Annotated in this window: 57 protein-coding genes, 1 tRNA gene and 1 pseudogene (2 of these 59 running past the window's edge); 31 read left to right on the top strand and 28 right to left on the bottom strand. The window is 72.3% G+C overall.

Going from position 1 to position 53,580, the window contains the following annotated elements:
- Together ACWEJ6_RS20760 and ACWEJ6_RS20755 are read left to right on the top strand one after the other, a co-directional pair.
- On the top strand, positions 1-925 hold the 3' portion of the coding sequence (locus tag ACWEJ6_RS20760; RefSeq protein ID WP_452425413.1) for a chorismate-binding protein. It extends 89 nt beyond the left edge of the window; 925 of the gene's 1,014 nt are visible here — the last part of the coding sequence; its start codon lies off the left edge, out of view; the stop codon is at positions 923-925.
- Positions 922-1,752 carry an aminotransferase class IV gene (locus tag ACWEJ6_RS20755; RefSeq protein ID WP_452425411.1) on the top strand — a complete coding sequence of 277 codons (831 nt, stop codon included), beginning with the start codon at positions 922-924 and terminating at the stop codon, positions 1,750-1,752. The genes ACWEJ6_RS20760 and ACWEJ6_RS20755 overlap by 4 nt, the downstream gene beginning before the upstream one ends.
- 47 nt (positions 1,753-1,799) lie before the next feature.
- Here the strand turns inward: ACWEJ6_RS20755 and ACWEJ6_RS20750 are convergent, their stop codons facing one another.
- Positions 1,800-3,182, bottom strand: coding sequence for an LVIVD repeat-containing protein (locus ACWEJ6_RS20750; protein WP_452425409.1), 1,383 nt, complete (start codon positions 3,180-3,182; stop codon positions 1,800-1,802).
- Between the two features lie 82 nt (positions 3,183-3,264).
- Between ACWEJ6_RS20750 and ACWEJ6_RS20745 the strand changes: the two genes are divergently transcribed.
- Positions 3,265-3,885 (top strand): DUF305 domain-containing protein, encoded by a 621-nt coding sequence (locus ACWEJ6_RS20745; RefSeq protein ID WP_452425407.1) that lies wholly within the window; start codon positions 3,265-3,267, stop codon positions 3,883-3,885.
- A 59-nt stretch (positions 3,886-3,944) separates the two neighbouring features.
- Here the strand turns inward: ACWEJ6_RS20745 and ACWEJ6_RS20740 are convergent, their stop codons facing one another.
- The gene (locus ACWEJ6_RS20740) at positions 3,945-4,361 is read right to left on the bottom strand and encodes an SsgA family sporulation/cell division regulator (protein ID WP_020547189.1); all 417 of its coding nucleotides are present in this window, start codon (positions 4,359-4,361) and stop codon (positions 3,945-3,947) included.
- Positions 4,362-4,812: 451 nt separating this feature from the next.
- On the opposite strand from ACWEJ6_RS20740, the gene ACWEJ6_RS20735 reads away from it, so the two are divergent.
- Positions 4,813-4,884 (top strand) — tRNA-Val (locus ACWEJ6_RS20735).
- A 32-nt stretch (positions 4,885-4,916) separates the two neighbouring features.
- On the opposite strand, the gene ACWEJ6_RS20730 is transcribed toward ACWEJ6_RS20735, so the two are convergent.
- On the bottom strand, positions 4,917-5,300 hold the full coding sequence (locus tag ACWEJ6_RS20730; protein ID WP_452425405.1) for a tyrosine-type recombinase/integrase: 384 nt from the start codon (positions 5,298-5,300) through the stop codon (positions 4,917-4,919).
- A gap of 417 nt (positions 5,301-5,717) precedes the next feature.
- Between ACWEJ6_RS20730 and ACWEJ6_RS20725 the strand changes: the two genes are divergently transcribed.
- From ACWEJ6_RS20725 to ACWEJ6_RS20705, 5 genes are all read left to right on the top strand, one after another.
- Entirely contained in the window at positions 5,718-6,125 is a 408-nt protein-coding gene (locus ACWEJ6_RS20725; RefSeq protein WP_452425404.1) for a hypothetical protein, read from the top strand.
- Entirely contained in the window at positions 6,122-6,349 is a 228-nt protein-coding gene (locus ACWEJ6_RS20720; protein WP_452425402.1) for a DUF6011 domain-containing protein, read from the top strand. The genes ACWEJ6_RS20725 and ACWEJ6_RS20720 overlap by 4 nt, the downstream gene beginning before the upstream one ends.
- Positions 6,342-6,746 carry a hypothetical protein gene (locus ACWEJ6_RS20715; RefSeq protein WP_452425401.1) on the top strand — a complete coding sequence of 135 codons (405 nt, stop codon included), beginning with the start codon at positions 6,342-6,344 and terminating at the stop codon, positions 6,744-6,746. Before ACWEJ6_RS20720 ends, ACWEJ6_RS20715 begins: the two co-directional genes overlap by 8 nt.
- A gap of 989 nt (positions 6,747-7,735) precedes the next feature.
- On the top strand, positions 7,736-8,479 hold the full coding sequence (locus tag ACWEJ6_RS20710; RefSeq protein WP_452425399.1) for a hypothetical protein: 744 nt from the start codon (positions 7,736-7,738) through the stop codon (positions 8,477-8,479).
- A 598-nt stretch (positions 8,480-9,077) separates the two neighbouring features.
- Complete coding sequence (locus tag ACWEJ6_RS20705; protein ID WP_452425397.1) at positions 9,078-10,202, top strand: alpha/beta hydrolase family protein; 1,125 nt, start codon at positions 9,078-9,080, stop codon at positions 10,200-10,202.
- On the opposite strand, the gene ACWEJ6_RS20700 is transcribed toward ACWEJ6_RS20705, so the two are convergent.
- On the bottom strand, positions 10,167-10,883 hold the full coding sequence (locus ACWEJ6_RS20700) for a response regulator (protein ID WP_452425395.1): 717 nt from the start codon (positions 10,881-10,883) through the stop codon (positions 10,167-10,169). The genes ACWEJ6_RS20705 and ACWEJ6_RS20700 overlap by 36 nt on opposite strands.
- The gene (locus tag ACWEJ6_RS20695; RefSeq protein ID WP_452425393.1) at positions 10,880-12,046 is read right to left on the bottom strand and encodes a sensor histidine kinase; all 1,167 of its coding nucleotides are present in this window, start codon (positions 12,044-12,046) and stop codon (positions 10,880-10,882) included. The genes ACWEJ6_RS20700 and ACWEJ6_RS20695 overlap by 4 nt, the downstream gene beginning before the upstream one ends.
- A gap of 97 nt (positions 12,047-12,143) precedes the next feature.
- Between ACWEJ6_RS20695 and ACWEJ6_RS20690 the strand changes: the two genes are divergently transcribed.
- Together ACWEJ6_RS20690 and ACWEJ6_RS20685 are read left to right on the top strand one after the other, a co-directional pair.
- Complete coding sequence (locus tag ACWEJ6_RS20690; RefSeq protein WP_452425391.1) at positions 12,144-12,908, top strand: hypothetical protein; 765 nt, start codon at positions 12,144-12,146, stop codon at positions 12,906-12,908.
- Positions 12,909-13,105: 197 nt separating this feature from the next.
- The gene (locus ACWEJ6_RS20685) at positions 13,106-14,035 is read left to right on the top strand and encodes a carbohydrate binding domain-containing protein (protein ID WP_452425390.1); all 930 of its coding nucleotides are present in this window, start codon (positions 13,106-13,108) and stop codon (positions 14,033-14,035) included.
- Between the two features lie 70 nt (positions 14,036-14,105).
- On the opposite strand, the gene ACWEJ6_RS20680 is transcribed toward ACWEJ6_RS20685, so the two are convergent.
- Entirely contained in the window at positions 14,106-15,068 is a 963-nt protein-coding gene (locus ACWEJ6_RS20680) for an RNA polymerase sigma-70 factor (RefSeq protein ID WP_452425449.1), read from the bottom strand.
- 124 nt (positions 15,069-15,192) lie between these two features.
- Here ACWEJ6_RS20680 and ACWEJ6_RS20675 point away from each other — a divergent pair, with 124 nt between their 5' ends.
- Both ACWEJ6_RS20675 and ACWEJ6_RS20670 read left to right on the top strand, forming a co-directional pair.
- Positions 15,193-16,038, top strand: coding sequence for an SDR family NAD(P)-dependent oxidoreductase (locus tag ACWEJ6_RS20675; RefSeq protein WP_452425388.1), 846 nt, complete (start codon positions 15,193-15,195; stop codon positions 16,036-16,038).
- A 121-nt stretch (positions 16,039-16,159) separates the two neighbouring features.
- The gene (locus ACWEJ6_RS20670; protein ID WP_452425386.1) at positions 16,160-17,362 is read left to right on the top strand and encodes an alpha/beta hydrolase family protein; all 1,203 of its coding nucleotides are present in this window, start codon (positions 16,160-16,162) and stop codon (positions 17,360-17,362) included.
- 84 nt (positions 17,363-17,446) lie between these two features.
- Here the strand turns inward: ACWEJ6_RS20670 and ACWEJ6_RS20665 are convergent.
- Together ACWEJ6_RS20665 and ACWEJ6_RS20660 are read right to left on the bottom strand one after the other, a co-directional pair.
- Positions 17,447-17,809 (bottom strand): annotated as a pseudogene (locus ACWEJ6_RS20665) (SRPBCC family protein); the annotation flags it as partial.
- A gap of 42 nt (positions 17,810-17,851) precedes the next feature.
- On the bottom strand, positions 17,852-18,679 hold the full coding sequence (locus ACWEJ6_RS20660) for a MarR family winged helix-turn-helix transcriptional regulator (protein WP_452425384.1): 828 nt from the start codon (positions 18,677-18,679) through the stop codon (positions 17,852-17,854).
- 213 nt (positions 18,680-18,892) lie between these two features.
- On the opposite strand from ACWEJ6_RS20660, the gene ACWEJ6_RS20655 reads away from it, so the two are divergent.
- From ACWEJ6_RS20655 to ACWEJ6_RS20640, 4 genes are read left to right on the top strand one after another with little or no spacing between them, the layout of a single operon-like run.
- A complete protein-coding gene (locus ACWEJ6_RS20655) occupies positions 18,893-19,786 on the top strand; it encodes a siderophore-interacting protein (RefSeq protein WP_452425382.1) in 894 nt (297 codons plus the stop codon).
- A 7-nt stretch (positions 19,787-19,793) separates the two neighbouring features.
- The gene (locus tag ACWEJ6_RS20650) at positions 19,794-20,657 is read left to right on the top strand and encodes an ABC transporter ATP-binding protein (protein WP_452425380.1); all 864 of its coding nucleotides are present in this window, start codon (positions 19,794-19,796) and stop codon (positions 20,655-20,657) included.
- Between the two features lie 9 nt (positions 20,658-20,666).
- A complete protein-coding gene (locus tag ACWEJ6_RS20645) occupies positions 20,667-21,638 on the top strand; it encodes an ABC transporter substrate-binding protein (protein ID WP_452425378.1) in 972 nt (323 codons plus the stop codon).
- Complete coding sequence (locus tag ACWEJ6_RS20640; RefSeq protein ID WP_452425376.1) at positions 21,635-23,695, top strand: iron ABC transporter permease; 2,061 nt, start codon at positions 21,635-21,637, stop codon at positions 23,693-23,695. The genes ACWEJ6_RS20645 and ACWEJ6_RS20640 overlap by 4 nt, the downstream gene beginning before the upstream one ends.
- A gap of 19 nt (positions 23,696-23,714) precedes the next feature.
- Here ACWEJ6_RS20640 and ACWEJ6_RS20635 read toward each other — a convergent pair whose 3' ends face one another.
- Entirely contained in the window at positions 23,715-24,095 is a 381-nt protein-coding gene (locus ACWEJ6_RS20635; RefSeq protein ID WP_452425374.1) for a YbaB/EbfC family nucleoid-associated protein, read from the bottom strand.
- A gap of 10 nt (positions 24,096-24,105) precedes the next feature.
- Complete coding sequence (locus ACWEJ6_RS20630) at positions 24,106-24,519, bottom strand: YbaB/EbfC family nucleoid-associated protein (protein WP_452425372.1); 414 nt, start codon at positions 24,517-24,519, stop codon at positions 24,106-24,108.
- 61 nt (positions 24,520-24,580) lie between these two features.
- Between ACWEJ6_RS20630 and ACWEJ6_RS20625 the strand changes: the two genes are divergently transcribed.
- Genes ACWEJ6_RS20625 through ACWEJ6_RS20615 form a run of 3 tightly spaced genes read left to right on the top strand, consistent with a single transcriptional unit; the run spans position 24,581 to position 26,451 of the window.
- Entirely contained in the window at positions 24,581-24,895 is a 315-nt protein-coding gene (locus ACWEJ6_RS20625; protein ID WP_452425370.1) for a hypothetical protein, read from the top strand.
- Positions 24,886-25,773 (top strand): WXG100-like domain-containing protein, encoded by an 888-nt coding sequence (locus tag ACWEJ6_RS20620; protein WP_452425368.1) that lies wholly within the window; start codon positions 24,886-24,888, stop codon positions 25,771-25,773. The genes ACWEJ6_RS20625 and ACWEJ6_RS20620 overlap by 10 nt, the downstream gene beginning before the upstream one ends.
- 6 nt (positions 25,774-25,779) lie before the next feature.
- Entirely contained in the window at positions 25,780-26,451 is a 672-nt protein-coding gene (locus ACWEJ6_RS20615) for a hypothetical protein (protein ID WP_452425366.1), read from the top strand.
- Positions 26,452-26,461: 10 nt separating this feature from the next.
- On the opposite strand, the gene ACWEJ6_RS20610 is transcribed toward ACWEJ6_RS20615, so the two are convergent.
- Together ACWEJ6_RS20610 and ACWEJ6_RS20605 are read right to left on the bottom strand one after the other, a co-directional pair.
- Entirely contained in the window at positions 26,462-26,584 is a 123-nt protein-coding gene (locus tag ACWEJ6_RS20610; protein WP_452425364.1) for a hypothetical protein, read from the bottom strand.
- 8 nt (positions 26,585-26,592) lie between these two features.
- Positions 26,593-27,342: a Clp protease N-terminal domain-containing protein gene (locus tag ACWEJ6_RS20605; RefSeq protein WP_452425362.1), complete on the bottom strand. Its 750-nt coding sequence runs from the start codon at positions 27,340-27,342 to the stop codon at positions 26,593-26,595.
- 157 nt (positions 27,343-27,499) lie between these two features.
- Here ACWEJ6_RS20605 and ACWEJ6_RS20600 point away from each other — a divergent pair, with 157 nt between their 5' ends.
- The 3 genes from ACWEJ6_RS20600 to ACWEJ6_RS20590 are packed head-to-tail and all read left to right on the top strand — an operon-like array spanning position 27,500 to position 29,693.
- Positions 27,500-27,892 (top strand): GntR family transcriptional regulator, encoded by a 393-nt coding sequence (locus tag ACWEJ6_RS20600; protein WP_387650453.1) that lies wholly within the window; start codon positions 27,500-27,502, stop codon positions 27,890-27,892.
- Positions 27,889-28,734 (top strand): ABC transporter ATP-binding protein, encoded by an 846-nt coding sequence (locus ACWEJ6_RS20595; protein WP_452425360.1) that lies wholly within the window; start codon positions 27,889-27,891, stop codon positions 28,732-28,734. The genes ACWEJ6_RS20600 and ACWEJ6_RS20595 overlap by 4 nt, the downstream gene beginning before the upstream one ends.
- Positions 28,731-29,693, top strand: a complete 963-nt coding sequence (locus tag ACWEJ6_RS20590; RefSeq protein WP_452425358.1) for an ABC transporter permease — start codon at positions 28,731-28,733, stop codon at positions 29,691-29,693. The genes ACWEJ6_RS20595 and ACWEJ6_RS20590 overlap by 4 nt, the downstream gene beginning before the upstream one ends.
- A gap of 30 nt (positions 29,694-29,723) precedes the next feature.
- Here the strand turns inward: ACWEJ6_RS20590 and ACWEJ6_RS20585 are convergent, their stop codons facing one another.
- Entirely contained in the window at positions 29,724-30,113 is a 390-nt protein-coding gene (locus tag ACWEJ6_RS20585; protein WP_452425357.1) for a nuclear transport factor 2 family protein, read from the bottom strand.
- Between the two features lie 78 nt (positions 30,114-30,191).
- Here ACWEJ6_RS20585 and ACWEJ6_RS20580 point away from each other — a divergent pair, with 78 nt between their 5' ends.
- The 3 genes from ACWEJ6_RS20580 to ACWEJ6_RS20570 all read left to right on the top strand — a co-directional run bounded on the left by ACWEJ6_RS20580 (position 30,192) and on the right by ACWEJ6_RS20570 (position 32,691).
- Complete coding sequence (locus ACWEJ6_RS20580; RefSeq protein WP_387665034.1) at positions 30,192-30,977, top strand: helix-turn-helix domain-containing protein; 786 nt, start codon at positions 30,192-30,194, stop codon at positions 30,975-30,977.
- Positions 30,978-31,180: 203 nt separating this feature from the next.
- The gene (locus tag ACWEJ6_RS20575; protein ID WP_452425354.1) at positions 31,181-31,774 is read left to right on the top strand and encodes a dihydrofolate reductase family protein; all 594 of its coding nucleotides are present in this window, start codon (positions 31,181-31,183) and stop codon (positions 31,772-31,774) included.
- Positions 31,771-32,691, top strand: a complete 921-nt coding sequence (locus ACWEJ6_RS20570) for an NAD-dependent epimerase/dehydratase family protein (protein ID WP_452425352.1) — start codon at positions 31,771-31,773, stop codon at positions 32,689-32,691. Before ACWEJ6_RS20575 ends, ACWEJ6_RS20570 begins: the two co-directional genes overlap by 4 nt.
- A 24-nt stretch (positions 32,692-32,715) precedes the next feature.
- Here ACWEJ6_RS20570 and ACWEJ6_RS20565 read toward each other — a convergent pair whose 3' ends face one another.
- From ACWEJ6_RS20565 to ACWEJ6_RS20525, 9 genes are all read right to left on the bottom strand, one after another.
- Positions 32,716-34,188 (bottom strand): multicopper oxidase family protein, encoded by a 1,473-nt coding sequence (locus ACWEJ6_RS20565; protein WP_452425350.1) that lies wholly within the window; start codon positions 34,186-34,188, stop codon positions 32,716-32,718.
- On the bottom strand, positions 34,185-34,532 hold the full coding sequence (locus ACWEJ6_RS20560; protein ID WP_387665044.1) for a hypothetical protein: 348 nt from the start codon (positions 34,530-34,532) through the stop codon (positions 34,185-34,187). Before ACWEJ6_RS20560 ends, ACWEJ6_RS20565 begins: the two co-directional genes overlap by 4 nt.
- 10 nt (positions 34,533-34,542) lie before the next feature.
- Positions 34,543-35,022: an anthrone oxygenase family protein gene (locus ACWEJ6_RS20555; protein ID WP_452425348.1), complete on the bottom strand. Its 480-nt coding sequence runs from the start codon at positions 35,020-35,022 to the stop codon at positions 34,543-34,545.
- A gap of 198 nt (positions 35,023-35,220) precedes the next feature.
- A complete protein-coding gene (locus ACWEJ6_RS20550; protein WP_452425346.1) occupies positions 35,221-35,532 on the bottom strand; it encodes a hypothetical protein in 312 nt (103 codons plus the stop codon).
- A gap of 93 nt (positions 35,533-35,625) precedes the next feature.
- Positions 35,626-36,369, bottom strand: a complete 744-nt coding sequence (locus tag ACWEJ6_RS20545) for an SDR family NAD(P)-dependent oxidoreductase (RefSeq protein WP_387665051.1) — start codon at positions 36,367-36,369, stop codon at positions 35,626-35,628.
- Positions 36,370-36,426: 57 nt separating this feature from the next.
- On the bottom strand, positions 36,427-38,259 hold the full coding sequence (locus ACWEJ6_RS20540; protein WP_452425344.1) for a glycoside hydrolase family 15 protein: 1,833 nt from the start codon (positions 38,257-38,259) through the stop codon (positions 36,427-36,429).
- 61 nt (positions 38,260-38,320) lie between these two features.
- Entirely contained in the window at positions 38,321-41,539 is a 3,219-nt protein-coding gene (locus tag ACWEJ6_RS20535; RefSeq protein ID WP_452425342.1) for an ATP-binding protein, read from the bottom strand.
- Entirely contained in the window at positions 41,536-42,855 is a 1,320-nt protein-coding gene (locus ACWEJ6_RS20530) for an oxygenase MpaB family protein (protein WP_452425340.1), read from the bottom strand. The genes ACWEJ6_RS20535 and ACWEJ6_RS20530 overlap by 4 nt, the downstream gene beginning before the upstream one ends.
- A gap of 22 nt (positions 42,856-42,877) precedes the next feature.
- The gene (locus tag ACWEJ6_RS20525) at positions 42,878-43,594 is read right to left on the bottom strand and encodes a Crp/Fnr family transcriptional regulator (protein ID WP_352361358.1); all 717 of its coding nucleotides are present in this window, start codon (positions 43,592-43,594) and stop codon (positions 42,878-42,880) included.
- Positions 43,595-43,782: 188 nt separating this feature from the next.
- Here ACWEJ6_RS20525 and ACWEJ6_RS20520 point away from each other — a divergent pair, with 188 nt between their 5' ends.
- A complete protein-coding gene (locus tag ACWEJ6_RS20520; RefSeq protein WP_352327786.1) occupies positions 43,783-44,349 on the top strand; it encodes an RNA polymerase sigma factor in 567 nt (188 codons plus the stop codon).
- Between the two features lie 3 nt (positions 44,350-44,352).
- Here ACWEJ6_RS20520 and ACWEJ6_RS20515 read toward each other — a convergent pair whose 3' ends face one another.
- On the bottom strand, positions 44,353-45,606 hold the full coding sequence (locus ACWEJ6_RS20515) for a hypothetical protein (RefSeq protein WP_452425338.1): 1,254 nt from the start codon (positions 45,604-45,606) through the stop codon (positions 44,353-44,355).
- A gap of 248 nt (positions 45,607-45,854) precedes the next feature.
- The gene (locus ACWEJ6_RS20510) at positions 45,855-46,274 is read right to left on the bottom strand and encodes a hypothetical protein (protein ID WP_358285694.1); all 420 of its coding nucleotides are present in this window, start codon (positions 46,272-46,274) and stop codon (positions 45,855-45,857) included.
- A gap of 132 nt (positions 46,275-46,406) precedes the next feature.
- On the opposite strand from ACWEJ6_RS20510, the gene ACWEJ6_RS20505 reads away from it, so the two are divergent.
- The gene (locus ACWEJ6_RS20505) at positions 46,407-47,054 is read left to right on the top strand and encodes an HD domain-containing protein (protein ID WP_452425335.1); all 648 of its coding nucleotides are present in this window, start codon (positions 46,407-46,409) and stop codon (positions 47,052-47,054) included.
- On the opposite strand, the gene ACWEJ6_RS20500 is transcribed toward ACWEJ6_RS20505, so the two are convergent.
- The 3 genes from ACWEJ6_RS20500 to ACWEJ6_RS20490 are packed head-to-tail and all read right to left on the bottom strand — an operon-like array spanning position 47,051 to position 49,272.
- Positions 47,051-47,329, bottom strand: a complete 279-nt coding sequence (locus ACWEJ6_RS20500; protein WP_352361368.1) for a DUF4031 domain-containing protein — start codon at positions 47,327-47,329, stop codon at positions 47,051-47,053. The genes ACWEJ6_RS20505 and ACWEJ6_RS20500 overlap by 4 nt on opposite strands.
- Positions 47,326-48,084, bottom strand: a complete 759-nt coding sequence (locus ACWEJ6_RS20495) for an HAD family hydrolase (protein ID WP_387665067.1) — start codon at positions 48,082-48,084, stop codon at positions 47,326-47,328. Before ACWEJ6_RS20495 ends, ACWEJ6_RS20500 begins: the two co-directional genes overlap by 4 nt.
- A gap of 18 nt (positions 48,085-48,102) precedes the next feature.
- Positions 48,103-49,272: a cytochrome P450 gene (locus ACWEJ6_RS20490; protein ID WP_352322574.1), complete on the bottom strand. Its 1,170-nt coding sequence runs from the start codon at positions 49,270-49,272 to the stop codon at positions 48,103-48,105.
- 384 nt (positions 49,273-49,656) lie between these two features.
- On the opposite strand from ACWEJ6_RS20490, the gene ACWEJ6_RS20485 reads away from it, so the two are divergent.
- The gene (locus tag ACWEJ6_RS20485; protein WP_358285701.1) at positions 49,657-50,892 is read left to right on the top strand and encodes a hypothetical protein; all 1,236 of its coding nucleotides are present in this window, start codon (positions 49,657-49,659) and stop codon (positions 50,890-50,892) included.
- Between the two features lie 11 nt (positions 50,893-50,903).
- Positions 50,904-51,602: a DUF2786 domain-containing protein gene (locus ACWEJ6_RS20480; protein WP_452425332.1), complete on the top strand. Its 699-nt coding sequence runs from the start codon at positions 50,904-50,906 to the stop codon at positions 51,600-51,602.
- A 13-nt stretch (positions 51,603-51,615) separates the two neighbouring features.
- On the opposite strand, the gene pgm is transcribed toward ACWEJ6_RS20480, so the two are convergent.
- Entirely contained in the window at positions 51,616-53,244 is a 1,629-nt protein-coding gene (gene pgm, locus ACWEJ6_RS20475; protein WP_387665074.1) for a phosphoglucomutase (alpha-D-glucose-1,6-bisphosphate-dependent), read from the bottom strand.
- A gap of 99 nt (positions 53,245-53,343) precedes the next feature.
- On the opposite strand from pgm, the gene ACWEJ6_RS20470 reads away from it, so the two are divergent.
- A protein-coding gene (locus ACWEJ6_RS20470; protein WP_352361378.1) for an LLM class F420-dependent oxidoreductase crosses the window boundary here: on the top strand, positions 53,344-53,580 show its 5' portion. 666 nt of this gene lie beyond the right edge of the window; the window shows 237 of its 903 coding nt (coding positions 1-237); it begins with the start codon at positions 53,344-53,346; its stop codon lies off the right edge, out of view.

Raw genomic sequence — 53,580 nt, 5'->3', positions numbered from 1 at the left:
CGGCGAGGGCTGGTGGGCCGTCGTCGTCGACTACGAGGGCACGGCGACCTGCGCCCGCTTCGACCGCGTGCGCCCGTCCGCGCTGCCCTCGCCCAGGAGCCCTTGGCACGGTCCACATCCGGGCCAGTGGCATACCTCGCTCGACCGGGCCGCCTACGAACGCGGCGTGCGCGCGATCCGCGACCACATCGAGCGGGGCGAGGTCTACCAGGCCAACCTCTGCCGCGTCCTGTCCGCACCCGTCCCGCCCGGCGCCGACCCGCTGGCGCTGGCCGCGCGGCTGGCCGAGGGCAACCCGGCCCCGTACGCCGCCGTCGTCGACGTGCCCGGGCTGAGCGTGGTGTCGGCCTCGCCGGAGCTCTACCTGTCGCGCGAGGGCGACGTCGTGGAGTCCGGCCCCATCAAGGGCACCGGCGTCACCGCCGCCGACCTGCTGGAGAAGGACTACGCCGAGAACGTCATGATCGTCGACCTGGTCCGCAACGACCTGGGCCGAGTCGCGGCGGTCGGCTCGGTCGAGGTGCCCTCCCTGTGCGCGGTCGAGGAGCATCCGGGTCTCGTCCACCTCGTCTCCACCGTGCGGGCCAGGCTCGCGCCAGGAGCGGGCTGGCCGGAGCTGTTCGCCGCCACTTTCCCGCCCGGGTCTGTCACGGGCGCGCCCAAGTCGTCCGCTCTGCGCATCATCAATGAGCTCGAACCCGTCCCCCGGGGGCCCTACTGTGGTGCCGTGGGCTGGGTCGACGCCGACCGGGGCAGGGCGGCGCTGGCCGTGGGCATCAGAACATTCTGGATCTCAGCAGGCGAGATCCGCTTCGGCACCGGCGCGGGCATCACGTGGGGCAGCGACCCCGCGCGTGAATGGTCCGAGACCGAGCTGAAGGCGTCCAGGCTCATCTCACTGGCATCCTCAGGAGGAAACGCATGAACATCCCTGTCTGGGTCAACGGGGAACTGATCGACCCCGCGCAGGCCACCGTCTCCGTGTTCGACCACGGGCTCATGGTCGGCGACGGCGTCTTCGAGACGATCAAGATCGTCGACGGCGAGTCGTTCGCGCTCACCCGGCACCTCGACCGGCTCACCCTCTCGGCCCAGCGCATGGACCTGCCCGAGCCCGACGTCGAGGCCATCGCCGAAGGCGTCGGCAAGCTGCTGGCGGCCGCCCCCGCCTGGCCGCTCGGCCGCATCCGCATCACCTACACCAGCGGTCCTGGCCCGCTCGGCTCCGACCGGGGCAACCAGGGAACCACCTCGATCGTCATCGTCGACGAGCAGAAGCCGTTCCCCGAGACCGCCAACGTGGCCGTGGTCCCCTGGCCGCGCAACGAGCGCGGCGCGCTGTCCGGCGTCAAGAGCACCTCCTACGGCGACAACGCCAAGGCCCTGCTGCACGCCAAGAACCAGGGCGCCGGGGAGGCGATCTTCAGCAACCTCGCGGGCGACCTGTGCGAGGGCACCGGCTCCAACATCTTCATCGTGCGCGACGGCCGCCTGATCACCCCCACGCTCGCCTCCGGCTGCCTGGCCGGCGTCACCCGCGCGCTGGTGCTCGAATGGTGCGGCGGCGAGGAGACCGACGTCCCGCTGCAGGCCCTGTACGAGGCCGAGGAGGCGTTCCTCACCTCCACCACCCGCGACATCCAGCCGATCAGGCTGGTCGACCGGACCGAGCTGCCCACCGCGCCCGGCCCGATCACCGCCAAGGCCATGCGGATCTTCGCCGAGCGCGCCGCCGCCGACCTCAACCCCTGACCCGCCCTCGACAGGGCCCCGCCTCCGGGGCCCTGTCCCTTCATCCGTCAGTACGACTTCTGCGTCTGGACGTTGAACTCGTCCATCTTCACCTGCTTGGCCGGATCGGTGATCGGGTCGTCGATGCGCAGCACGTCCAGGCCCTCGCGCATGTCGCTGGAGTAGATGTAGCCGTTGTAGTAGTAGGCCGACCACGAGCCGGCGATGCCGCCCTCCGGGTACGGACGCCGCTCGAAGAAGCCGATCTCCTTCGGGTTGGCCGAGTCGGTGAAGTCCCAGATCGACACCCCGCCCTGGTACCAGGACTGCACCATGACGTCCCTGCCCTTCACCGGGATCAGCGAGCCGTTGTGGGCCACGCAGTTCTCGTCCGGCTCCTGGTTCCGCGGGATCTTGAAGTAGCCGCGGCGCTCCAGCTTGCCGTTCACCAGGTCGTACACGGCGTCGGCGCCCTTGGTGCGCGGCGTGCCGGCGTCGCAGGTGGCCTGGCTGCCGCCGCCCAGCTCGTCCCCGAAGACGACCTTCGTCGCGTCGTTGTTGAACGTCGCCGAATGCCAGATCTGGAAGTTCTCGGTGTCGCGGATCTGCTGGATCACCCGTGGGTTGACCGGGTCGGAGATGTCGAGCAGCACGCCGTCGCCGAAGCAGGCCGCCGCGGCGAGCTTCTTCTCCGGGTAGGCGGTGATGTCGTGGCAGCCCGCGAACATCTCGGTGTTCTGCTCCTGGGGGAAGATGTTCGGCTGCGCCACGACCTTGGCGGATTTGGGGTCGTCCAGCGGGATCTCCACGATCTGGATGTTCTGGTGCGGCGGCGAGCAGGTCCGCGAGTCCGGCTCGGGCCCGGGGGAGGAGACGTAGACGTAGAGCTTGTCGTCGGTGGGGACCATGGTGTGGGTGTGGGAGCCGCAGTCCGTCAGCACCGCGCCGACGTAGCGCGGGCGCTTCTTGTCGCTGATGTCGAACAGGCGCAGACCCTCCCAGTCGCGGGTCTCCTCGTTGGAGTCGCAGCCCGCGCTGCCGCGCGGCTCGTCGACCGAGAGGATCAGCAGGTCGCCGTGCACGCTGACGTCGTTCTGCTGCGCCGGGCAGGACACCTGGCTCACCGTCTTCGGCTTGGCCGGGTCGCTGATGTCGTAGATCGTGAAACCGGCGAAGTTCCCGACGAACGCGTAATCGCCCTGGAAGGCCAGGTCGGTGTTGAAGTTGTCGTCCCCGGCGAACGGGCCGGAGCGCGGGACGTTCGCCACGTGCTTGACGTTGGCGCTGGTCAGCACCTCGCCCGTGCCTGAGGCCGTGCCGGACGCCGTGCCGCTCTCCTTCGAGGAGGCGGGCCCCGGGTCGCCGGCCGACGGCGGTTCCGCCGCGCACGCCGAGGCCAGCAACAACGCCGCGCACAACACCGCTCCGCGCAACTTGGCGAAGATCAACACGCGTCCCCTTTATCTCTCGTGGCTCACTATGGAAGGTATGCCAGCACGTTGGTGGCCGCGTACGATCTCCATCACAGTTGTGATGACATTTGCGCTTTCGGCCTGTTCTCAGCCGCCTGCCCCGGACATCCCGGTCGTCGGGACGGACGCCCCCGTCCTGGTGCCCGCCGGCCCCGGTGCCCCGGCCAGGACGGCGACCCCCGGGGAACGCGTCGGCCCGAGCCCGGCCCCCACCCTCGCCGCCGACGTGCGCTTCGCCGAGGCGATGATCCCGCACCACCGGCAGGCGCTGGAGATGACCTCCCTGGTCGAGGCCCGTACGACCACCCCGGTCATCCGCGCGCTCGCCCGCTCGATCACCGCCGCCCAGACCCCCGAGATCAGGTCCATGACCGTCTGGCTAGCCGAACTGGGCCGCCCGGCCCCCGCCGGCCACGACCACGGCGCGGCGGCCGGCTACGGCATGGCCACCGAACAGCAGCTGAACGCCCTGCGAGGGGCCAAGGGGACCGCGTTCGACCAGCTGTTCCTGCGCCTGATGACCCGGCACCACCAGGGGGCGGTGAAGATGGCGGGGGAGGAGCTGGCCGGCGGCCGCGACTACCGCATGCGCCTGCTGGCCAGGGACGTCTACTCCGGCCAGAGCATCGAGATCGAACGCATGCGCCAGGCCGCGACCACGCTCCCGTCCCTCCCGTCCTGACGCCGCACATGCCGAGGCCCCGGCGTCGGGGTGGACGCCGGGGCCTCAGGTGCGACGGTTCAGGACGGCCAGAGCATGTTGGTGAGCTCGGCGTCCAGGTCCATGAAATCGGTCTCGCGCCCCGCGGGCACCTTCTCGTACGTCCGGTGGAGGAACTCCGTGAGGGGGGCCAGCGGCACTTCGAAGAGCGCCTGCCCGAACGGCGAGGTGAGGCTGATGTGCAGGGTGCGCTCGCCATCGGCGCGTGCGGGCCATACCTGCACGTCGCCGTCGCCGACCCGCCGCACGATGCCTACGGTCAGCAGTTCACGAGCAAAGATCCACTCGACCGGCTCGTCGTTCCCTACGTGGAAGGCCATGCGGATGGCATACGGATCGTCGGCTGTGTAGCTCAGTCCGGCGAGCAGGGGGACGGTAGTACGGTCGGGGACCACTAGCCGAAGGCCAAGCTCGGCGGAGACGGTGGTGCTGTTCATCGTCAGCCAAACCTTTTCGTCGTAGGTCCCCTCTTCGGGGCTTTCACTGCTCTGACGGACTTCGTCCTGAGCTATGACGCGGAACGAAGAAACCTGTAGGAAAGATTCCGCCTCAAGGGCCTTCTGTAACGCACATCACAGCTGGACATTTAGGCATCTACCTGGCTAAACGGCATCAATCGGGTCGTATTTGCGAGGGTTTTGCTGTTGTAGAGCCTGCCCCGACGGGCTCGACCAAGAACGTTTCTACCGAAAAGATCGCGATCGGTGTCTTCCGGGACACGTCGATGGTATGACACCGACCCACCACGCCGATGGGCAACCGCCGCCTTTCGCTCGAATCCCTCGCGCCAGGAGCTCCCGAAGATCGCCCCGCGACCGCTCCGTTTCGCCACCACCCCGAGAGTGCGGTATGGTTTTCCCCGTCAGCACCGCAAGGCGCCGACAGGGCGGGCGATTAGCTCAGCGGGAGAGCGCTTCGTTCACACCGAAGAGGTCACTGGTTCGATCCCAGTATCGCCCACTCGTAAGGTGCAGGTGGAGGGGTTTCGGAGATCATCCGAAGCCCCTTCTCTCATGTCTGGGGGTCGACGGGAGCCATCCCGTCGGCTTCTCACCGAAGATGATGTTCATCGTCCGGGCACCCTTGGTGATCATTGGCCGGAGCTGGTGGCGGTAGACCGCCTCGGTGACGCTGGTGCCCGCGTGTCCGACGAGATCCGCGATCGTCTCGATCGGTACGCCCTGATCGCTCATGATCGAGACGAACGAGTGACGTGGCGGGTGTGGTGCTGTCTGAGGGCTTGGGCCGCCGGCTTCGGCAGCTCCAGCGTGCGGCGTGACTTGCGGGTCTTGGTGTCTCCTCCTTCCCGGACGGTCCGCCAGACGTAGATGGCGAACTTCTTGTGCTTGAACCCTGCCTCGGTGACCGGTTGCCATGCTTGAGGCTCGGCATTCAGGTGACGACGTGATCCCACTGGAGTGCTCGGGCCTCTTCGGTGCGGATGCCCGTGGCAGTACGGCGTAGATCTCCGCAAGGTGGTGGTGGCCGGCTTGTCGGCGAGTTGGTCGAGCCACGCGTCCACGTGATCGGCACGTAGTTGCTTGAGGCTGGTCTTCCCTAGGTTCGGGATGACATGCGTCTCGGCGAGGATGCGGAGCTTGGTGCTCGTGCCCTCGCACGTAGACGCCGTCCTGCCGGCGGGGACGGTCGTCGTATCCGCCGAAGACCTTCGCCTCGCTGTCCGCCACTCCTCCCTGCCGTACGGCGACTCGACGCGGGCGCAGAAGGTGTTGGCCGCGAGGGACCGCTCCGTGCCGCGCTCGACGCTAGCCTGCCCCCAGAGGAGGAGACCGATGACGGACACTGGCGGTGTGCTGAGCGCCATCGACGCGTGCCTTGAGGGCATGCTCTACGACGACGCGATGAGACGGGCTCCAGACGAGCCAGACCCGACGCCGAAGCTGGACGGCGCAACGGTGTCTCTCACGTTCGTGGACGAGGTCACGAACTGGCCGAACCCGGAACCCGCACTTGCGGCGTTCTCCCAGTTCGCCGCCGAGCTGCAGCGCGCGGCCCGCTCGATCAGCGAAGGCGTCAGCCAGGTGCTGGCGCCCTCCTTCGACGCGTTGCAGGTCGCCTTCCACAAGCGCGCCCATGGCGAAGACGGCAAGCACCGTCGCCGCTTCTCGACCTGCAATCCGGCAGGCTTCCCAAAGAGCATGTCGATCAACCGCAACGAGTACCACCGGGGGCGTCGGTGACGTTCCTCCTCGACCTCGACGAGCCCTCCACCCGAGAGCACGTCACCCGGTGCGCGGCCTGCAAGCACACCCTCAAGACCCCTGAGTCCCGCGCTCTCGGCATCGGCCCTGACTGCGCTTCCAAGCTCGGGATCACACCTCGCAAGCCTCTACGCATCACTGGTGTCCCTACCGGGTGGGACGTGGAGGGACAGATCGATCTGCTGGAGGAACCCCATGAATGAGAAGCCCCTGCCGTTACCCACCTCTCTGCGGGTGGCCCGAACCCTCCTGTGTATCCAGCTGGTGTTGATGGCCCTGCCTCTCGTCATCATGCTCGTGGACTTCAAACAGCAGGCCATAGCCGGGGCACTGCTGATCCCCGTCCTGTTCGAGTTCATAGTCGGCGCGGCCATCGGCCTGGTCGTGGCCAAGATGAGGTCACGCCGGCCGTGGGTCCGGTGGACAGCGCTGGCAGTCGAGGCGCTGCTCACGGTCGGCCAGGCTTGGGGAGTGATCGCCGACCCGAGCGTGGCTGGCTTGGCCGGCCTCGCCCTCGCCTTGGGAGTGATCTCCTGTCTCCTGTCGCCGACTTCGACCGCCTGGTACAAGCAGATGGCTCCGGAAGGAACGACACCATGAGTGAACTCGGGAGCACTTCTGCAGTGGTCGGGTGAAGGCTGGTTGCTCTGCATCTCGGAGAGCCGTACGAGACCCCGGACGCTCGATGGCCGATCACGCGTCGCGCGGATGTGCTCCCGTGATCGCCCGCGCTTTGACATCGCTGATTCGCCTGATCAAGCCCGCCCTGCTGCCCATGTGAATCTCGCGCGGGCTGGGAATTTGAATCGACCGGAACCTTTGACTGCTCTGGCCCTCACTTCTTCGACACGTATGGTCTCTTCGCCGTCGAATGCGACGCCACCCTCTGGTCATGAGAGAAAGCTCATCATCATCTGAATGTCCAGATATGGCGTATGAGTCAGGTGTAGTCGGTCATAAGACGTTACTGCCACAAGACGCTTCTCCTGCGGACTCAAACGCCAGACCACCCAAAACGAGGTATATCGGTAAAAGCTAGGCGTTGATATGGTCTATCTCATCACGTGAGGCCGTGATTGGCTGTTGCATCCAAGGGGGCCAACCGGAGACCGTGCGGGACGAACTGCTGAGACCTGCGCTGACCTTCCAGAACTGAACTTGCCTTGGGGCCTGAATCAAGCAGGATGGATCGACGCGATGAGATCCTGGTTCGAGTCCTGTCGCGGGAGCTTGGATGAGCTCAGACCGGGACCCGGATTTCGGCTGGTACGCGCCATCGCGTCCGCTCTCATGCTGGCTGCTCCCACTGAGCGCCAGGCCTGCCCTTGACCTCCCAGCGGAAGGACTCCACCGGCCTCCCGGCCCGATACCACCGGAATCATGCATCAGTCACGCTGAGCGAAACCAACCCCAGACTTGTGAATCATCGAGATCAGTCGCTGTGATCACGGTGAGACCTTCCTCTGCGAAGATCACCGCCTCGGCCCGTGTCGGCGGAAGTACCGGGCCCATTGTGAGGAGAACATCACCTTATGGGGCGATGGACGACGGTTGCGGTCCTCACCTTCACTGGATCGACCCTCTGTGGCGTGCCTGCCTATGGCGCCGCCACGGCTGACGATCCGGTCGCGGCGATCCAGCGCCAGTTGGTCGATGGGCACGGCGTGCGGATCACCGAATACAGCACGTTCAACTCGGGCCCAGTCTTCGGGTGGGAGCGTTTCAAGCCCACTCAGGGTGTCGTCGGATTCGGTGCCGGCAAAGTGGTGGCGACGGATCTGTGGGATCACCAGTTGGGGGAGGCGGGCGTTCGCGATATCTGCATCGGCGATCGTGAATGGGAATACGACCCAAAAGAGAAGAGGCTGCCGGCCGGCAAGAAATGGGTCACTTTCAAGTGGCCATGCCGACTACGCCTGGAGACGGGATATCTACGTTTGGACAGGCCGGCTGTGCTCGCAGCCGTACTGGCGACCACGACGTCTACGAAGGCTTCGGGGATCTACGACGGCTCGCCCACGACCCTCCACGAGGGCTCGATCACGTTCCGGCAATTGTGGAAGGTCAGGCCGGATCTGCGCGGGGACACGCTGAAGGATGAGCACGGCGAGTGGGGAATCGACTGGCGGCTGTGGATTGGCGAAGACGGCCTCGTGCGGCGCGCATGGTCCAAGTGGCGGGAACCCGAAGGAGACAAATGGAAGGGCGCAACCAACGGGCAGGGGTGGTTCGGCTACATCCATGACGTCCGCTACTCGGACTGGGGGATGAAACTCACCATCAAGCCCCCACCCACCGCTCAGGTCATCGACAGCGACAAGGTGAAACGTTGAGTGTCCAGTAGTGCTTTGTTGGGTTCGTCGGTGGTCGTTCTTCGCGGCTTCCAGTGGGTGACGAACCGAGTGACACCCGAGTGCTATCGCCTGCTCACTAGCGCCTTGTCGAGCCAGGCATCCATGTGATCGGCGCGTAGCTGCTTGAGCTTCTCTGGGGTCGGGATGACGTGCGTCTCCGGAAGGATCGGTTCCGAGGAGCCCGTCCGCCGCCGCCCGCAGCTTCGTGTCCAGCCTGACGTCCTTCGCGGCGTTCTGCGTGACTGTTCGGGACGAGTGGCGCCAGTGATCATGGAGGAGGCGTCCGTCTGGTGGGGCGTCCAGGCGGACGAACCGGGCCCACGCGCTCGCGCCGGCGCAGAGGTGGAGCCCAGCCTCGGTGATCCGCCGTGGCATGGGGTGCTGCGGCTGGTCAGGATGGGGTGGTGGGCCGCGCCGGCACGCCATGCCCGCAGCACACCTTCGAGGATCGGGCGCGGTTCGTTCGTGGGTGTCATTCCTGAGGACGATCTCCAGCGAGCTCTACCCTCCTGGGTTGAGTCGGAGGTCCTCCGCACGTCAGAGGCGGCGGGCGTGCGCGGTTGGCAGCGTGAAGGGGGTGAAACGTGCATTCATCATCACCGCCCTGGTTGTCGCGCTGGCCGGCTGCGGATCGACCCCGCCGCAGCGTCTGACGGTCCCGAAGCCGGCGGGGCCGCATCCCGTCGGGACCGTCTCGGTCCACCTGGTGGATCAGTCCCGTCCGGATCCCTGGAACGGCTCCGGCAGGAGGCGGGAGCTGATGGTCAGCCTGTGGTACCCGGCCCGGGACGTGCAGGCCCACCCGGTCGCCCCCTGGATGCCGAGGGCGGCGGCGGACCGGTACCTGAAGATGAACGACCTGGAGCCGGGCTCGGTGCTGCTGGACAGGACCGACGGCCACGAGGGCGCGCCCGCCGACACGAGCCTGGGGGAGCTGCCGGTCGTCCTGTACTCGCCGGGCGCCAACGCCTCGCGCGCGTACGGGACCGGCGTCGTCGAGGAGCTGGCCAGCCGGGGATACGCGGTGGTCACCGTCGATCACCCCTATGACGCGGCGGTGGTGGAGTTCCCCGGCGGCCGGGTGGAGACGGGGGTCGAGGTGACCGATTTCGCCAAGGCGGTCGATGTCCGGGTGGCCGACGTGCGTTTCGTCCTGGACAGCCTGCCTGCCCTGGAGGAGAAGGTGCCCGGCCGTGCCGGGAAGCCGATCTTCGACCTCGCGCGGATCGGGATGTTCGGGCATTCGCTCGGCGGCGCGGCCACCTCCTCCGCCATGTACGCCGACCCGCGGATCAAGTCCGGGCTCGGCCTGGACGGCGCCGTCTTCGGCAAGGTGGCGAAGTCCGGCCTCGACCGGCCGTACATGGTCGTCGACACCGACGGGAAGGGCGGCATGGCCACCAATCCGACACTGCGTGCCTTCTGGGACGGGTTGCGGGGATGGCGGCTCAACGTGACGCTCAAGGGGGCGGCGCACAACTCCTTCGGCGACGACGTCCTGCTCATCCCCATGTCGGCCGGGCCGCTGGGGCTGGGGAAGGAGCAGCTGGAGGAGGTCGTCGGGACGATCCCGGCCGAGCGGGCGCTGGCCTTCCAGCGCGCCTACCCGCTGGCCTTCTTCGAGCAGACGCTGCGCGGCCGTCCGCAGGCGTTGCTGCGAGGCCCGTCAGCCGCCTTCCCCGAGGTCTCCTACCGCCGCTGACGGCGCCCGCCCGCCGGCCGTGACCACGCCGCCCTCGTAGGCGGCGATGACGAGCTGCGCCCGGTCGTGCGCGGCGAGCTTGGCCAGCAGGCTGCGGACATGGGTCTTGACCGTCGCCTCCCCGATGCCGAGCCGCTCGGCGATCCGCGGGTTGGTCAGCCCCCTGGCCACCAGCACCAGCACCTCGCGCTCCCGTCCGGAGACCTGGGCCAGCCCCGCCGCCAGCCCGGCCGGGATCGCGGCGGGCTCGCGCCGGGCGAACTCCGCGATCAGCCGCGTGGTGACCGACGGGGCCAGCAGCGCCTGCCCCTCCCCGACGATGCGCAGCGCCTCCAGCAGGTCGCCGGGGCCGGTGTCCTTGAGCAGGAATCCGCTGGCTCCGGCGCGCAACGCCCCGTAGACGTACTCGTCGAGATCGAACGTGGTCAGCATCAGCACCCGTGTCCCGGCGGTCGCCGGGTCGGCCCGGATCAGCTCGGTGGCCCTGATCCCGTCGAGGCCGGGCATGCGGACGTCCATGAGCACCAGGTCGGGCCGCAGGTCGCGGGCCAGTTCCACGGCCTGCTGCCCGGTGCCGGCCTCGCCGGCGGTGGTCAGGCCGGGGGCGGTGTCGATCAGCCTGCGCAGGCCCGCGCGCAGCAACGCCTGGTCGTCGGCGATCAGTACCGTGAACGTGCTCACCTGTCGTCCTCCCCGGACCCGGACCCGCTCGGCAAGGGCAGTCGCGCGCGGACGGCGAAGCCGCCGCCGGGCTCCGGCCCGGCCGAGAACGTCCCGCCGTGCAGGATCACCCGCTCTTCCAGCCCGGCCAGCCCGTGTCCTCCCGTACGCGGCGCACCCCCGCGACCGTCGTCGACGATCTCGACCACCACTTCCACCACTTCGCGCCGCGCCCGGGTGACGACGGTCACCCGGCACCGGGCCGGGCCGGCGTGTCTGAGCACGTTGGTCAGCGACTCCTGCACGAGGCGATGGACGACCAGGGCCGCCTCGCCGCCGAGCGCGAGGCCGGGCTGGACGTCGAGCTCCACCCGCACGTGACCGTCCGGGATCGCCGCGACCAGCTCGCGCAGCGTCTCCACCATGCGCGGCGCGCCGTCGTCCCGATCGTCCGGGATGTCGCGGAGCAGGCCCAGAAGGCCGCGCAAGTCCGTGAGCGCCTTCCGGCTGGTCTCCTCGATGATCGACAACGCCTCCCCGGCCTCCTCGGGGTGCGTGGCGGCAACGTGGTTGGCGATGCCGGCCCGCATGGAGATCAGGCCCATGCTGTGGGCGACGACGTCGTGCACCTCACGAGCCACCCGCAGCCGTTCCGCCGTCGCCGCGGCCTGCGCCGACCGTGCGACGGCCTGCGCGGCGTACGCGCGCTGCTCCCGTACGGCGAGCCCGATGGTCCAGGCCAGGCCGAGCAGCAGCCAGGCGAAACCGCACGCCGAGGCCGCCTCCGTCCAGGAGGGGGTGCCGATCGCGGCGCCGGCGGCGGTCACCGCCAGCGCGGACACCAGCGCCGTCACCGCCGTCCGGCGCGCCTGCAGCAGCGCCACCGCGTGCAGGGCCACGGCCAAGGGCACGAACGCCTCCTGCCACCCGGCGAACGGCGCCATCACCGCCGACACCAGGACCGCCGCGCACACCGGCACGGGCCACCGGCGCCGCACCGCCGTCGGCAGGCAGGCCAGCGCGATCACCGGCACGGCCACGAAGGGCGGCACCCCGGCGGACTCGGGCACCAGCACCGCCGGCACCGAGAACCCGGCGGCCAGGGCGACGGCCGCGAACACGTCGACGGCGACCCAATGTCCCGGCCGCAGCCTGCGCGCGATCAAGGGACGCCGTTCCGCCATGCGCCCACCCTAGACGGGCCGGCCACGGCGGCGTGCGCGATGTGGATCATGAAGCAGGCGCGGGCCCTTGTGCCGCTGCGCGATCTAAAGTGCGGGCATGTCGTACGTGCTCCACGGTGTCGTCGGTGAGTTCGACCGTCTCCGCTCCCTTTCGGGCGAAGTGCCGCAGGCTGTGGTGGCGCCTCTCGGGCAACGCCTGGGGCTGCTGCCGGTGACCGACGAGATCTTCGGCGAGCCGACCGGCGCGCGGCAGGAGAGCGGGCCGTTCACGCTCATGTCCCCGGGGCTCGCCGGAAGGCTGAAGGACTGGTCCCGCGGCGGCCAGGTCGCCTACGTGGAAGCGGACTTCTGGGGTGGCCGCGGCAGCCAGGCCGCCGTCCTGTGGGAGAACGGCTGTCGCAGCTGGGGGCCCGAGCACGCCTCGATCCAGGCCGGCCCGCCGCGCGACGACTGGCCGATCAACGCCGTGCTCGCGCGCCTCGGAGCGGTCAGAGCAGGTGCGGCGGACCTGTTCGACGCGGTCGGCCTCGGGCGGGAACGCGACCTGGAAGGGTGGCGCCGGGCGGCCCTGGATGCCCTGGACGCCCCCGGTTTCGACGCGTGGGAGGCCGCATGCCGCGCCAGGGAGGAGGCCGACGCCCGCGCCGCCGCCGAACGTGACAGGTACGCCAGGCGTGACGACGTCCCCGTCGTGCTCGACGGCAGGACGGTGATGCGAATGCTCGGCCTCCCGCCCTCCCCGATGGTGGGGGCCGCGATCCGGCATCTGCAGGAGGTTCACCTGGAACGCGGTCCCCTCACCCGCGACGAGGCCGCCACCGAGCTTCGCCGCTGGGCCCGGAGCTTCCGGAGCACCCGATGATGAACGCTGCGCCCGGCGGCACTGACGTGCCGGTGGCTTCCGCCCGAGCGCCAGGCCGAGACGGCCGCCGAGCGCCAGGCCGAGACGGCCGCCTGAGCGCCAGGTCGAAACGGCCGCCCGCGGCGATTTGGCCCATCCAAAAGACCGGGAATTGGCTCTAGGTTGACGCTGATGTCGCCCGCCTAAGATCCACGATCATGAATTCTCTTCCGATGCGTCTCATCGCCGCGGGCGCCTTCGTGGCGATGGCCGCGGCGGCCACACCCGCGTACGCCGCCGCGCCCGCCGGCGACGCCGTGGTGAACGGCTCGCTGGACAACGGGGTCAAGGGCTGGTGGGCGTCCAAGAACACGCCGATCAAGGTGACGGGCGGGCGCCTGTGCGCCGAGGTGCCCGCGGGGGGTGACAACGTGTGGGCCGCGATGGTGGGGCAGAGCGGCATCGAGGTCCGGGGCGGCCAGACCTACCAGTTGAGCTTCGAGGCGACCGCCACGAAGACGACGAGGATCAGGTCGCTGGTCCAGGGCGGCGGCACGAAGCCCGCCGCGATCGTGGACGGCTACCCCGAGGTCGGCACCAGCTCCAGGAAGTTCACCTACGCGGCCACGGCCAAGGTGTCGGACTCGGAGGCTCAGGTGTTGTTCCAGGTGGGCGGCGCGGACGCGCCGTACACGTTGTGCCTGGACAATGTCTCTCTCGTGCCCGTGCACCAGAGCGTCGTCAACGGCTCGCTGGACAACGGGGTCAAGGGCTGGTGGGCGTCCAAGAACACGCCGATCGAGGTGACGGGCGGACGGCTGTGCGCCGAGGTGCCCGCGGGCGGTGACAACGTGTGGGCCTCGATGATCGGGCAGAGCGGCATCGCCGTGGAGGCCGGGAAGGCGTACCGGCTGAGCTTCAAGGCGTCGGCGACGCGGCCGGTGAAGATCAGGTCGGTGGTCCAGGACAGCGGCTCGAAGCCCGCCGCGATCGTGGACGGCTACCCCGAGGTGGGCACCGGGTCCAGGACCTACTCCTACCAGAACACCGCCAAGACCTCGGACCAGGAGGCCCAGGTGTTGTTCCAGGTGGGCGGTGCGGACGCGCCGTACACGCTGTGCCTGGACGACATCCTGCTCACCGACTAGAACGCCGGGCGCAGCGGTCCGGCCGTCCTGGCGCGAGCCCGGCGGACCGCTGCGCCGGTGGGGCCGCCGGTCACCGAGGTTCGTCCGGCGCGCCGGTGACCGGCACGCCGCCCTGCGCCGCCGCGCGTGCCCGCTGCTTCTTCTCGCGGATGACCGCGTGGGCGTCGGCGACGGGGCCGAGGTGCCGGAGCTTGTCGGGGTTGACGATCGAGCGGATGCTCTGGATGCGTCCGTCCAGGATGTCGAGCGTCCAGATGCTGACGATCCGGCCGTCGCGGTCGCGGATGATCGCGCCCGGCTGGCCGTTCACCTCGTGCGCCTCCAGCGCCGCGCCGATCCGGGCGAACGGCGCGACGGCGGCGGACAGCACCCGCGCCACCTTCGCGAGGCCGAGGACGGGCAGCGTGCTGCCGATCTTGCCGCCGCCGTCGTTGACCAGCCGGACGTCGGCGGCCAGCAGTTCCCGCAGCCCTTCGACGTCCCCCTCCCTGAGCGCGCCGAAGAACCGCCCGGCAAGCCGGTCCTGGGACCGGCGATCGGCCTGGAAGCGGGGGCGGCCCGCGTCCATGTGGCGGCGCGCCTGCACCGCGAGCTGGCGGCAGGCCGCCTCCGACCGCTCCACGGCGGAGGCGATCTCCCGGTGGCTGAAGGCGAACACCTCGCGCAGCACGAAGACCGCGCGCTCCAGCGGGCTCAGCCGCTCCAGCAGGATCAGCGCCGCCATCGACACCGAGTCGGCCAGCTCCGCCGACCGCTCCGGGTCCTGGTAGGGGTCGGTCAGCAGCGGTTCGGGGAACCACGGCCCGACGTAGGCCTCGCGCCGGACGCGGGCCGAGCGCAGCACGTCGATCGAGATCCGGGTCACCGTCGCCGACAGGAAGGCCTTGGGGGAGTCGGGCTGGGATGCGGAGCCCTCGTAACGCAGCCAGGTCTCCTGGACGGCGTCCTCGGCTTCGCTCACGCTGCCCAGGATCCGGTAGGCGATCGCGAACAGCAACGGCCGTAGCTCCTGGAACTCCTCGGTGCGGGTCACGCCGACCATTGGTACCACCATGGCTGGACAAAGGCGACAAAGTGTCGCAGGTCACACTCGCCCGAGCTCACATCCGTGCGGGGCTGTCTCGTCCAGGGGGTGTAACAGCTGAAAGGAGCACAGCATGCAGAAGGTCTGGTTCGTCACCGGCTCGTCCCGCGGCCTGGGCCGCAACTTCGTGGCGGCCGCCCTGTCCCGCGGTGACCGGGTCGCCGCCACCGCCCGGAGCACCGCGAGCCTGAAGGAGCTGGTCGACGTCCACGGCGACGCGGTGCTCCCGCTGGAGATGGACGTGACCGACAGGGCCGCGGTCTTCGAGAGCGTGCGGCGGGCGAAGGAGCACTTCGGCCGGCTCGACGTCATCGTGAACAACGCCGGTTACGCCCAGGTCGGCGCGGTCGAGGAGCTGACCGAGCAGGAACTGCGCGACCAGCTGGAGACCAACCTGTTCGGCGCGGTGTGGGTGGTCCAGGCCGCGCTGCCGTACCTGCGCGAGCAGCGCTCGGGGCACATCATCCAGCTGTCCTCGGCCGCCGGGGTCATCGCCATGCCGCTCGGCGGCGCCTACCACGCCTCCAAGTGGGCCCTGGAGGGCCTGAACGAGGCGCTCGCCGGCGAGGTCGCCGAGTTCGGCGTCAAGGTGACCATCGTCGAGCCCGGCGGCTTCGCCACCCGGAACGGCAACAACCCCGACCCGCTCGCCAACGGCCACATGGCCACGACCGACCCGGCCTACGACGGTCTCCGCGAGCGCCTCGGTGCGATGGCGGGGAAGATGCCCGCGGGAGACCCGGCCGCCGCGGCGCAGGCGCTCCTGAAGCTCGTCGACTCCGCCAACCCGCCAATGCGGGTGCTGTTCGGCAAGGGCTTCCACCCGCTGATCCAGCAGGCCTACGCCGACCGGCTCCAGACCTGGGCCGACTGGCAGGACCTGTCGATCGAGGCGCACGGCCCGCTCCGAGCCGGCTGACCGGCCTGCTCGGCCCTGGCCCCTGACACAAGCATCGGTCCTGGCCCCTGACAAAAGTAAGGGTCCGAGCCTGTCTTTCGGGCATGTGGGGGGTGGTGGCGTCATTTCTACAGTTCTGGGCATGATCAGAACTCGCCGTAACCCCGCCCCCCTCCTCCTCGCCCTGACCCTGGCCCTCCCGGCGGCGGCCGCGGCGGCGGCGCCCGCCGCTGCCGCCACCGCCGCCTCCACCGGGGGCACCTCCGACGTGCGCGTCGCGATCCCGCACCCCACCGGCCAGTACGAAGTCGGCCGCGACACCCTGCATCTCGTCGACGCCGGCCGCCGCGACCCGTGGATGCCGGAAGCCGCACGCGAGCTGATGGTCTCGGTGTACTTCCCGGCGCGCACCGGCGGGAGCGCCGCGCCGTACATGACCGTCGACGAGGCCCGGCTGCTCCTCAAGGGGCAGCGGCTCGACGCCGTCTTCAAGCCCGGGCAACTCGCCGGCGTCAGCACCAACGCGCACCTGAACGCCCGCCCCGTCGGCGGCCGGCACCCCTTGGTGGTGCTCTCCCCGGGGTTCACCCTCAACCGGGCCACCCTGACCACGCTCGCCGAGGACCTCGCCTCCAAGGGGTACGTCGTCGCCCTCGTCGATCACGCCTACGAGTCGTTCGGCACCACCTTCCCCGGCGGCCGTACCCTGACCTGTGTCGCGTGCGAGACGGTGGAGAGCGCCCCCTCCGACGAGGCGGAGAAGGAGCTGATGGCCAAGGCCGCGGTCAACCGCGCGGCCGACCTGTCCTTCGTGATCGACCGGCTGACCCGTCCCGCACGGTCCGCGCCCGCCTGGCGGCACTGGCAGATGATCGACCCGCGCCGGATCGGCGCCGCGGGCCACTCGCTCGGCGGCAACGCCGCGGCCAGTGTCATGGCCGCCGACCGGCGGGTCCGCGCCGGGGTGAACCTGGACGGCTCGTTCTTCGCCCCGGTCGCGGTCTCCGGCCTCGGCGGGCGGCCGTTCCTCATGCTCGGCACCAAGGTCCAGCACTCACCCGGCGCCGCCGACACCACCTGGACCCGGGACTGGCCCCGCCTGGACGGCTGGAAGCGCTGGCTCACCGTGGCCGACTCCGGCCACTTCACCTTCATCGACCTGCCCATCCTGGGCGCCCAGGTGGGGATCGTCGACCCGGCCGCGCCCCTGTCGGGCAAGCGGTCAGGCGAGATCACCACGTCGTACGTCGGCGCCTTCTTCGGCCGGCACCTCCGCGGCGAGCAGCAGCCCCTGCTGGACGGCCCGTCCGCCGCCAACCCGGAAGTGGCCTTCCAGAACCCCTGAGGCCGGGCCGGCCGCCTGTGCTCGCCGGCGCGCCCTGTCCGCGGGGCTGCCGAACGGGCTTCCGCCCCCGGCCTCCAGGTGGTCGCGCAGACTCGTCATGTAGTGCCGCCAGCTGCGGCTGCACATGCCGAAGCACTCCAGGTCCCGGCTCAGGCCCCGGTGGTGGAAGACGAGCTCGGACGTGTCGCCGTCGACCGGGGTGACGGTGAAGGTGGGCCTCGTGCCGATCCAGTCGGGCAGGAAGGGGCAGTCGACGACGGTCCAGCGCACCGACGTCGGCCGGGTCGCCTCCTCGACGTGGATCACGAGGGGCTCGGGGGCGTTCATGAGGAACCGGAGCTCGCCGCCGGTCGTGCCGGACCCGGTCGCCGGGTTCCACCATGCCGCGAGCCCCGTGACGGTGGTGAGCGCGTCGAAGAGGGCGTCGGGAGAGGCTTTCACCCGCATGGTCGTCCGGTAGTCCGCAGTGCTGGTCATGGCCGGGTCCTTTCAGTGGTCGGAGGCCGATGCCGCGGCGGCGATCGGTTCGAGCTCCGCGGCCAGCTCGTCGAGCTCGTCCGGGCTGAGCACGTCGTACGCCGGCGCGGCCAGTTCGTCGGTGAGCGCCTCGATCCGCTGCTTGGTCTCGCGGCCGGCGTCGGTGAACCCGCCGGCGGCGTCCACGAGGCCGCGGTCGCGCAGCCCGTCGACCACGGCGGTCAGCCGGGCCTTGGGCAGGTGGTGGATCCGGCCGAACTCCTCCGCCCGCATCCCGAGGGAGACGGCCATGAGGACGTGGGCCTCGGTGCCGCCGATGCCGTGGGCGACAAGGGCGGCGTTGTGGCCGTCCCCGCGGTGCTCCCGCAGCAGCGTCGCCGCGTGCCAGAGCCTGGCGACCGGCTCCTCGGGCACGTCGAGCGCCCGCAGCCCGGCGTACAGGGGCCGGCCCTCGGCCGGCGCGCTGAGCCCGGCCCGGGTGGCGAGGTCGGCGGCCCGCGCCAGACCGGGCGAGCCGGCGAGCTCCCCGATCAGCTGCCGCAGGGCGGCGGTGCTGCCCTGTTCGCGCACGGCGATCGCCTCCTGCGGGGTGATCTTCCCCCACACCCAGGGGATGTGGCGGGCCACCTCGCCGTCGGCGAAGTTGTAGAAGACCGCGTGGACCACCTCGGCCGGTGCCAGGCCCAGCGGGGCGGCGCGGCCGGCGAAGTAGCCGTCCCAGTAGTTGCGCATGCCGACGGCCAGGAACGCCTCGTTGGCCACCTCGGAGAAGGTGGCGGTGGCGATCGGCTCGATGAGCTCGAACATGCGGTGGATCCTGGCCTGCGAGTGGTGCTGCATCGGTCGGCGTCTCCCTCGGTCGTGCTGGTCGTGACAGCCCCTCGTGGCGACTGTTCACCCTGGCTACGAACGACGCGGCCCGGATCCGACAACTCCGGCCGATAATTTTCCGCCATGATTGTGATCTACGTTGTAAAGGCGACGGCTCTGGGGCGGGTTTCCTGATGGGAGGATTCAATGTAGGTTAGCCTAACCTAACTAAGGAGCTCTGTGGTGGTTGATCCTTTTCGTGCCTTCGACGTCCGGGTTCGGGGCCTGCGGCGGCTGAGCCCGTCGTTCCTCCGCGTCACCTTCACCGGGGATGACCTGCACGAGTTCGCGGACAACGGGTACGACCAGCGCGTCAAGCTGGTCCTGCCGACCCCCGGCGCGGGCGTCACGCGCTTCCCGCGCGGAGCCGACTGGTTCAAGCAGTGGTACGCCCAGGGCGACGAGCGCAACCCGCTGCGCACCTACACCGTCCGCGCGGTCCGCCCCGAGGCGGCCGAGGTCGACATCGACGTCGTCCTGCACGACGACTGCGCCGGGCCCGCCGGGCCGGCCGCCCGCTGGATCGCCGCCTGCGAGCCTGGCTCGACGGCGGCGATCTTCGGCCCGAACGGCCTCTACGACGGCTTCCACGGCGGCCTGGAGTTCCGGCCGCCCGCCGGCTTCGGCACCGTGCTGCTCGCCGGTGACGAGACCGCCGTCCCGGCGATCGTCGGCATCCTGGAGCGGCTGCCCGCCCATGTCACCGGCGAGGCCCTGCTGGAGGTGCCGCACGAGGAGGACTTCCTCCCGGTCGTCGGCGCGCCGGGCGTGCGGGTCACCTGGCTCGCCCGCGGCGACGCTCCCTGGGGCGCCCGCCTGGAGCCCGCCGTCGCGGAGGCCGCCGCCAGGCTCCTTCCGGCGGGCGCGGCAGGCGCCGAGCCGGAGGAGATCGACGTCGACGCCGAGATCCTCTGGGAGATCCCCGAGACCGGCGACGGCCCCTGCTACGCGTGGCTGGCCGGCGAGGCGGCCGTGATCAAGCGGCTGCGCCGGCACCTGGTCTCCGAGCGCGGCATGGACCGCAGGACCGTGGCCTTCATGGGCTACTGGCGTCAGGGCCGCTCCGAGGACGCGTGAGCCCGCCATGACGACCGCCCCCCTGCCCCCGGACCGCTCCGGCCCGGACCGCTCCGGCCCCGCGCTCACCGGCCCCGCGCTCACCGGCACTGACCTGTGTCTCGGCTACGCGGGTCGTCCCGTCGTGGACGGCGCCTGCATCAGCCTGGTCACCGGCGCCGTCACCGCCCTGGTCGGCCCGAACGGCAGCGGCAAGTCCACCCTGCTGCGCGCCCTGGCCCGGCTGCACCGCCCCGACTCCGGCGAGGTCCGGCTGGCCGGCGGCGCCGACGCCCTGGCCCTGTCCGCCCGCGACTTCGCCCGCCGGGTGACGCTGCTGGCGCAGAGCCGTCCCACCCCGACCGGCGTGCGCGTCAAGGACGTGGTCGGCTACGGCCGTCATCCCCACCGCGGCCGCTGGCGCGCGGGCGACCCCGGCGGCGAGGCGGCGATCGAGCACGCCATGGAGCTGACCGGCGTGCGCGCCATGGCCGGACGCGCCGTCGACGAGCTGTCCGGCGGCGAGATGCAGCGCGTGTGGCTGGCCACCTGCCTGGCCCAGGACGCCGGCGTTCTCCTGCTCGACGAGCCCACCACCTTCCTCGACCTGCGCTACCAGGTCGAGCTGCTCGAACTCGTGCGCGACCTGGCCGACCGGCACGGTGTGGCCGTCGGCGTCGTCCTGCACGACCTCAACCAGGCCGCCGAGATCGCCGACCGGGTCGTGCTGCTCCAGGGCGGCCGGGTCCGCGCGGACGGCGCGCCGCCTGAGGTGCTCACCGAGGACCTGCTCACCGAGGCCTACGGCATCCGCGTCGAGGCCACGATCGACCCGCTCACCGGACTGGTCCGCACCAGGCCGCTGGGCCGCCACCTGGCGATGAAAGGCTGAAAGATCCCCATGCGTTCCCTCCCGGCGGTCATGGCCGCCATGTTGCTGCTGACCGCCTGCGGCACGACGGAGCCCCCCGCCGCCCCCGCGGCCCGGGAGCCGTCGGCGGGCGCCGCGGCCCCGATCAGCGTGACCGACGCCCGCGGCAAGCGAGTCACCCTCGACAGGCCCGCGACCCGCGTCGTCGGCCTGGAATGGGGGGAGGTCGAGATGCTGGTCGCACTCGGGGTCCAGCCGGTCGGCGCGGCCGACGTCAAGGGCTACGGCACCTGGGTCACCGCGGCCCCGCTCGACGACTCCGTCAAGGACGTCGGCACCCGCCAGGAGCCCAGCGTCGACTCCATCGCCGCCCTCCAGCCCGACCTCGTCGTCATGGAGTCCGACGACGCCGGCCTCGTCGGCCAGCTGGAGAAGATCGCCCCGGTCATCGTCGCCAAGGGCAGCGACGCCGCCGCGAACCTCACCCGCATGCGCGACGACCTCACCCTGCTCGCCACCGCCGTCGGCAGGACGGAGCAGGCGACCAAGGTGATGGCCGACTTCGACGCCGCCATGGCCGACGGCAGGGCCAGGATCGCCGCCTCCGGCTCGGCCGGGCAGAAGTTCATGATGGCCGACGGCTGGAAGGACGGCAGCAAGATCTCCATCCGCCCGTTCGGCAAGGGCGCCCTGGTCTCCGACGTCGCCGAGCGGCTCGGCCTCACCAACGCCTGGACCGGCCAGGTCGACGCGCAGTGGGGCCTCGGCAGCACCGACGTCGAGGGCATGACCGCGGTCAAGGACGAGAACCTGCGCTTCTTCTACAACGCCTCCGACGGCGTGGACGTCTTCGCCGGCCTGGCGGGCAACTCCCTGTGGAGGTCGCTGAGCTTCGTCAAGCGGAACCAGATCACCAAACTGCCCGACGGCATCTGGACCTTCGGCGGCCCCCTGTCGTGCCGGCAGTACGCCGACGCCCTGGTGAAGGCCTACGCCGGGTGATCACCGCAGTCGAGGCCCCCGCGACGCCGCTGCGCAGGCTCGGCGTCGCGGGGGCCTTCCTCGTGACCCTGGCCGTCATCGCGGCCCTCGCCGCGCTGCACCTGACGCAGGGCACCTCCGACACCGACCTGTTCGCCCTCGACGAGCAGGCGATGAACGTGCTGGTCGCCTCCCGGCTGCCGCGGCTGCTGGCGGCGGTCAGCGTCGGCGTCGCGCTCGGCGCGGCGGGCGCGCTGCTGCAGTCGGTCGCGCGCAACCCGCTGGCCTCGCCCGACACCCTCGCCGTCAGCAACGGCGCGTACCTGGCGGTCGTGCTGGCCGCCACCTTCGGGCTGAGCCTGCCGGCCTTCCTGTCCGGCGGCCTGTCCTTCCTCGGCGGCCTGGCCGCGGCCGCTCTGGTGCTCGCCCTGTCGGCGGGCGGCAGGACCGGCACCACCCGGCTGATCCTGGCCGGCTCCGCGACCGCGCTGGCCCTGCAGTCGGCGACCACCCTGCTCATGATCCTCTTCCAGGAGGAGAACACCGGCCTGTTCGCCTGGGGCAGCGGCTCGCTCGTGCAGAGCGACCTCGGTGGCGTCACCCAGATGGCCCCGGTGATCGTGGTGGCGGTCGGGGCGGCCGTCGCCCTCGGCTCCCGCCTCGACATCCTCGGCCTGGGCGACGACACCGCCTCGGTGCTGGGCGTGGACGTCCGGCGGTTGCGGCTGACCGTCGTCGTGCTGGCCGTCCTGCTCTCGGCCGCCGCGGTCACCGTGGCCGGGCCCGTCGGCTTCGTGGGGCTGTGCGCGCCGGTCGCCGTCCGCCTGCTGGCCCGGCGGCTGCCCGAGCTGGGCCGGCATCGTGTCCTGGTGCCGCTCTCGGCGCTGGCCGGCGTGGTCGTCCTGCTCGCCGCCGACGTCGCGCTGCGGTTCGTGCTCGGCGCGCGGGCCGGGGTGGACGTGCCGCCTGGCGTGGTGACCGCGATGCTGGGCGCGGGCGTGCTCATGTGGCTGGCCCGCCGGCACCGCGACGCCGGTCCGGCCCGGCGGCCGCCGACCGTCCGCGCCGCCGACCCCGGCCGCGCCGCCTTCGCGGTGATCCTGCTGTCCGGTACGGCGCTGCTGGTCCTCGCCGTCGTGCTGGGCCTGCTCGGCGGCGACACCTGGTTGCTGCTCGGCGACGTCGCCAACTGGCTGCGGGGCAGGACCGGCAGGGCGCTGACGTACGTGCTCGACCAGCGCTGGCCGCGCGTCGCGGCGGCGGTCCTGGCCGGTGCGGCGCTCGCCGTCTCCGGCGCGGCCTTCCAGGCCGTCTCCCGCAACCCGCTGGCCGAGCCGGGCGTGCTCGGCGTCACCGCGGGCGCCGGCGCGGCGGCCGTCGCGACGCTCACGCTCGTGCCCATGGCCGGGATCGCCGTGGTGTCCGGCGCGGCCGGGGCCGGCGCGCTCGCCGCCTTCGCCCTGGTCCATCTGCTGGCCTGGCGCGGCGGGCTCAGCTCCGACCGGCTCGTGCTCATGGGCGTCGGCGCGCACGCGCTGTTCAACGCGGTCACCGTGCTGATCATCGTCAAGTCCGACCCGTGGAACACCGCCAAGGCGCTCACCTGGCTCTCCGGCTCCACCTACGGGCGGGTTCCGGCCCAGCTCCTGCCGGTCGCCGTGGCGCTCGCGCTCTTCCTCCCGCTCGCTCTGTGGCTGCGGCGCGACCTCGACCTGCTCGCGCTCGACGAGGACACGCCCCGGGTGCTCGGGGTGCCGCTGGAACCCGTGCGGCTGCTCGCGCTGGGCGGCGCCGTGCTCGTCACCTCCACCGCGGTCTCGGCCGTCGGCGTGGTGGGGTTCGTCGGGCTCGTCGCCCCGCACGCCGCCCGCGCGCTGGTCGGTGGCAGGCATGTGCGGCTCCTGCCCGCGGCGGCGGTGCTGGGGGCGGTGCTGGTCTGCCTGGCCGACACGCTGGGCCGTACCGTGATCGCGCCCGCCCAGGTGCCGGCCGGGCTGGTCACCTCGCTGCTCGGCACGCCGTACTTCGTGTGGCTGCTCTGGCGCTCGCGCGCCGGGGGCCGGGCCGCCGCACAGTGAGGTTCCCGGGCGTGCGGGTTCACGCCCACTCGGCGCCGAGCAGCCGTTCCAGCTCGGCCTGCGTCCGGTCGGGGTCGTAGCCGGGGACGGCCTCGCGCATGAGGTCGTGGGTGCGCCGCCGGACGTCGGCGGCGGCCGCCCGTACCGCCGCCAGCGTCTCCTCGGCCAGGTCCTGGCCGCCCAGCCGCAGGGCGCGCTGGTCGTAGCGGACGTCGAGGACGCGTCCGTCGGCGTCGACGGTCACCCGCACGTGGCCCGACGGCCCCTCGCCGGTGCCGATGACGGCCCGCAAGTCCTCCTGCGCCGACTCCAGCCAGGCCAGCATGCGCTCGCCCCGGCGGGCGGCCTCGTCCAGCTCGCGTTCGCTGATGTTGGCGGGGTCGATCTCCGGCCCGAACACGCTTCGCCTCCTAGTAAAGGTCGTTGATCGCCTGTTCGACCCGCGCGCGCACGAAGGTCTCGTCCAAAGGCGCGGGCACGGCGGCGGTGGCGTCCCGCACCCCGTCGGCGATCTCCCGCGCCTGCCGCGCGGCGTCGTCCTGCGCGGCCCGCAGCACCTCGGCGGTCTTCCTGCCGAGCGCGGCCTCGTCCAGGCGCAGTGCCCGCGGGTCGATGCGCAGGCGGGTGGGGACGCCGTTGCCGTCGGCGGACGCCTCGACCAGCCCGTCGTCGCTCTCCGCGCGGCCCTCCACCCGGCCGATGGACGCCCGCGCGTCGTGCAGCGCCCGGATGGCGCGGCGGCTCTGGGCGACGTACTCGTGCAGGTACTCGGCGTCGTCCTCAGGAGCTGGTGAACGCATGTCGAACCCCCGACAGTCAGTCACGTGAACGTTCAGTGTAGAGGTAAACCTCTGTGCCGGAATTGACTGGATATGCTTTCTGGGCATGACGGGAATTGAGATCGCCGCGGGGGCGGTGGGTCGTGACGGCGCGTACGTCACCGGCCATGGGGCGAACTACGACGCCGCGGTCACGCGGCTGCGGCAGCGGGGGAGCGGCGCCCGGACGTTCGGCGGCGAGGGGTTGTTCGCCACCATCATCGCCACCTACAACGAGTGCCTGCAGACCTCGCTCGACGCGCTGACGGGGATCGGCGGGCAGATCGCCGAGACCGGCGAGGGGCTGCGCATGGTGGCGAGGAACACCCGCGCGGCGGAGAGCGCCACCGTCGAGAGCTTCGAGAGCCCCGCATGGCGGTGACACTCGACCCGCACGTGGCGGGCTTCCTCAACCTCATCGGTTTCCCCTGGCCGAACGACAACGAGGACGAGTGGCGTCTTGAGGCCGACGACTGGCGGGTCGTCCTGGCCGCGTCGTCGGCCCAGGGCGCCGCGGCCGACGAGTCGGTCCGCAACGCGGCGCAGTCCTACCAGGGCGACTCGGCCACGCACCTGGCGAGCCACTGGAACCAGGTCGGCGACGGCGGCGGCCACATCTCCCAGGCCGCCTCGGCGGCGAAGGTCGCCCCGGCCGTCCTCGACGGCACCGCGAACGTGGTCAGCGCGGTCAAGCTGGCCGTGGGCACGCAGGCCGCGTACGGACTGACCGCCGCCACCCAGGCGCTGCTGTTCGGCGGCGCCGCGGGCGGCATGATCGCCCTCGCCCGCATGCAGATGACCCGCCACGCCGTGGGCAAGGTGGCGCTCGAAGGCGCCGAGGGCACCGCCAGGGGCCTGGCCCCGGTGCTGAGCGGCCGGGTGACCGAGACCATGCGCCGCATCATGAAGGAGATGGAGAAGCGGCCGCACGCCCGCGACGGCATGCTCCAGATGGGGCGCAGGCGCGGCGGGGGCGGCGGCGGCAAGGGCGGGAAGGGCGGCGGCGGCTACGACCCGAACGCCTCGGCGAGCTTCGACAACGCCGCGCAGCGGATGCACGGCAGGTTGCCCAACAGCAACGACGTCAGCAAGATGACACCGGAGCAGGCGAAGCAGATGGCGGCCAAGGTCGAGGACAGCATCCTCACGCGGAGGATGAACGAGGCCCGGCTCGGCACGGACCCCGGGCACGCCGCCCGGCTGAGGCAGGAGCAGCAGCTCCTGAATGACCTTCGCCGCAAGGCCAACGAGGGGAAATAGCACCACATGCAGACACAGACGGGCGACGACCTGATGGCGCGCATCCTCGCCCGCCCCGCCGACGACGAGGCCCGCGGCCAGGCCGCCAACGACCTGCTCAACGAGCTGTTCGACGGCTATCCCGTCGAGAACCTGCGCGTCCTGCTGCGCAGCGGCGACGACGACGCCGTGCAGACCGGCGCCTGGCTGCTGTCGGAGCTGGGCGAGCCGGCCGAGCCGCTGCTGGACGAGGTCCCCGCCCTGCTGGCCCACCCGCGGATCCAGGTGCGGTTCTTCGCCGTCGAGTTCGTGCTGCTCGCCGCGGACGAGAGGCACGCCGGCGTCATCGCCCAGACCCTCGCCCTGAGCCGGACCTCCGACACCGCCATCCGGTGGAAGGTCCTGCACTTCCTGGCGATGGCCTCGACCGAACAGCTCATGGCGGGGCTGTCCAGGCTGGCCGACCCCGAGGTCGGACGGCTCGCGGCCGGGCTGGTCGCCGCCGACACCGAGGACCCCGACCCGGGCGAGGTCGTCGCCGCGCTGGAGGGCGACGACCCGGTGGCCCGCCTGTTCGCCGCGGCGATCGCGACGCGCATGGCCGAGGACGACGCGGCGTTGCTGCGTCTCGCCGCCAGGGTGAAGGACGAGGAGGTCAGTTCGTTCGCCCAGTGGCAGCTCATGCGGCTCCAGGGCTAGCACGCACGCCTCACCGGCCGTCGAGGAGGAGCGGCGGCAGGATCAGCAGCCAGAAGACGGCGACGGCGACGCAGCTGATCAGGGTGCGGGCGAGGTGTGACGGGGCTCGCCGCCGGCGGATCGGCGTGTCCACGGCCCTGGTCACCGCGGCTCGGACGCGGAGCCCAGGTGCTGCTCCAGCCGTTCGATGCGCTCGATGAGCGGCTGCAACTGCTGCCGCACCGCCACGGCCAGCGCCTGCGCCGGATCGCCGGCGGCCGACGTCTGGGCGCGCAGGTGCACGTAGCCGGCCAGGGCCGCCGTGACGGCCCGGCGGACCAGGCGGGACTCGGCGCCCAGCGCCCGCAGGACCTGGCCGGCGGTGCCGTCGGGCTCGGTGATCAGCCCCAGCAGCAGGTGTTCGCAGCCGACGTAGTTGTGGCCCATCGCGGTCGCCTCGGTGACCGTCAGTTCGAGGGCGCCGGCGGCGGCGTCGCTGAAGTGCACCACCGGGTTCCCGCCGGCCCCGCCTTCCTCGCCGGCCGGCTGTCGGTCCAGGTCGCGCTGGACCTGGGCGGGGTCGATGTCGACAGCTCTGAGCACGTGCAACGCCAGGTTCTGCCCCTCGGCCAGCATCCCGGCCAGCAGGTGCCCGGTGCCGACGGCCGGCGCCGCGTCGGCGCGGGCCCGGTCGATGGCCAGCTTGACGACCGTGCGGGCGCGGTCGGTGAAGCGCGGCAGCCGTTCGGCCAGGTCGCCGGCGTCCAGTTCGCCGAGGGCGGTCTGGCGGATGGCGGTGATCCTGCGCACCGCCTGCTCCAGCGCGCGCTGGCAGATCGCCGACACCGGGACGCCGGCGGCCTTGACCGCCTCGGCCAGCTCGTCGGGGAGGTACACGTTGATCTTCGGCATGGCGACGCCTTTCCAGCCTTGGGGGTATCGGCGGGTTACCTCCTACCTATACACCCATAGGGGTTAGCTGTTCCAGACTTTATGCCCCCACGGAAATTGACAACAGGCGGCTTCAGCCACCACCCTTTCACTATTCAATTAGTGAAAGGGTGATCCGTTGATCGAGTTCAGCCTGGACCGCGGCTCGGGGGTCTCGCGCTACCTTCAGCTCGTCCACCAGGTCAAACAGGCGCTCCGGCTAGGCACGCTGCGGCCCGGCGACCAGTTGCCGACCGCCCGCGAGGTGGTCGAGAGCCTGGCCATCAACCCCAACACCGTGCTCAAGGCGTACCGGGAGCTGGAACGCGAAGGGCTGGTCGAGGGGCGGCCGGGGATGGGCACGTTCGTCCGGGAGGGCGTCGCGGGGGCGACGCTCGCCGAGCACACGCGGTTGCGACGCGGTCTGGAGGCGTGGGTGCGGCAGGCCCGGTCGGCGGGGCTCGATCAGGAGGACCTGCGGGCGTTGTTCGCCGTGGTCCTGGCCGACGCCGCGAAGGAGGAAGTGGCATGAGCCCCGCGCTGGAGGCGACCGGGCTGGGGGTGCGTCATCGCCGTACCTGGGTGTTACGCGACCTTTCGCTGGCCGTGCCCGCGGGGCGCGTGGCGGCGCTCGTCGGGCCCAACGGCGCGGGCAAGACCACGCTCATGCACGCGGCCGTCGGCCTGCTGCGGCCCGCGGCGGGGAGCGTCCGCGTGACCGGCGAGGCGGCGTTCGTGGCGCAGGACAAGCCGCTGTACGAGAGCTTCACCGTCGCCGAGATGCTCGCCTTCGGCCGCCGCATGAACACCCGCTGGGACGACGCGGCCGCCGCCGACCGGCTCACCCGGCTGGGCGTCCCGCTGGGGCGCAAGGTGAGCGCGCTGTCGGGCGGGCAGCAGGCGCAGGTGGCGGTCACCCTGGCGCTGGCGAGCCGGCCCGACCTGCTCGTGCTGGACGAGCCACTGGCCAACCTCGACCCCCTGGCCCGCCACGACGTGATGCGCTCGATCATGGCCGAGGCCGCCGACCGGGCGCTGACCGTGCTGCTGTCCTCGCACGTCGTCTCCGACCTGGAGGACACCTGCGACTGGCTGATCCTGCTGAACGGGGGCCGGGTGCAGGTCAGCGGTGACATCGAGGAACTGCTGGAGGGGCATCTCGTGCTCACCGGACCGCAGGAGGCGTCGACGGCGGGGGCGCGGGTGGTGGCCGAGAGCCGTACCGGCAGACAGGCCGCGCTGCTGGTGAGAGGCGGGCCGCCGCTCGATCCGCGCTGGCAGGCGCGCCGCCCCGGCCTGGACGAGCTCGTCATGGGCTACCTGCGCAGCCCCGGGTCGGCGGCGCTGCCGCACCTGACGGAGGTGGACGCGTGATCTGGGTGACGTGGCGCCAGCACCGGGCGCAGATCGTCGTGACGGCGGGGTTCCTGGCGTTGCTGGGGCTGCTGCTGCTGGGCTCGGCGGCGGAGGCCGGCTGGTACGTGGCCGAGCACGCCCCGCCCGGCTGCCCGGGGCCCGCCGTGGCCTGCGGAGAGCTGGCGGTGGCGCTCGGCGAGCGCTACGACGCGGTGTACTCGGTGTTCGGCTGGATGCCGCTGGTGGCGCCGGCGCTGATCGGGGCGTTCTGGGGCGCGCCGCTGCTCGGCCGGGAGTACGAGCGCGGCACCCACCGCCTGGCCTGGACCCAGGCCGTGCCCGTGTGGCGGTGGCTGGCGGTCAAACTGTCGATCCTGGGCGGCGCGGTCGTGGCGGGCGGCCTGCTGCTGTCGATCATGGTGAGCCTGTGGCGGCCGGTGTTCAGGGAGGGGGTCGACTCCACGTTCGGCAACATCGGGACGTTCAACATGGTCGGGGTGGAGCCGGCGGCGTGGTGGTTGTACGCGTTCGCGCTCGGCACCGCCGCCGGCACCCTGTTCCGCCGTACGCTGCCCGCGATGGCGCTGGTCGTGGCGGGGGTGACGGTGACGATGTTCACGCTGTTCCAGCTGAGCGACCACTACGCCGAGCCGGCGCGCGCCGTGCTGTCCGGCACCGTGGTGCTGGACGACCCCGACGCCCGGCTGGTGAGCGACGCCTGGGTGGAGCCGTCCGGGAGGGAGGTCGCCGAGCCGGCCGGCACCGGCTGCCCGCGCCGGGTCGACGTCGGCCAGAGCGGCAAGAACGCCGAAGCCTGGCAGGCATGCCTGTTCGGCAAGGGGTACCGGTACGCGGTGTACCACCATCCGCCGTCCAGGTTCTGGCGCTTCCAGTGGACCGAGGCGGGGATCCTGGTCCTCCTGCCGGCTGCCCGCGCCGGCCTGGCCGTGCGCCGCGCCCTCCGCCGTACCGGCTGACCGGCTGACCGGCCGGTACGGCGGCGCACGTCAGCGGACGGGCGGATCCCACCAGGTCAGGTTGGCGGCGGCCTGGGACACCGGTTCGATGATCTCCCACGCCTCGGCGATGCGGCCGCCGTCCAGGCGCCAGATGTCCACGACCACGATCTCCGGGCCGCCGTCCGGCGCCTGGCGGCGCGAGTGCATCACGACGTGGTCGCCGTCGGCCAGCACGTGGTCGAGCTCCACGCGCATGCCGGCCAACGGGACGAGCGCGGCACGCACGGCGCCGAGCCATTCCGTCTTGGTCGAGGCCGCAGAACCGGGCCGGTGGTGGCGGAAGTCGTCGCTCAGCAGGGGCGCGAGCGCGTCGACGTCGCCCGTCCCGATCAGTTCCGTCAGCGCGCGCTGCACGACGGCCTTGTTGTCGTTCGTCATGGGGACACTCTGGCCAGCCGTGCCGGGGATGTCGATGAAAAGGGATTTCATGGCGGACGTCCAGTAGTCTCGGCGGCCATGCGGACTGTCGGGGACATGTTGCGGCAATGGCGGCACCGAAGGCGGCTCAGCCAGCTCGATCTCGCGCTCGCCGCCGGCGTCTCGGCCCGGCACGTGAGCCTGGTCGAGACCGGTAAGTCCAACCCGAGCGCCGAGATGATCCTGCGGCTGGCCGGCCGGCTGGACGTACCGCTGCGGGAGCGCAACCGGCTGCTGCTCGCCGCCGGCTTCGCCCCCCGGTACGCCGAGCGGCCGCTCACCGGGGACGCGCTGTCGACGGCCGGGGAGGCGATCGCGCGGGTGCTGCGCGCCCACGAGCCGTACCCGGCGGTCGTCCTCGACCGCCGGTGGAACATCGTGATGAGCAACCGGGCCATCGACCCGTTCCTCGTGGACGTCGCGCCCGACCTGCGGCGCGCGCCGGTCAACATCGTCCGGCTGGGGCTGGAGCGCGGCGGGCTCGCACCCCGGATCGTCAACCTGCCCGAGGTGCGCGCGGTGCTCCGGGCCCGGATCTCACGCCAGCTCGCCGTCGCCCCCGACGCCGAGCTGCAGGCGATCTACGAGGAGCTGCTCGCGCCGGGCTTGGAGGAGGCGGGCCGGTCGGCCGAGTCGGAGGTCACCGTCCCGATGATCTTCCGGTTCGGCGACGCCGAACTGCGGCTGTTCTCGACCACCACCACGTTCGGCACCCCGATGGACATCACGCTGGACGAGATCTCGATCGAGTCGTACTACCCGGCCGACGCCGAGACCGCCGCCTATTTCGTGAAGTTCGGCGCGGAGGTGCTGGCGGGGGAGTGACCGCGTGGGCGGGTTCTCCCGGTACGGACCGGGTGCCCCCGATCGGCGATGACGTTCGTCATCGCCGATCGTCCACTTCCGCATCTGCCGGTCGGACGGCGGCGCGGCGGAGACTTTCCGGCGACGGCGACTTCGTGCCCCCTTCGGACCCTCCCGGAGAGAAGGGGCCTCGAAGCCTGAGCACTCCGGAAGGGAACACTCCGATGAGCAAGGTCATCTGCGCCCACGCGGTGTCGGTCGACGGCTTCATCACCGGCCGCGACCCCGGCGCCGGGCGCGGCCTCGGCGACGCGTCCATGCTGTTCGACTGGTACTTCGACGGCGACACCCCCAGCCAGGTCTTCGACGGGTTCAAGCTGAGCGCGCCCAGCGCCCGGCTCTTCGACGCCCTGGCCGCCCGCGTCGGCGCGATCGTCGCCGGACGCCGCACCTACGACGACTCCGACCACTTCGGCGGCGGCAGCCCCCACCCGGGCGCCCGCCTGGTCGTCCTCAGCCACCGCCCGGCGCCGGAGATCACCGGCCGCCAGACGCTGGTCACCACCGGCGTCCACGACGCGATCGCCGCCGCCCGCCAGGCCGCCGGCGGCAAGGACGTCGGCCTCATGGGCGGCGGCGTGGTCACCGAGGCGCTGCGGGCGGGCCTGGTCGACGAGGTGGTCCTGCACCAGGTGCCCGTCCTGCTCGGCGGCGGCCGCCCGTTCTTCGGTGAGCTGCCGGAGCACGTACGCCTGCGCCTGGTCGAGGCCGTGCCCGCGCCGGGCGTGACCCACCTGCGCTACGAGGTGGCCCGATGATCCTCGTCACCGGAGGGCTCGGCATGATCGGCGTGCACACCGCCCGCGCGCTCGCCGACCTCGGACGCCGGGTCGTCGTCACCGCGCACCGCCGGGCCGAGGTCCCCTCGTTCCTGGCCGGCCGGGTCGCCGTGGAGCCGCTGGACGTCACCGACCGGGACGCCTTCCTGGCCCTGGCCGCCCGCCACGACGTCGGCGACATCGTCCACCTGGCCGGCGGCATCCCGGGCGCGGACCCGGTGGACTTCTTCCGCGCCGACACCACCGGCCTGCTCAACGCGCTGGAGGTGGCGCGGGCCAGGGGCGTGCGCAGGTTCGCCGTCGCGAGCAGCCTGGGCGTCTACGCCGGGCGGCCGGAGACCCGGTGGCACGAGGAGCTGCCGCTGCCCGCCGCGGACCTGCCGCACCCGATCGTCGCCCTCAAGAAGGCCGCCGAGCCCCTGACCACGCACGGCCTCCAGGGCAGCGGGGTCCAGCCGGTCGTGCTCAGGATCGGCAGCGTGTGGGGGCCGCTGATGGACCCGGAGTCGCCGTTCAACCACATCCCGCCGTACGTCGGCGCCGCCCTGCGGGGCGAGCGGCCGCCGCCGCTGCACGCCGGCGACGGCGGCGACACCTGCTACGCGCCCGACGCCGGGCGCGCGATCGCCCTGCTGATGACCGCGCGAGCCCTGCCGCACACCGTCTACAACGTCTCCAGCGGCCGGCCGTTCACCAACCGCGACCTGGCCGACGCCGTACGGGCGGCCGTCCCCGGCTCCCGGCCCGGCCTCCTGCCCGGACGGTCCGGCCCTGACGGGGACGACCCCTGCCTCGACATCGCCCGGCTCACCCGCGACACCGGCTTCGAGCCGGCCTTCGACCTGGCCGCGGCGGTCGCCGACTACGTCGCCTGGCGCGCCCGCAACCCCCGCTAGCACGACCGGGCGAGCGGCCCGGGGTCAGACCACCTCGAAGGTGCTCATCATGGCCATGTCCTCGTGTTCGAGGTTGTGGCAGTGCAGGACGTACCGGCCTCGGTAGCCGGTGAAGCGGGTGATGATCTCCACGGTCTGCGCCTCCCGCAGCTCGACGGTGTCCTTCCACTCCGGCGGGCCGTCCGGCCGTTCGCCGCCGACCGAGAGCACCTGGAAGGGCGCCAGGTGCAGGTGCACGGGGTGGGCGACGTCGCTGGTCACCCGCCAGATCTCGACCTGGCCGAGCTTGGGCCGGGCATCGACGCGGCGCACGTCGAAGGGCTTGCCGTTGATCAGCCAGCCGGTGTGGCCGCGCAGGTCGCCGCTGCTGAACTCGAAGTCGCGGGTCACCGCGGCCGAGGCCGGGTCGAGGCGTTCGACGGTGGACAGGACCTTGGGGATCGCCGAGTCGTCGCGGGCGTCGCGCTCGACGGTGAACCGCATCACCCGGGCCTGCGGCCCTTCCCCGAGCAGGTTGCGCAGCTCGACGTGGTCGCCGACCCGGTAGGCGGCGAAGTCCACGATCACGTCCGCGCGTTCCCCGGGCGCCAGCCGGATCCGCTGGAGCGGACGCGGCGCCGCCAGCAGGCCGCCGTCGCTGCCGATCTGGGTCAGGGTGCCGCCGGGCGACAGGGCCAGCTCGTACGTGCGGGCGTTGGAGGCGTTGAGCAGCCGCAGCCGGTGACGGGCGCGGTCCACGCCCAGCTGCGGCCAGGGCGCGCCGTTGACCAGGATGACGTCCCCCAGCACGCCGCCCATGAACGCCTCGCGGGCGCCGGGGCCGTCCTGCCTGCCGGGGTAGGGCATCGTCCCGTCGGCCTGGAAGGCGCGGTCGCAGATCAGCAGCGGCACGTCCCGATCGCCCGACGGGAGCGGCAGCCGGTCCTGCTCGTCGTCGTCCACGATGAAGAAGCCGGCCAGGCCGCGCCAGACCTGCGGCCCGGTGTAGTCCATGCGGTGGTCGTGGTACCACAGCGTGGCCGCGCGCTGCTCCAGCGGGAAGACGTGGTCGCGGTGCGCGCCCGGCTGCACCAGGTCGGTGGGGAAGCCGTCGGACTCGGGCGGGGTGTGCCCGCCGTGCAGGTGGGTGACCGTCGGGGCGGGCAGCCGGTTGCCGACGCGCACGACGGTCCGGCGGCCGGAACGCGCCCGGATGGTGGGGCCGGGGAACTGCCCGTCGTACCCCCAGACCGGGGTGCGCAGGCCCGGCAGGATCTCCACCTCGGCCGGGCGCTGGAGGAGTTCGTAGTAGTCGGCGCCCGCGTCCGTCCTGGCCGGTCTGGCCACCGCGGGCCGCGGGAGCGGCACGGCGTACGGCGCGGGCAGCGGCGCCTGGCTGGTCATCAGCTGGGGCAGCGGGGTGCGGGTCAGCAGCGAGCAGCCCGAGACGCCCAGCGCCGCGCCCACGCCGAGCAGCCGCAGCGCCTGCCGCCTGGTCATGCCGGTCATGCCGGTCATGCCGACGTCGTCCGGAGGCGGCCGGCGGACCAGACCCGCGCGGTCTGCACCATGCTGCCACCGAACATCAGCACGCCGAGCGGCACGTGCACGCCCTTCACGTGCGCCATGCCCAGCGCCATCTGGACCAGCGTCGCCACCAGCATGCCGACGGCGGCCAGGATGGCCGCCCGCTGCTTGGTCATCACCGCGGCGACCAGGTACAGCAGCACGGTGGCCGCGACGGCCATCGCCGTGGCGCTGTGGGCGGCCCGGCCGCCCGGCGAGCTGAGCAGCAGCCCGGCGGTGACGGCCTGCAGCAGCAGGGCGACGGTCTGCGCGGCGAGCGCGATACGCAGGAACATGACGGTTCTCCTAACGGGACGAGGTCGAGGGACGGGCGGTGACCGCGGCGACGACGACCAGCACGAAGGCGGCCAGCGCGGTCAGGGTGCGCAGGGTGTGGAACAGCTCCCACCGCTGGAAGACCTCCGCGTGGCCGGCCGGCACGGAGCCGGCGGCCCACTCGCGGAACCGCGCGTGCAGCGGGACGTTGCCGAACACGGTGATCAGCAGCGAGGCCACCGCCAGCGCGGCGGCGCCGGAAGCCAGCCGGCGCGGCAAGTCGCGAGCGGCGAGCGCCAGCCCGAGGGTGGTCAGGATGGCCAGGGCCATCGCGCTCTGCATGACCGGCTCGTTGACCTTCATCATCGTGGTGTGGAAGGTCAGGCGCACGTCCAGCGGCACGGCGCCGAACGTGGGCACCACGTTGGCGGCGCCGTATCCGAACGCGCCCGCGAGCAGCCCGGTCGCCAGCAGCGCGGCGCCCTGGAGGTACCTGACTCGGGTTCTCATGTCTGGTAATCGTCGTCCGGCCGGGGCTCCGTGGCGTCCCACCGGCGGACTCATCTGCCGCTACCCCAGCGGGATCAAATGCCGGCCGCGTCTACGACGACGGATGTAGTGCCGCGCTACCGCGCCGTACCACCGGCGCCGTAAAAAGGCCCGTGACCAGGGCGTTCCTGGTCACGGGCCGAGGTGTACGCGGGGCCGTCAGGCGTCGCAGAACCAGCCGTTCTCGACCCAGCCGTTGGCGTTGACGTTGCCGTAGGCGAAGCCGTACACCCATTCCTTGTAGGCGCCGTCGAAGCCCTTGACGGTGAAGCTCTGGCCCCGGTGGAGGGTGCCGACGAAGTCGCGGACCATCAGGTCGTCCGCGCACACCGTCAGCCGGCGGCCGACGTCGTCCGCCCCCGCGTACGGGTACGGTCCGGCGGCCTGGGCCACCCCGCTGCTCACGGCGAGCACCGCCGCCAGCGTGCCCGCGCCGACGATGAGCCGTGCGATGTGCTTGCGCGTTTTCATCGAAACCGGTCGTCCTCTCGGTCTTCGGGAATCTCCGTGCGGCAAGCTACCCGGCCAGGCCGAAAAATGGGGGGTTTCCGATATTTCCGGGCGTTAACGAAGGTAGGAGGCGCCGTTGAGGTCGAGGACGGTGCCGCTGGCCCATTCGGCCGCCGGCGAGGCCAGGTAGAGCACGGCGGCGGCGATCTCGTCCGCCTCCCCGACCCGGCCGAACGGGCTCTGCGCGCGGATCGCGTCCCCCGCGGGCGGTTTGAGGTGCTCGGTGGTCATGTCCGTCGCCACGAAGCCGGGGGCCACGGCGGCGACCGCGATGCCGTGCGGGGCGAGGGCCACGGCCAGCGACTGGCTCATCGCGTTCAGGCCCGCCTTGCTGGCCCCGTAGCCGGGGGCGTCGGGCTCGCCGCGGAAGGCGCCGCGGGAGCTGACGTTCACGATGCGGCCGCCGGCGCGCATGTGGCGCAGGGCGCACCAGGCCAGGTTGGCCGGGCCCATCAGGTTCACCTCGAACGCCTGGCGCCAGGCGGCCTGCCACTCCTCGTACGACGTCGTGGCGATGGGGTGGAGATGGTAGACGCCCGCGTTGTTGACCAGGACGTCGAGCCCGCCCAGCGCCCCCGCCGCCTCGTCGGCCATGCGCCGCACGCCCTCGGGGTCGGCCAGATCGGCCTGGACGACGACGTGCCCGGAACCGGCCAGCTCGCCGAGCACGCCCTCGGCCGCCCGCGCCGAGTCGCGATGGTGGACCGCGACCCGGTCACCCTGGGCGGCGAACGCGATCGCCACCGCCCTGCCGATGCCCCTGGACGCTCCCGTGACGAGTACCGCGCGACCGCTCACCCGCCGCACCCTAGCAGCCGCCCGCCGAAGGGTTCCGCGGGCCCCGGAGGCGCCGGGTCAGCCGCCGTGTTCGGCCCAGTCGTGCAGGGCGTCGACGGTGCCGGAGGCGTCGAGGTTGAGCGCCGCCTCGATCAGCGCCAGATGCGTGAACGCCTGCGGGTAGTTCCCCGCCATGTGCCCGTCGCCGGTCATCTCCTCGGCGAACAGCCCGAGCGGCTCGGCCCGCGCGCACAGCGTCTCGAACCGGTCGCGGGCCTCGGCCGTCCGACCGGCCAGCACCAGCGCCGAGACCATCTCGAACGAGCACATCAGGAACGCCCCCTCCGGCCCGTCCACGCCGTCGCGGGTGGTCTCGGGGTCGTAGCGGTGCACGAGCGCGCCGCCCTCGCCCAGGCGGGCCTGGATGTGGTCGAGGGTGCCGAGCACGCGGGGGTCGTCGCCGTCCAGGAAGCCGAGCAGCGGCAGCCGCAGCAGCGAGCCGTCGGCCTGGTCGGACCCGTAGGACTGGGTGAAGGCGCCGACGTCGGCGTTGTAACCGCGCTCCAGCAGCTCGGCGCGGACGGCCGCGCGCTCGGCCCGCCACTGCGCCACGGGCAGGCCGGGCTCGCCGGTCGCCTCCGCCAGCCGGACCGCGCGGTCGAAGCAGACCCAGGCGTACAGCTTGGAGTAGGTCCAGTGACGTTCGCCGCCGCGCACCTCCCAGATGCCGGCGTCCGGCTCCCGCCACCGCTCGCGGGCCCGCTCCACCAGCCGCCACAACACCGGGCCGCCGTTCAGCTCGCCGGTCACGCCGTGGTAGGCCATGGCCGCGTCCAGGACGTGGCCGTAGCCGTCGAGCTGGTGCTGACCCGCGGCGCCGTTGCCGATCCGCACCGGACGCGAGCCCGCGTACCCCTCCAGATGGCCGAGGACGGTCTCGTCGGCGACCGGCCCGCCGCCGACGCCGAACACCGGCGGCAGGTCGCCCTCGTGGATCGCGCACTGGCCGAGCAGGAACGTCAGGTAGCGGCCCGCCTCCTCGCGATGGCCGAGCCGCAGCAGCGCCAGCACCATGAGCGCGGCGTCGCGGTGCCACACGTAGCGGTAGTCCCAGTTGCGCTGGCCGCCGAGCCACTCCGGCAGCGACGTCGTGGGCGCCGCGAGCAGCCCGCCGCTCTCGTCGAACAGCAGCCCGCGCAGCACGACCGCGCTGTGCCGCACCTGCCGCGCCCCCACCCCGTCGTAGGCCGACCGCGACGACCACGACCGCCACGACCGCACGGTGTCGGCCAGCAGCCGCTCGGGGTCGCCGACGGGCGCGTGCCCCTGACCCGCGTAGTCGAGCGCGACCGCCCACGACTCGCCCGCGCCGAGGGTGGTCTCGGCCATGGGCCGCGCCGTCGGCCCGTCGGCCACCCCTTCCGTCACCCCTGCCATGCCGGTCAGCAGCAGGCCGGACTCCTCGGCCAGCACGCCGTCGCGCGGCGTCCAGCGGGCCTCGCGGGTGGCGTAGTCGGGCCTGGCCAGCACCCGCGAGCGCACGACCGCCCGCCCCCGCTCGCACCTGGCCCACCGCACCAGCAGCCGGACGGGCACCACGCCGCTGCCGCCCGTCCCCGGCGGCGACGTGGCGAAGAAGTCGTGCACCACGACCTCGCAGTCGCGGCCGACCCAGCGGGTGCGCAGCACCAGCGTCTCCTCGACGTAGCCACGCCCCTCGACCCGCGCGCCGGCCACGTCGAACTCCCACGCCCCGCCGAGCCGCCGGTCGAGGATGCGCGCGAACACGCTCGGGCCGTCGAAGCGCGGCGCGCACATCCACTCCACCGCCCCGCCGGGCGCGACCAGTGCCGCCGTGTGACAGTCCGACAGGAACGCGTACGCCCCGATCGGTGGAAATCCCCCGGCCATCCGTGCACCCCGTACCTCTTCATCGCGCCCCCCGTGCCGGGTTGCCCGATGTCGCCGCAGGTTAAACGGGGTGCGCGGGCAGCCGGCGGTCGAGCAGGAGCGCGCCGCGGCCCGGCAGCAGGGAGGCGCACCACTCGCGCAGCGCGGCCGGCCGGGGGCCGCCGACGTCGGCGGTGTCGAGCAGGTCGGCCCAGTCGAGCAGCGACTCGGCCAGCATGAGCGGCACCCCGCTGCGTTCGTGCACCTCGGCGGCGGCCTCGAAGTGCTCGCTCGCCCGCGCCGGGTCGCCCATCGTCACGCACAGGTGGGCCAGGTAGTGGTGGCCGCAGTGGTGGGCGACCGTGCCGTGGCCGAACGTCTCGCCGTCGGCGGCCAGCGACGCGTACAGCCGTTCGGCGAGCTCGGGACGGCGCAGGTGCGCCGCGGCCACGGCCAGGTTGTCCAGGGCGGGCCGGTGGGCCATGTTGCGCGGCGGCACGCCGCCGCGGTCGGCCAGGATGCGGTCGAGCAGCGGCCCGGCCTCCTCGTCGCCCATCTCGCACAGGTAGCGCAGCACGGCGTGCACCGGGTCGACGCGCGGCGCCTGGGCGGCGCGGCGCAGCCGGTCGCGCAGCTCCCACAACCGGCCCTGGAGCCGGCGGATCTCGGAGATCTGCTCGGAATAGATGGCCACGGCCTCCAGGCGGCGGCCGATCTCACTGCCGAGCCGCATGGCCGACAGCGCCTCGGTCTCGGCCTGGGCCAGGTCGCCCTGCATGAGCGTCAGGCCCGCCCTGGAGTAGCCGATCAGCCAGTTGAGCTGCGGCTGGGCCAGCCGGCGGGCCAGCTCGTCGGCCTGGTCGAGCAGCGTCGCGGCGCGCGCGGTGTCGCCGCTGTCCAGCACCGGCGGGGTGCGCTGGACGTAGGCGTGGAACAGCGCCAGGTCGTCGCCCGTGCGGCGGGCCGCCTCCAGCATCTCGTCGCCGTCGCGGTGGCGCTGGTGCAGCGGGTCGGCTGGGATGATCGTCAGGCTGCGCATGCCGAGCACGCTGGCCAGCGTGCGCGGGTCGCCCGACTTGCGGGCCAGCGCCACCGCCTCGTCGCTCAGCGCGAAGCGCCGCTCGCCGTCGGGCGCCCAGATCAGCTCGGAGGCGAGCAGGGCGGCCAGCAGCGCCCGGGTGCTGAGGTCGGTCGAGTCGACCAGCTTGCGCGCCTCGGTCAGCAGCGCGATGCGGCGCTGGTCGGGGGCGGCGGAGATGCTGGAGAAGCCGCGGTCGCCGCCGAGCGCGGCCACCACGATCAGGTCGTCGCGCCCGCACTCCCTGGCCAGCTCCGCGGCCTGGTGCAGGGTCTCGCGCGCCTCCGGGTGCCCGGCCAGCCACATCGCCCGGCCGCAGTCCATCAGCAGCTCGGCACGCCGTTCCGGGGAGGCGCCGGGGAAGTCCGCCAGCAGGCCGAGCACCCGCTGGTACCAGGTGACCGCCTCACGGTGGGCCAGCCCGGCCAGCGCGTGGCGGGCCGCCTGCACGCCCGCCTCGGCGGCCTCGGCCGTCCGGCGCGGGTCGCGGCCGTGCTCGGCGGCGGCCAGCAGATGGGTGGCCACGACGTACGGGCGCGACTCCATGGCCTGCGGGTCGGCCTGGCACAGGGCGTCGGCGACCCGGCCGTGCAGCAGCCCGGCGCGGGGGGCCGACAGCGTGGCGTACAGGGCGGTACGGGTCAGCTCGTGGGAGAACTGGCACTGGCCGCCGTCGGCCATGGTCACCAGGCCCGCGCCCATGGCCTCCTCGACGGCGGCCACGAAGCGCGCCTCGTCCAGGCCGAGGCCCAGGCGCAGCGCGGCCGACTCCATGCGCTCGCCCACGGCCAGCAGGCTGACCAGGTCGCGGGCGTCGGGGTGGAGCTGCGCCAGACGCGCCCGGACCATGCGGGTGACCGAGTCGGGGACGGTCAGCGCGTCGAGATCGGCGCCCGCCGCCAGCTCCCTGGCCACCTCGGTGACCAGGAACGCGTTCCCGCCGGTGATCCGGTACAGCAGCTCGGGGTCGCCGTCGCTGCGCACCTCCGACAGGGCCCGGCTGACCTCGTCCATGCCGAAGGAGGAGACCTGCACCAGGCGGCCGCCGGCGGTCAGCTTGTGCAGCTCGGGCATCGCGGACTCGACGGGCACCGGGCGCGAGGTGGCCAGGATCAGCAGCGGCAGCGAGTCGGCGTCCCACATCAGGGAGTGCAGCATCTGCAGCGACTCCAGCGTCGCCCACTGCAGGTCGTCGATCACCAGCAGCACCGGCCGCACGGTGGCCAGGCGCTCGATGAGCGTGCGGGCCGCGGCCATCAGGTGGTAACGCTCGGAGACCGGCTCGGTGGCGGGCGGCACGGCCAGCGACAGCGGGGGAGCGGCCAGCGAGGGCGCCAGCCGGACGAGCTGCCCGCACTGCTGGTCGACCCCGGCCCGCAACAACAGCGCCGGCGAGGTGCGGGCCAGCCGCTCGACCGCCCCGGCGATCGGCTCGTACGCCTGCCGCGCCGGATCGGTGCACCGCCCCGCCAGCACGGTGAACTGCCGCTTGAGCGCCCGCCGCGCCACGACCGAGGCCAGCCGGGTCTTGCCGACGCCAGGATCGCCCTGCAGGATCACCAGCCCGCTGCCGAACTCGGCCGCCCCCAGCTCCTCCTCCAGCGCCCGCAGCTCCTCGTCCCGGCCGACGAACGGCAGCACGTGCCCGCTGTCCAGCCAGGGCGCCAGCCCGCCGGCGTGCTGGTTGTCGGCGCTCTGCCAGTGGAGCTCGTAGGTGTGCATCGGCTCCCGCAGGCCCTTGCCCGGCAGCCGGCCCAGGTCCTTGAACTCGTGCCGGCTGCGGCCCTGGGCCAGCCGGCGCACCAGGTCGGTGCAGAGCACCTGGCCGCCCTCGGCCACCGCGACCAGCCGGGCCGCCTCGACCGTGGGCAGCCCGCTGACGTCGTCGTCGCCCCAGCACACGTCGCCCGCCGCCAGCGCGGCCCTGATCGAGATCTTCTCCAGCGCCCGCTCGTTCTCGGCCGCGACGGCCTGCTCGACGGCGATGACCGCGTCGAGCCCCGCCGTGGCCGAGCCGAACACCGCCATCAGCCCGTCGCCCAGGCTCTTGGTGAACGTCGAGCCGCTGGCCGTCACCACCGAGTGCAGGAGCTGGTAGAGCCGGCGGAAGACGACGTTCGCGCGTTCCTCGCCCAGCCTGATCCGCAGGGCTGTGGAGCTGACCACGTCGGTGAACAGGATGGTGGCCGTGGTCAGCGTGCCCGGCTCGTGCGGGGTGCTCACGCGGGTGGTCCCTCCTTCCGCACGGGGGCCCTGGCCGCCTTGCCCACGCCCTTCCGCACGCCCTTGCGGACGCTGTGGCGGAGCCTGCGCGTGCGGCGCGCCGTCTTCGACTGCCGGACGCGCCACTGGGCGGCCAGCTCCTCGGGGATCTGGAAGGCGGCGTGGCCGCCCGAGTAGCGGTCGATCATGGCGATGACGATGTGCTTGCCCGCCCGGCGCACCAGCCAGCGCACCACCGCGTCGACCGGGCCCATCAGGCGGCCGTACCGGTTGCCGGCCCTGGCCGCGGCGAACAGCGCGTTGAACCACCACGCCGGCGGCGGCACGTCGAGCAGCGCCGGGACCTGGGCGGCGTTGTAGCGGGCGTCGCGGAAGACCCAGTGCACCAGGCTGCGCGGCAGCTTGCGCCAGCCCAGGTGCATGAACTCCTCCATCTCCGCCAGCAGCACGGCCATCAGCCTGCGGCCCTCGTCGCTCGACTCGTACAGGCGGCCGAGCCGTTCGCTGACCGGCGGCACGTCGTCGAGGGTGAGCGGCCGGTCGCGGCACGCCTCGACGCCCATGAGGTGGCCGAAGACGCTCCACGTGTACAGGTGGGCGGCCTTGTCGTCGTCGCTGAGGCGCACCCCCATGCTCTCCAGAGCCTCCCACGTGACGACCGAGAAGTCGAAGATGGTGGCCAGCAGCAGTTCCTGGTTGACCGGCGGGCCGAACCTGGCGGTGTCCCAGTCGTCGCCGAAGTGCTCGGTGGCCAGCGCGCGCACGAACGAGTGCAGGATGCGCAGCCCGATCGCCGTCGTGTGCCCCGGACGGCCCGGCGTCAGGCTGTCGGTGGCCTTCAGGCCCATGACGTCCACCAGCATCTGGCCGGTCTCGGCGACCCGGCGGGTGAGGCTGTGCGTCGCCAGGTCGGACACGCCGGCCAGCACCTTGGCGCTGGAGATCTCGACGTAGGCCATGGGCAGGCACTTGCAGAACAGCGCGACCGACTGGTACAGCCCGTAGTCGGAGAAGACGGCCTGGCCGCGGGCCAGCAGCTCGGCGTCCTCACCCCACTCGGGCAGGTCCTTGCCGAAGTCGATGGCGTCGAAGATGGCCGAGGGGCCGGTCTCGCCCGAGGGGGCCCGCGCCTCCCGCTTGGCCCGGCCGAGCTCCACCACGACCGCGCGCAGCAGGGACAGCGCGTTCTCCCCTGCGGGCCTGGTCTCCAGGTAGCCGGCCACGATCTTGTCGATGTCCGGGTCGGCCTGCTGCCGTAACTGCCGGAACCGTTCCGCCGGCCAGCGCTCGGCGGGGCCGTTGTCGTGCTCGTTCATGTTCCCCGTACTCCAGATCCGGTCAGAGACCTCCGCGTTTGCGCAGCGCCTCGACGTCCAGCAACGTGATGGTCCGCCCCTTCATGGCGATGAGGCCGCGGGCGGCGAGCGACTGCAGGGCCCGGTTGACCGCCGGGCGGGACGCGCCGATCAGCGCGGCGAGGTCCGACTGGGTCAGCCCCGGCATGTCCACGACCGGGCCCTGGGTCTGGCCGCGCTTGACCGACAGTTGCAGCAGCAGCTTGGCCAGGCGCCCGCCCAGGTCGAGGAAGGCCAGGTCGGCGGCCTGCCCGGTGAGCCTGCGCACCATCTGCCCGAGCATGCGCAGGAACTCGTCGGCCAGCCCGGGATGCTCCCGCATCAGCTCCAGCAGCCGCGCCCTGGGCAGCGCGAAGATCCAGCAGGGGCGCACGGCGATGATCGACGCCGACCGCGGCGAGTCGTCCAGCAGCGCCATCTCGCCGAAGGTCTCCGCCCGGCCCAGCATGTTGAGCACGATCTCGTCGCCGTGCTCGGTGGTGAAGACGACCTTCACCAAGCCGTCGAGCAGCACGTACAGGGATTCGCCCGGATCGCCCTGGTGCAGGATGATCTGCCCGTTGCGGTATCTGCGCGCCACCCCGGCGCGCACGGTGCTGGTGATCCCGGCCGGTCCGAGCACACGGAACAGCGGGACCTCCGCCAGCACGGCGGCGACCGCCTGGACGTCGTGTGGAACCGCCCCGCTGCTGGCGCTCATGGAAGAACTTTAGGACGCGAACGCCGATCGGGCAGTAAGTGGTAAGCGATCTCCCGAATGTGACGAGCGCCACACCCGCACTGTGTCGTCCGCGACAGTGCGCGAAGGCCGCCCGGAGCACCGTTGGGGGGCCGGTCGAACGAGGTTGACCCCCGAGGACCCCGGCCGGCGGGGAGACGATGATGCAGTTGGATACGTTGGAGCGCCGCGACACCGCCACCCTCGTGTCGGACGCCCAGGAGGGCGACGCCCAGGCGTGGGAGCGGCTGGTCGAGGAGTTCACGCCGATGCTGCGGTCGAGGATCCGGCGCTTCCGGCTCGGCCACGAGGACGCCCAGGACGTGCTCCAGACCACCTGGTTGCTGGCCTGGCAGAACCTCAAGAGCGTCGAGGACCCCCAGCGCATGCCCGGCTGGCTGGCCACGATCGCCTTCCGCGAGTGCCTGAAGCTGACCAGGCGCACCCGGGAGATCTGCACGCCCGACCTCGACACGCTCGGCAGCACGGACGACGTGGACAGGGAACTGGCCAGGATCTGGCTGGCCGGCACGCTGGAGGAGCTGGTCGAGGAGCTGCCCGCGGCCCAGCGCGTGCTGTTTCGAGCACTCACGGAAACCTCCGAGCCGCACTACGTGGACGTCGCCCGCCGGCTGGGCCGGCCGGTCGGCAGCATCGGCCCCACCCGCGCCCGCTGCTTCGCCAGGCTGCGCGGGCTCCTGCAGGACCGCGAGATCACCAGGGACTTCCTGGACTGAGTCCTAGTTTCCTGACCGGTCAAGAGGGATCGCCTCCAGGAAGGGCTCGAAGTCGAAGCGCGCCATCTCGTAGGCGTCGGGATCGGTCACCTCGGGGAAGGCGTACATCTTGCGCCGCGTCCCGGGGAGCAGCCGGTCGGCCCGCGGAGCCTCGGGGACCGGCTCCGGCAGCGTGCCGCGGGCCGTCTCCGCCTCCAGGGCCGCGGTGAGCTCCGGCCCGAACGGCGGGTCGTAGAGCGCGCCCACCCGCTGGTAGGTGCGGAAGTAGCCGACGATGAAGCGCATGCGGTCGGGGTAGGACACCCAGTCGGTCACCCCGGCGGTGGCCTGCTCGACGTCGTCCGGGATGAACTCCTCGGCGAGCTTGCGCACCTTGTCGTTCCTGATCGGCCGCCAGGCGAGCGCCATGTCCACGCCCGGCGGCGGGGCCAGCGGCCGGCCGACCCTGACGTCGCTGAGCGGCGTGCGCACGGCGAACAGGTGACGGGTGTACAGCGAGGACCACTTGGCCTCCAGCACGCGCGTCAGCCACGGCTGGTCCTCGTGCCGGGCGCTGAACAGCGGGAAGCGCGGGTAGGGGCGCCGGGTCACCAGCGAGCGCAGCGACCGCCACGACATCCGGGTCAGCCACCGCACCGGCCGGTACAGCACCAGCTCCAGAGCCTTCTGCGCGCGCTTCTGCTCGTAGGCCGACAGCGCCACGCCGGCCCCGAACATCAGCTCGGCCCGCTCGTCGGGGTCGGTGGCCGCGCGCGCCTGCCGCAGCAGCAGGGCGGCGTCCCGCAGGTAGCGCTCGTCGGCCTCCTCCAGCAGCCCGGACAGGAACTCCGGCGGCATCGGCGTGTTCTCCGACTCCGGGCTCACCTTGACGTAGCAGTCGGGCGTGCCGTTCCACAGGTTGGCCGCCAGGCTCGCGGTCTCCAGGAAGATCGCCCGGTTGGCCAGCGCCAGCCCGAGCTGGTAGCTGGGGCCGAGCAGGGTCAGCAACATGGCGCGGAACAGGCGGCGCAGGCGGGCGGGCACGTGCAGCCGGTCGCCGAAACCGGTCAGGAAGGGCGAGCCCGGAGTCAGGTCGAGGCTCTCGGCGACCGCCTTGGAGGTCCATTTGGCGTAGCAGTACCAGTTGGTCGCGTCCTGGCCCAGGTGCTGGGCGAGGTCCCCGGCGACACGGTGGTAGCCATGGGCGATGACCATGGCCTCAAGCGCAGGGTTCCTGTCCTTGCAGGCGGCGATGCGCAGCACGTCGTCCGCCGTCATCGGAGCGCCTGGCGCAAGCGCTTGTTCCACTTCGGACATGAGGTCTCCCGTCAGTGGTCCCCCCTGGGACCGTCGATCCTCACCGGGTCAGAGCGCGTCCGGTGACGTGAGATACAGGGCGGCGGTCCCGCTTTCCCCGTGACCGCCGCCCGGAGCGTAGGGCGGGTGACTTGCGGTGCGGTTGCAGGGCGATCCGAGCCCCCGCCGGAGCGCCCGCCGCCCCGGGAGGGGCCCGGGGCGGCGGCCGGCTACTCCTGCACCGATATCTTGCTGATCACGACGAAGCCGCCGAGCGCCCCCGCGGAGCCGGCGGCCGTCGTCGTGGTGAGGTTGACCACCAGGTCATAGGTGCCCGGGCCGAGCTGGCCGCGCATCGGGACCGACGCGGTGTACCGTCCCGAGCCAGGGGTGAACGTCATCTCCACGGGAGGCGAGGGATGACGGGTCTCACCACCTCCCAGCAGGTCGGCGATGATCTCCACATGCCACCGTCCGGCCAGCCAGTCGACCAGCTCGCCGGCGACCTCCCAGCTCACGTCAACGGTCCAGCCCTCGCCGCATCTCACGACGTTCGTGGGCTGGGCGCCCGGGTCCACAACCTGACCGTGCAGCACGCCGCTCAACTGCTCGGCCGGAACCTTCATCACCTGGAACTCACCGGTCGCCATGTCGCTGTCTCCTTTCCGGGGGGAACCAGGTCCCCGTACGGAGAGGCAGAGCGGTGGGACAGCCGGGTAAATACCGGGTGTATTCAAGGACACAATGCCGGGACGCACCGCCCCGGCCACTACGGTGGAGGCGTGATCCACGACCGCCCGGACCCCGCGTCGAAGGCCCGGCTCGCCGCCGGGTGGCTCGCGCTCGCGGGCGGCTCCCCGGCCGCGCGGGCCGCCGGCGCCGAGCTGATCGCCCGCTGGGCCGAACCCCACCGCCGCTACCACACCCTCGCCCATCTCGCCGCCGTGCTGGCCGCCGTCGACGACCTGGCGGGGGAGGCCGCCGACCCCGCCGCCGTGCGCCTGGCCGCCTGGTTCCACGACGCCGTCTACGACGGCAGGCCCGGCTGGGACGAGGAACGCAGCGCCCAGCTCGCCCAGGCGCGCCTGCCGCGCTGCGGGGTGCCGCCCGGCCGGGTCGCCGCGACCGCCCGGCTGGTCCGCCTGACCGCCGCCCACGACACGGTGGCCGCCGGCGACCGCGACGGGGCCGTGCTGTGCGACGCCGACCTGGCCGTGCTGGGCCGCCCCGGCTACGACGCCTACGCCGCCGACATCCGCCGCGAGTACGCCCACGTGCCCGACGACCTGTTCCGGCAGGGCCGCGCGCAGGTGCTGCGCAGGCTGCTGGCCGCGCCGCGGCTCTACCGCACGGACCGGGCCCGCGAGCTGTGGGAGGAACCCGCCCGCGCCAACATGACCGCCGAGCTGGCCCGCCTCGCGGGAGGCTAGGGCGCGCCGGCGTCGTGGCGCTTGCGGCGGCGCAGACCGGCGGCGATCAGGCGGCGCAGCAGCTCGCGCGAGCTGACCGGCTCGGCGCCCAGCGACACCGCCCGCGCGTGCACGGTCTCCGGGACGTCGTAGTGGTCCCGGTCGAAGGCGCGGCCCGGCACCCCGAGCCGGGCCGCGAACGCGTGGAGCTCCTCCAGCGAGCTGTCGCTCACCAGGTGCGACCACATCAGGCCGCGCGGCCCCGGCCAGTCGGGGGGATCGATCAGAACCGTCACGCCCTCAAGGGTAGGACCCTGCCGCGCACGCCCAGCTCGCCCAGATCGGGCACCACGACGTGCGCGCCGTGCCCGGCCAGCGCGGCGGCGTCGCCCGGACCGTCCCGGGTGACCGCCACGACCAGCCCGAATCCGCCCTTGCCGCCCGCCTGGACGCCCGGCAGCGCCGCGTCCACCACGGCGGCCCGTCCGGCGGGCAGCGCCAGGCGGCGCACGGCCTCCAGGAACAGGGCGGGGTCCGGCTTGCCCGGCAGGTTCATCAGGGCCGCGTCGCCGCCGTCCACGACCAGGTCGAACAGGTGCGCCACGCCCGCGGCGGCGACCAGCCGGCGGCCGTGCAGGCTGGCCGAGACGGCGGCCGTGCGGGCGCCCCGGTGGCGCAGCTCGTGCAGCAGGGCCACGGTGGCGGGGAAGGCGGCCACGCCGTACTTGTCCACCTGCGCGAGGAAGATCTGGTCCTTGGCCAGGCCGAGCCCGTGCACGGTGGGCGCACCCGGCTCGTCCTCGGGACCGCCTTCGGGCGCGGTGAGGCCGCGCGCGGCCAGGAAGGTGCGCACGCCGTCGAGCCGCGGCCGGCCGTCGACGTGCCGGAGGTAGTCGTCACGGATGTCGAACGGGTCGCAGCGGCCGCGCAGGAAGGCGTCGAAGACGTGTTTCCAGGCGGCCGCGTGCACCCGGGCGGTGTCGGTGACCACGCCGTCGATGTCGAACACCACGGCGCGGATCGAGGCCAGATCGATGACGGGCTCGTTCACACTGTGAACGTAACCGCTCTACCAGGCGACGGGTAGCTCCTTGACCCCGTACACGATGGCCAGCTCCCTGAACGGCACCTCGCCCGAGACGTGCAGGTCCGGGAAGCGGCGCAGCAGGGCGGGGAAGGCGATGCGCATCTCCATCTGGGCGAGCGGCGCGCCGATGCAGCGGTGGATGCCGTGGCCGAAGGCCAGGTGCGAGCGGGCGGTCTCGCGGCCCGGACGCACCTCGTCCATGTCCGGGCCCAGCGAGGGGTCGCGGTTGGCGCCGGTCAGCGAGCACAGCACCATCTCACCCTTCTTGATCGGCACGCCGTGCAGCTCCAGGTCCTCGCGGGCGAAGCGCGGGAAGGCCACCTGCACGACCGTCATGTAGCGCAGCAGCTCCTCGACGACGTCATTGACGTAGCCGTCCACCTCCCGCACCTTGGCGGCCTGCTCGGGGTGGCGCATGAGCCAGAGCGCGCCGAGCGCGAGCATGCTGGTGCTGGTGTCGTGGCCGCCGGTGAGCAGGCCGTCGGACATGCTGGCCAGCGTGCGGTCGTCGAGGTCGTCGCCGTGCTCGCGCAGGAGCTGGCCGAGCAGGCCCTCGCCGGGATCGCGCCGCTCGCGGGCGACCAGGTCCACCAGGTACGCCATCGCGTCGTTGATCGCCTGCAGGGACGCCTCGGGGCCGGCCGACAGGTCGAACCGGTCCTTGCTGATCCTGACGAAGTCGGCGCGCTCCTCGTACGGGACGCCGAGCAGCTCGCACACCACCAGCGACGGGATCGGCAGCGCGAAGTCCTCGACCAGGTCCGCGGGCGGGCCCTTGGCCTCGATGCGGTCCAGGTGCTCCTCGACCATCGCCTCGATCCGCGGCTCCAGCCGGCGCAGGCGGCGCATGGTGAACTCGGGGGTCAGGTACTTGCGCAGCCGCGTGTGCTCGGGCGGGTCCCGGAAGCCGAGGCCGCCGGGGTCCTCCTGGTTGGAGCCCAGGCCGGAGATGCCGGCGAAGTCGTTGCTGAACCGCTCGTGGTCGCCGAGCACACCGCGTACGTCCTCCCAGCGCGTGACCAGGTGCACGGTCTGGTCGCCGGGGATCTTCATGGGGAAGACGGCGTGCTCGGCCCGGATGCGGCCGAGCTCGGCGACCGGGTCGAAGTCCTCGCGCATGAACTGGACGAAGGGGAACTCTGAGTCAGACATGGATATCCGTCCTGCTGGGATACATCGCACTATGTTGGGATAAATCCCTCGGTAGATGGTCCCATCCGGACAGGCGGCTGTTGCCCTCCGAAAGGACGAAATTGCCGCTCACTCTCACGTCCCACCTGGCCACCCGCCCGATCGTCCATCTGGCCGCGCGTCCGGCCGCCCGCCGCGTGGTCCCGTGCGGGAGGCCGGGATGCGCCTCATTGTGCGCCGGGTCGCGGGCCGCCGACTAGCCACAACCCCCTTCTGGTACGGCGTGTGTCACAGGAACCGGTGGGAGACAGGGGAAATCGGTGGCGTTTGGCGTACAAGGGGGCGACAGTCTGCGATGATCTCGTCCCAAGACAAGCTGGAGTTGAGCCTCGCGGATAGTGACTGATGCCGACATTTGAGGAAATAGCAGCCTTCGTCGCCGAGAAGCCGTTCGCCACCGCCGTCATCGCCCTGCTGGGCCTGGCCGGGCTCGTGCTGGCGTTCCTGGTGCTCCGGATGGCCTGGCGCGCGGGCACCTGGTTATTCGCCCGCTACGTCGCCCCCCGTCCCGTCGAGGACGTGCTCACCGTCGTCGCCGCCTCCATCGCCACCGGCGTGTCCGCCCAGGGCATGTGGCGCTTCTCCGGAGACGTGCTGGGCCTGGACGGACCGCTCCGGCTGCTGCTGTTCGCCTTCATCGAGGTCGCCATCATCACCTCGGCCGTCCGCGCCCGCCGCAACATGCGGGAGAACTTCTCCGCCGGCATCGACGGCATCGCGGTCTGGGCACTGACCTGCCTGACCGCCGTCCTGTCCAGCATGGACGCCCGCAGCCTCCCCGAGGCCGTCTTCCGCCTGGCCGCCCCGCTGGTCGCCGCCTGGCTCTGGGAACGCGGCATGGCCATCGAACGCCACCGCATCCGCGGCACCGGCCGCATCAACTGGCGTCTGACCCCCGAACGCCTGCTCGTCCGCATGGGCCTGGCCGAGGTCAGCGACCGCACCGCCTCCGAGGTAGACGCCCACCGCCGGCTCACCCGCGTCGCCCTGGCCGCCAAGCGCGCCAAGGCGCTGCGCGACAGCGGCGCCTCCGAGCGCAAGATGCGCGGCGCGCTGGCCAGGCTCGACAAGGCCATGGACCAGGCCGTCGAGCACACCGGGCTGGCCGTCGACCAGCAGCGTCAGGAGGCGCTGCTGGCCCAGATCGCCGCCCTGTACAACACCACCGCGCTCATCGACGCCGACCCGCGCGTGCCGTGGGAGCCCGAGGCCGACCATCGTCCCGTGCCCGCCCGCCCGGCGCTGCCGCCCGCGCTGGCCCAGCTCGTCGAGGACGAGGACGAGGACGTCGAGGTGTTCGACGCCACCCCCCAGGTCGTCGACACCGCCCAGCGCGCCGCCCAGATCAGGGCCGCCCGCGAGTTCTGGGACCGGCAGATCGCCAAGCGCATCGTGCCGCGCTCGGTGGACATCGCCCAGGAGATCGGCGTCCCGCTGGCCACCGCGCGCGAGTATCGTGCCCTGTGGAAGCTGGAGCCGCAGGCGCACGCCCTGATCGAGGCTCTGTACCAGCAGCACGGCATCGTCGACACCGGCGCCTTCCCGGCCATCGCCGACGACGGGCGGGTGCTGGCCAAGTAGGGGGAGCTCGGTTGCGGGAGCGCACGCTCGAACGCGTCAGGAAACTCCTGGCCAAGGCCGAACGCACGGACAACGAGCACGAGCGGGCCACCTTCCTGGCGGCCGCCTCCGCCCTGATGGCCAAGTACGGCATCGACACCCTCCCGCCGCCCGGCGCCCGCCAGACCCCCGGCGACCGGATCGTCACCCTGCCCGCCCCGTGGGCCAGGGAGAAGGCCCGCCTGGTCAGCCTGGTGGCCCAGGCCGTCCGCTGCCGTCCGCTGCTGATCGGCCGCGGCGACGGCGGCCAGCGGGTGCACGTGTTCGGCTTCGCCGCCGACCTCGAACGCGCCGACGTGCTGGCCACGTCGCTGCTGCTGCAGATGGCCTCCGGCCTGGCCCGCGTACGGCCGCCGGGCGAGCTCGCCGCCGCGCGGGCCTACCGGCGCTCGTGGCTGCTGGGGTTCACCGACGAGGTGTACCGGCTGCTGCGCGAGGCCGAGTCGCGCGCCGCGACCGAGGCCGAGGCCGCCGGGGCGGGCACCGCGCTGGTGCTGGCCGACCGCCGGGCCGAGGTCGACCTGGCGGTGGCCGCCCACTATCCGCGCATCCGCATGTCCGTCCCGACGACCAGCGGCACGGGCTACCGCGCGGGCGTGCTGGCGGGCCGGCACGCCGACCTCGGACGCACCGGCATGCCCACCGCCACCGCCCGCGAACTGCCCCGCTGAGCCGCCTGACCGCTCAGCCCAGCGCGGCCGAGACCAGTGAACGGGCCTCCTCCTGCACCTTGGCCAGGTGGTCGGGGCCCTTGAAGGACTCGGCGTAGATCTTGTAGACGTCCTCGGTGCCCGACGGGCGGGCGGCGAACCAGGCGTTCTCGGTCGAGACCTTCACGCCGCCGAGCGCCGCGCCGTTGCCGGGGGCCGCCGTCTGCACCGCCGTGATCGGCTCGCCGGCCAGCGACGACGCCGTCACCTGGTCGGCCGACAGCTTGGCCAGCACCGCCTTCTCCTCGCGGGTGGCGGGCGCGTCGACCCGGGCGTAGGCGGGCTCGCCGAACCGCTCGGTCAGGCGACGGTAGTGCGCGCTCGGCGACTCGCCGGTCACCGCCAGGATCTCCGAGGCCAGCAGGGCGAGGATGAGGCCGTCCTTGTCGGTGGACCAGGGGGAGCCGTCGCGCCGCAGGAACGAGGCCCCGGCGCTCTCCTCGCCGCCGAACCCGAGCGAGCCGTCGAGCAGCCCGGGGACGAACCACTTGAAACCGACCGGCACCTCGTAAAGGCGCCGGTCGAGCGAGGCGGCGACCCGGTCGATGACGCCGCTGCTCACCATCGTCTTGCCGACCCCCGCCGCGGCGGGCCAGCCTTCGCGGTGGGCGTACAGGTAGGAGATGGCGACGGCCAGGTAGTGGTTGGGGTTCATCAGGCCGTCGGGGGTGACGACGCCGTGGCGGTCGGCGTCGGCGTCGTTGCCGGTGGCGATGTCGTACCTGTCGCGCTGGGCGATCAGCGACGCCATCGCGTACGGCGACGAGCAGTCCATGCGGATCTTGCCGTCCCAGTCGAGCGTCATGAACCGCCAGGTGGGGTCGACCAGCGGGTTGACCACGGTCAGGTCGAGGCGGTGGCGCTCGGCGATCTCGCCCCAGTAGGCCACGCTCGCCCCGCCCAGCGGGTCGGCCCCGATGCGCACCCCGGCCGACCTGATCGCGTCGAGGTCCACCACGGACGGCAGGTCGTCGACGTACGCGCCGAGGAAGTCGTAGCGGCCGGCCGCGTCGAGGGCCTTGGCGTAGGAGATCCTGGACACGCCCTTCATGCCGTCGGCCAGCAGCTGGTTGGCGCGGTCCTGGATCCAGGAGGTGGCGTCGGTGCCGGCGGGGCCGCCGTGCGGCGGGTTGTACTTGAAGCCGCCGTCGGAGGGCGGGTTGTGCGACGGCGTCACCACCACGCCGTCGGCGAGCCCGGACGTGCGGCCCCGGTTGTGCCGCAGGACGGCGTGCGATACGGCGGGGGTCGGCGTGTAGCCGTCGCGGGAGTCGATCAGCACCTCGACCCCGTTGGCCGCGAACACCTCCAGCGCCGACACGCGGGCGGGCTCGGACAGCGCGTGCGTGTCGATGCCCAGGAACAGTGGCCCGTCGGTGCCCTGGGAGGCGCGGTATTCGCAGATGGCCTGGCTGGTGGCCAGGATGTGGTCCTCGTTGAAGGCCGTCCGCAGCGAGGACCCGCGGTGGCCCGACGTGCCGAACGCCACCCGCTGCGCCACCTCGGCGGGGTCGGGGTGCAGGGCGTAGTAGGAGGTCACCAGCCGGGCGACGTCGACCAGGTCGGCGGGCTGGGCGGGCTGTCCTGCGCGATCGTGCGTCATGAGGCCACTTTACAAATCCGCCCCCTTCGTACGGGTGAGCGCGCCCGTCGGCGTGGGAAGATACAGGCGCGTCTGCCTCCAGAACGGAGTTCTGTTTCCATGCGTTTCGGATATTTCCTGAATGAACGGCAAGGGCCCGACCCGCTCGGCGCGCTCCGCGACGAGATCGCCCAGGCGGCCGAGGACGGCTTCGCCTCCGCCTGGCTGTCCCACATCTTCGGCCTCGACGCCCTCACCGCGCTGGCCGTGGCCGGCTCCCAGGTGCCCGGCATCGAGCTCGGCACCTCCGTCGTGCCCACCTACCCGCGCCACCCGGCGGCCCTGGCCCAGCAGGCG

The organism is Nonomuraea sp. NPDC004702, from assembly GCF_053601695.1.
The sequence above is the reverse complement of the archived record's forward strand: the minus strand, read 5'-3'. Positions and strand labels throughout refer to the sequence as shown.

Coding starts and splice junctions, on each gene's coding strand:
- ACWEJ6_RS20550 (WP_452425346.1), bottom strand. CDS start 35,532: ATGAAAACGCGCAAGCACATCGCACGGCTCATCGTCGGCGCGGGCACG.
- ACWEJ6_RS20685 (WP_452425390.1), top strand. CDS start 13,106: ATGAATTCTCTTCCGATGCGTCTCATCGCCGCGGGCGCCTTCGTGGCG.
- ACWEJ6_RS20645 (WP_452425378.1), top strand. CDS start 20,667: ATGCGTTCCCTCCCGGCGGTCATGGCCGCCATGTTGCTGCTGACCGCC.
- ACWEJ6_RS20615 (WP_452425366.1), top strand. CDS start 25,780: ATGCAGACACAGACGGGCGACGACCTGATGGCGCGCATCCTCGCCCGC.
- ACWEJ6_RS20650 (WP_452425380.1), top strand. CDS start 19,794: ATGACGACCGCCCCCCTGCCCCCGGACCGCTCCGGCCCGGACCGCTCC.
- ACWEJ6_RS20715 (WP_452425401.1), top strand. CDS start 6,342: ATGAATGAGAAGCCCCTGCCGTTACCCACCTCTCTGCGGGTGGCCCGA.
- ACWEJ6_RS20730 (WP_452425405.1), bottom strand. CDS start 5,300: ATGGCAACCGGTCACCGAGGCAGGGTTCAAGCACAAGAAGTTCGCCAT.
- ACWEJ6_RS20575 (WP_452425354.1), top strand. CDS start 31,181: ATGAGCAAGGTCATCTGCGCCCACGCGGTGTCGGTCGACGGCTTCATC.
- ACWEJ6_RS20530 (WP_452425340.1), bottom strand. CDS start 42,855: ATGAACGAGCACGACAACGGCCCCGCCGAGCGCTGGCCGGCGGAACGG.
- ACWEJ6_RS20540 (WP_452425344.1), bottom strand. CDS start 38,259: ATGGCCGGGGGATTTCCACCGATCGGGGCGTACGCGTTCCTGTCGGAC.
- ACWEJ6_RS20525 (WP_352361358.1), bottom strand. CDS start 43,594: ATGAGCGCCAGCAGCGGGGCGGTTCCACACGACGTCCAGGCGGTCGCC.
- ACWEJ6_RS20570 (WP_452425352.1), top strand. CDS start 31,771: ATGATCCTCGTCACCGGAGGGCTCGGCATGATCGGCGTGCACACCGCC.
- ACWEJ6_RS20625 (WP_452425370.1), top strand. CDS start 24,581: ATGACGGGAATTGAGATCGCCGCGGGGGCGGTGGGTCGTGACGGCGCG.
- pgm (WP_387665074.1), bottom strand. CDS start 53,244: ATGACGCACGATCGCGCAGGACAGCCCGCCCAGCCCGCCGACCTGGTC.
- ACWEJ6_RS20580 (WP_387665034.1), top strand. CDS start 30,192: ATGCGGACTGTCGGGGACATGTTGCGGCAATGGCGGCACCGAAGGCGG.
- ACWEJ6_RS20725 (WP_452425404.1), top strand. CDS start 5,718: ATGACGGACACTGGCGGTGTGCTGAGCGCCATCGACGCGTGCCTTGAG.
- ACWEJ6_RS20620 (WP_452425368.1), top strand. CDS start 24,886: ATGGCGGTGACACTCGACCCGCACGTGGCGGGCTTCCTCAACCTCATC.
- ACWEJ6_RS20660 (WP_452425384.1), bottom strand. CDS start 18,679: ATGCAGCACCACTCGCAGGCCAGGATCCACCGCATGTTCGAGCTCATC.
- ACWEJ6_RS20755 (WP_452425411.1), top strand. CDS start 922: ATGAACATCCCTGTCTGGGTCAACGGGGAACTGATCGACCCCGCGCAG.
- ACWEJ6_RS20585 (WP_452425357.1), bottom strand. CDS start 30,113: ATGACGAACGACAACAAGGCCGTCGTGCAGCGCGCGCTGACGGAACTG.
- ACWEJ6_RS20485 (WP_358285701.1), top strand. CDS start 49,657: ATGCCGACATTTGAGGAAATAGCAGCCTTCGTCGCCGAGAAGCCGTTC.
- ACWEJ6_RS20745 (WP_452425407.1), top strand. CDS start 3,265: ATGACATTTGCGCTTTCGGCCTGTTCTCAGCCGCCTGCCCCGGACATC.
- ACWEJ6_RS20670 (WP_452425386.1), top strand. CDS start 16,160: ATGATCAGAACTCGCCGTAACCCCGCCCCCCTCCTCCTCGCCCTGACC.
- ACWEJ6_RS20515 (WP_452425338.1), bottom strand. CDS start 45,606: ATGACGGCGGACGACGTGCTGCGCATCGCCGCCTGCAAGGACAGGAAC.
- ACWEJ6_RS20695 (WP_452425393.1), bottom strand. CDS start 12,046: ATGGCGGAACGGCGTCCCTTGATCGCGCGCAGGCTGCGGCCGGGACAT.
- ACWEJ6_RS20740 (WP_020547189.1), bottom strand. CDS start 4,361: ATGAACAGCACCACCGTCTCCGCCGAGCTTGGCCTTCGGCTAGTGGTC.
- ACWEJ6_RS20560 (WP_387665044.1), bottom strand. CDS start 34,532: ATGTTCCTGCGTATCGCGCTCGCCGCGCAGACCGTCGCCCTGCTGCTG.
- ACWEJ6_RS20490 (WP_352322574.1), bottom strand. CDS start 49,272: ATGTCTGACTCAGAGTTCCCCTTCGTCCAGTTCATGCGCGAGGACTTC.
- ACWEJ6_RS20595 (WP_452425360.1), top strand. CDS start 27,889: ATGAGCCCCGCGCTGGAGGCGACCGGGCTGGGGGTGCGTCATCGCCGT.
- ACWEJ6_RS20675 (WP_452425388.1), top strand. CDS start 15,193: ATGCAGAAGGTCTGGTTCGTCACCGGCTCGTCCCGCGGCCTGGGCCGC.
- ACWEJ6_RS20510 (WP_358285694.1), bottom strand. CDS start 46,274: ATGGCGACCGGTGAGTTCCAGGTGATGAAGGTTCCGGCCGAGCAGTTG.
- ACWEJ6_RS20690 (WP_452425391.1), top strand. CDS start 12,144: ATGTCGTACGTGCTCCACGGTGTCGTCGGTGAGTTCGACCGTCTCCGC.
- ACWEJ6_RS20555 (WP_452425348.1), bottom strand. CDS start 35,022: ATGAGAACCCGAGTCAGGTACCTCCAGGGCGCCGCGCTGCTGGCGACC.
- ACWEJ6_RS20565 (WP_452425350.1), bottom strand. CDS start 34,188: ATGACCGGCATGACCGGCATGACCAGGCGGCAGGCGCTGCGGCTGCTC.
- ACWEJ6_RS20605 (WP_452425362.1), bottom strand. CDS start 27,342: ATGCCGAAGATCAACGTGTACCTCCCCGACGAGCTGGCCGAGGCGGTC.